The following is a 56,258-nucleotide window of genomic DNA, read 5'->3' as shown; positions in this document are numbered from 1 at the left end:
CGCAAGCGGACCTGACTCGAAACCAGCTGTGCGGGCGTGGCATCTGATCGGGGCGGCCCACTGTGTCGAGTCGGTCAGAGGTCGATGCGGATGTGGGTGACGTCGGTGAACTCGACGCCCAGGCCCGCTGCTCGGGTGTTGCCCGCGCGGAAGTACATTTCCGCGAGGGCCTCGGCCGCGATGGTGCGTAGTTGGTGTTCGTCGGCGCCGGCGTCGCGGGCGGTGAAGAGGCGTCCGGCCCAGTGGGGGGTGAGGGCCTGGGTGATGTCGCGGGTGCGGGCGTCGTCGGTGGTGCCGGGGGCCGCGGTGAAGCCGAAGCGGGCGCGGGTGGAGACGATGACGCCGTCGGTGGAGGTGGCCTTCTTCTTCGCGCGGGCCCGGACCTGGGGCTGCCAGCGCTTCTTGACCTCTTGTTCCATGCGGTCGCGCAGGTCGCGGCGGGGGCGTTTGAGCTTGCCCGCGACGTAGCGTTCGACGGTGCGCTGGGAGATGCCGAGGGCTTCGGCCGCGGCTCTGGTGCCCTTGAGTTGTTTGACCAGGTACTTCATCTGCGCCTGGGCGCTCTGGGGGATGCGGCGGGTGAACGCCGATTCGAGTGCCGCGTCCAGGCCGTCCCCGATCGAGTCCGTCATCGTCGGTTACTCCCCTTCGCCCGTGTCGGGGCCCGTTTTGATGAGGTTGGCGAGGTTGAAGACCGTGCCCGCCTCCTCGAACTGTTCCTCCGCCCACAGGACGGACCGTGTGCCCTGGTGTTTCACCATTCCCGGTGACACGCCGAGCCGGAAGCCTCCCGGCAGCGGTTTTCCCTCGGCGGTGTGCGGTAGGGCGTCCAGCGGGGACGGGCCCGCGGAGGGGTAGACGACGGCGTCGGTGCCGATCGCCACGGGGTAGACGCCGGCCAGGGCGGCGGTCTTCATCAGCTTGCGGTGGATGCCGATGCGCTGGTTGGCGAGGACGGCCGCCCGGATGTCGGGGCGCCAGGTCTCCCGGGCGAGCGCGGGCCAGGGTTCGTAGTACGGCACCTGGCCACGGTTGCGCTGGCGCAGTTTGCCGATGCCGCCTTTCGCCGTCGCCTTGACCGCGCCCGCCAGCAGGCCCAGGACCGTGTCGCCCTCCTTCGAGCGGGCCATCGCCGCCAGGAAGTCCTGGCCGGTGAGGTCGGTGGTGACGCCGAGGTCGGCCATCGTCGCCACGTACGCGTCGCGCAGCCGCTTGTACCAGCCGTCCAGGTAACGGCCGCTTCCGGTACGGACGTACGCCTCGGCGGGTGCGACGTCGAAGCCGAGCTCCACCGCGTAGGCGACGGTCGGGGTGGCGTACCAGGCCGGGCCGTCGGGGGGCTCGCCCGACGGGGTGAAGGGGGACGGGAGGCGGTCGGCGTCGACGCCGTGGCCGTCGATCCGTACGCGGGAGAGGTCGACGTGGCTCAGGTCGACCAGCCAGGAGCCCGGCAGGGACGGGTCGAACGCCGGGTTGTCCGTGAGGTGGGTCGGGCCGTTGAGGCCGAGTGTGAGGCCGTTCGCCGCCGCGGCGAAGGACATGTTCACGTCGACGGCGACCAGGAAGGGGTGCCCGCACTCCTCGTCGGTCAGCGGGCGGCACCAGTCGTAGGGCTCCTCCATGAGCATCTCCGCGGGGGTGCGCAGGTGGTGCCGGGCGAACCTGCCCTTCAGCAGGGGGTGTTCGTCCGGGACCTCGCACTCCACCACGTCGTACACGGCGGTCAGGGCGTCCGGGTTGAACGCGCGTTTCCACTCGCCGGTGGTCTCGTCCTTCTCCGCGCGGGTCGGTGGGCGCAGTGCCACCATCAGTTCGAGGCCGGTGACCGCTGTCGTGCCGCGTGGGGTCATCACCCGCTGGGCGTACGTGCCGAGGTAGCGGGCGAGGTCGGCCGGGTGCATCGTCGGCAGGACCGGGGAGTCCTTGCGGTCCCATTCGCGGACGTCCAGGGCGTTCCAGGCCGGGATGCAGACCTGGACGCACTGGCGTCGGGAGCCTTCCGCCGGGCGGTAGATCCGTGCCCAGGGGCCGAAGCCGCGCTGGGTCAACTGCCAGCCCGCATTGAGGAGTTGCTTGACGGTCTTGTGGCTGTCGGGGAGGCGGCCGGCTCGGCGTTCCTCCTCGGTCAGGGCGGTGGGCAGGCCGTAGCGTTCCAGGGCGGCCGGGGTGAGGACGAGGACCGGGTCGGCGTCGCGGCCGTGGCGGTGCAGGCGGGGCTGACCGAGGCGGGCGTCGGTGAGCGTCCACTCGACGAGTGCGGAGAGGGAGCGGGCGGGGACATCCAGGACTAGGCCGCCGACGCAGTACGCCGATGCCTGGCCGTCCTCGATGTCGACCACGGCCAGGGGTCCGTTCTCGAACCTCGGGTCGGTGGCGGGCTGGGCCGGTGTGGGCTTCTTCGCCGCTTTCTTCGTCGCCGGGCGCCGCGAAGCCGGTCTCGGGGTGGCCGCTGCCGGTCCGGGGGTGGTCGCCGTCGGGCGGGCGGGAGCCTCTGCCGGGCGGGCGGGGGTCTCCACGACGGTCGGCGCCGAGGCCGCCGGAGCAGGGGTGGCGGGCGGGGCAGCCACCCGCGCGGGTCGCGGAGTGATCTCTTCCACGGGTCGCGGGGTGGTCTCTCGCACGGCTTCAGGAGCAGGTGCGGGCGCGTCCTTCACCGGTGCCGGGGAGTCCCCCTTCGCCGATGCCGGAAAGCCGTCCCTCGCCGGTGCCGGGGAATCGGGGACCGCGGGGTACAGCTCCCCGAGCTGCTTCAGCAGCCGCGCGTACCCGTCCCGTTCCGGCGGCCGTGGTTCCGTCCTGCCGGACTCCCAGCCACTGACCGTCGCCCGGCGTACGTCGAGCGCCGCCGCCACCTCGTCCAGCGTCAGCCCGTGTGCCGTGCGCAACCGCTTGCGCTCCGGGGGTGGGGGCAGGGCGGAGCGGGACGCGACCAGCGCGTCGATCCGGCTGAACAGTCCGGACTCGGGCTCGGGCATGTGACACCTCCTGTGAGGCCACAATAGTGCGAAGCGCACGGATCGCGTACGTGACACGCACGAAAGGCGTACGCAACCCGTACGCGGGGATCTCGCAGGCCATGGCCTTGTCCGTCTCCCGACCCTCGAACTAGAGTCACTTACGCGCGTCAGTGATGCGTATCAGTCATCTGTTCCCGGTCTCGCCGCCACGGCTCGAAGGACGTATCCATGCCCACGATCGAACCATCCCGTCTGTCCCTGGAGCAGAAGGCCGCGCTCCTGGCGGGGCAGGATTTCTGGTCCACGCTGCCTGTGGAGGAGGCCGGTGTGCCGTCGGTCGTGATGACCGACGGGCCGCACGGGGTGCGGCGGCAGGTCGGGGCCTTCGATCATCTGGGGATCTACGAGAGTCTGCCGTCGACGTGCTTTCCGCCCGCTGTGGCGGTGGGGAGCAGTTGGGACGTGGAGGTGGCCGCCCGGGTGGGGGCGGCGGTGGGGCGGGAGGCGCGGGCGCTCGGGGTGCACGTGGTGCTGGGGCCGGGGGTGAACATCAAGCGGTCGCCGTTGTGCGGGCGGAACTTCGAGTACTACTCCGAGGATCCGGTGCTGTCGGGGCGGCTCGGGGCGGCACATGTGCGCGGTCAGCAGGGGGAGGGGGTGGGGGCGTCGGTGAAGCACTTCGCCGTGAACAACCAGGAGACCGACCGGATGCGGGTCAGTGCGGACGTCGACGAGCGGACGCTGCGGGAGATCTATCTGCCGGCGTTCGAGCAGGTGGTCCGGGAGGCGCGGCCCGCCACGGTGATGGCCGCCTACAACAAGGTCAACGGGGTGCACGCCGCGCAGAGCCGGTGGCTGCTCACCGAGGTGCTGCGGGAGGAGTGGGGGTTCGAGGGGGCGGTGGTGTCGGACTGGGGCGCGGTCCACGATCCGGTGGCGGCGCTGCGGGCCGGGCTGGATCTGGAGATGCCGGGGCCCTCCGCCGAGAGCGCGCGGCGGATCGTGGATGCCGTGCGTGCCGGTGAGCTGGACGAGGACGTGGTCGACAGCGCCGTACGGCGGGTGGTCGCTCTCGGGGGGCTCGTGGGTGAGGCGTCCGCCGGGTTCGATGTCGAGGGGCATCATCGGCTGGCCCGGGAACTGGCGGGTGAGTGTGCGGTGTTGCTGAAGAACGACGGTGGTGTTCTTCCGTTGGCCGCGGGGCAGCGGGTCGTGGTGGTCGGGGCGTTCGCGGAGGTGCCGCGTTATCAGGCGGGCGGGAGTTCGCATCTGCGGGCGACGCGGGTCGACTCCTGTCTCGACGTGCTGCGGGGGCGGGGCTGTTCGGTCGGGTTCGCGCCGGGGTTCGCGGTGGACGGCTCCGGGGACGGGCGGGCGTTGCGGGAGGAGGCGGTGGAGCTGGCGCGGGGAGCGGAGGTGGCGGTCGTGTTCGTGGGGCTGCCGGAGAGCGAGGAGTCCGAGGGGTTCGACCGCGAGAGCCTGGAACTGCCGTCCGTGCAGGTCGAGTTGGTGCGGGCGGTCTCGGCGGTGGCGGCCCGGACGGTGGTGGTGCTGTCGCACGGCGGGGTCGCGTCGCTGGAGGGCTGGCACGACGGGGTCGACGCGATCCTGGAGGGGTTCCTGCTCGGGCAGGGCGGTGGGGGCGCGATCGCCGATCTGCTGCTCGGGGACGTGAACCCGTCGGGGCGGCTCGCGGAGACGGTTCCGCTGCGGGTGGAGGACAACCCGAGCTTCGTCAACTTCCCCGGTGAGCAGGGGCATGTGCGCTACGGCGAGGGTGTCATGGTCGGGTACCGGTGGTATGGGACGACCGGGGCGCCGGTGCGGTATCCGTTCGGGCACGGGCTGTCGTACACGACGTTCGACGTGGGCGGGCTGTCCGTGGAGGTCACCGGCGACGACTCGGTCCGGGCCTCGGTCACGGTGACCAACACCGGGGAGCGGGCGGGGAAGTACGTCGTCCAGGTGTACGTCGCGACCGGGGCGGGGCCGGTGCGGCGGCCGGTGCGGGAGCTGCGTGACTTCGCCAAGGTGGGTCTCGGTGCCGGGGAGAGCCGTACGGTCGGGTTCGAGCTGGGGCGGCGGGCGTTCGCGTACTACGACGTGCCGGGCGGGGGGTGGGTCGTCGCGCCCGGTGAGTATGCCGTGCAGATCGGGGCGGACGCCGAGTGTGTGGTCGCCGAGGCCGCTGTGCGGCTCGTGGGGGATGTTGGTGGGCGGGAGCTGACGTTGGAGGACACGTTCGGGGAGTGGATCGCGCATCCCGTCGTGGGGTCCGTGTTGCTTGAGGAGCTGACCTCCGCGCTGCCCGCGGGACAGAGCGCACAGTTCGGGGAGCGGCCGGAGTTGTTGCAGGCGGTGCGGGACGTGCCGATGAAGCGGGTGGTGGGGCTGGTGGAGGGGCCGGTCCTTGAGGAGACGTTGGAGCGGCTCATGGGCCGTACGCGTCGTGCGGGGTGATGCGCGTCAGTGGGCGGGCGCCGTGGCCCGTATGATCAGGATGCCCGCCGTCATCCCCGGTGGGTGGCGCCACTGTCGCGCCGACGGCTCGGACGACGGATCAGAGGGTCATGACACGCCCCGCGAAACGGACCACCAGCGCCGATGTCGCTCTGGCGGCCGGTGTCTCGCGCACCACCGTCAGCTATGTGCTCAACAACCGGCCCGGGCAGACGATCCCGGAGGAGACCCGGCAGCGGGTGCTGGAGGCCGCCGAGCGGTTGCAGTACCGGCCGCACGCCTCCGCGCGGGCGCTGGCCGCCGGGCGCAGCGACATCGTGCTGCTGTCCATCCCGGATCTGCCGATCGGGCCGAGCATCAGCCGGTTCGTGGAGGAGCTCACGGCCGCGCTGGCGGATCACGGTCTGACGCTGGTCACGCATCTGATGGCGGCGCGGGGCCGGTCGCTGCCGGATGTGTGCGCGACCGTGGGGGCGTCGGCGGTGCTCGGTTTCGAGGGGTTCGACGAGGCCACCGTGCAGGCGTTGCACCGGCTCGGGGTGAGTGTCGTGCTGCCGCCTGCGGACGCGGCCCTGTCGGCGATGCCGCCGCTGGGGCGGATGCAGGCCGAGCATCTGATCGGGCGCGGTCATCGCCGGATCGGGTATCTGCTGCCCTCGCCCGCGCGGTTCGAGCGGATGGGCGAACAGCGGCTCCAGGGGGTCGTCCAGGCGTGTGCGGCGGCGGGTGTCGCGGAGCCGCTCGCGCTGGGCGCGGCCGATCTGGAGATCTCCGCGCTGGCCGCTGTCGTGCGGCGGTGGCAGGAGGCGGGGGTGAGCGGGGTGTGCGCGTTCAACGACGAGCATGCCGTGGCGCTGCTCGCGACGCTGCGGGAGATGGGGCTCTCGGTTCCTGAGGATCTCGCGGTCGTGGGGGCCGACGACATTCCCATGGCGCGTTTCGCCGCGCCGCCGCTGTCCACGGTGTACTTCGACCTCCAGGAGGCCGGCCGGCACCGCGCCGAGGCGGTGGTGGCGGGGCTGACCGGGCGGCGTGCGGCCCTGCCGGGGCCGGGGGCCGTGCTGCGGCTGGTCCAGCGGCTGTCCTCCTGACACCAGCACCGTTACCGGCTCGTTACCTTTCAGCGTCTTGCCCCTGACGGGCGAGTCGCGCTTATCTACTTACGCGCTTCACTGACGCGCATCACTAACGTTCAGTGACCCTTCCCCCAGTCTCTGAGAGGCACCCATGTCCTCCCGCCATGTCCTAGCCCTCGCCGCCCTGCTGTGGACCGTCGCGCTGAACCCCATCGCGGGGCTGCTCGCCGGAAGCTCCCAGGCCGAGGTCGCCGTCCACTTCCAGACCACGCAGATCGCCTGGTTCACCCTGGGCTCGGCGCTGCTCGGCACGTTCCTGACGCCGTTCGCGATGAAGGCCGCCGCGATGTACGGCAAGAAGCGCGTCATGGTCGCCGCGATCGGCGTCGGCCTGCTCGGCGACGTGATCACCGCCCTCGCCACCGACTACCCGACCCTGATCGCCGGCCGGGTCGTCGCCGGCGCCTACGGGGCCACGGTGTTCATCGCCTACGCCCTGGCCCGCGACATCTTCCCCGCCCGCCTGGTCGCCACGGCCAGCGGCGTCCTCGCCGCCAGTATCGGCCTGGTCGGCCTCGGCGGACCGTTCCTGTCGGCCTGGCTCATCGACCACCACGGCTTCCGGGGCGCCCTGTGGTTCATCGCCGTCTCCACCGGCGTGTGTCTGCTGCTCCAGCTCCTGTTCGTACCGGAGAGCCCGGTGCGGGAGACGGCACGCCGGATGGACTGGGTCGGCGGACTGCTGCTCGGCGGCGGGCTCAGCGCGGTCGTGTACGGCATCGGCGAAGGCTCCCACTGGGGCTGGACCAGCGGCAGAACGCTCGCCTGGATCGGTCTCGGCCTCCTCGCGGCGCTGCTGTTCCTGCCGTACGAGTCCCGTGCCGCCGACCCCCTGCTGCCGCCGGCACTGATCCGGCGGCGCCGGGTGTGGACGGTGTTCCTGGCGACCTCGGTCGGCGCGGGGGCGACGTTCGCGGTGGGGACGGTGACCATGCTGCTCACCCTGATGCCGGCCATCCCCTCGGTGTCCGACGGGCTCGGCTGGTCCGTCACCCGGAGTGCGGCGGTGCAGTCGCCGATCAGTGTCCTGGTGATCGTGACGGCGGTCCTGACCGGGCGGCTCGCCCGGCGCGTCGACACGCGGATCCTGCTCGCCGCCGGCGGAGCGCTGACCACCGCCGGGTACGTGGTCGCCTCCCAACTCCACACAGAGATCTGGCACTTCGCCCTGCTGGGCCTGATCTCCGGGCCCGGGATGGGGCTGGTCGTCTCGGTGCTGCCGATCATGGTCATCGAGTCGGTGGCGCCCGAGGAGCAGGCGCTCGCCAACGGTTCACAGTGGCTGGTCCAGAGCGTGCTGCAAGTCGTCGTCAGCCAGCTGGTGTTCACCGTGATGGCCCAGGACGGCATCGTCATGAAGGGCACGCAGTTCTATCTGGACGGCGGTTTCGCGAACGGGTTCCTGCTGGTGGCCGGGGCGTGTGCGCTCGGCACGCTGCTGGTGGCGCTGATTCCCAGGGCGCGGCCCGTCGAAGCCGCCTGACTTCCCCCTCTCTTCTCGCAGACAAGCTCTTCCCACAGACAAGGCACCTCATGATCCGCACCTCCTTCAACGACGGCTGGCAGACCCGGCGGAAGGTGAACCCCTTCGCCGAACTCTCCGGCCCCGTCGCCCCGTTCACCCCGGTGACGCTCCCCCACGACGCGATGATCGGCCAGGACCGCGTCGCGCCGGACGACCCGGAGGGCGGTGCGGGCGCCTACTTCACCGGCGGGGTCTTCGAGTACCGCAAGACGTTCGCCGTGCCGGAGGAACTGCGCGGCCGGCGCGTGCAGTTGGTGTTCGAGGGCGTCCACCGGGACGCCACCGTCCACATCAACGGCGCCTACGCCGGTCAACGGCCGTACGGGTACTCGCAGTTCATCGTCGACGCCGATCCCTTCCTGCGGTACGGCGAGGACAACGAGATCCGGGTGGAGGCCCGCGCCCACCAGGACGCCCGCTGGTACACGGGGGCCGGGATCTACCGGGACACCTGGATGCTCACCGGGGACGTCGTCCGCGTCGTGCCGGACGGGATCCGGGTCACCGCGCTGGAGGTCGAGGACGACCTCGCCGTCGTCGAGGTCGCGACCCTGCTGCGCAACGACTCGATCGCGCCCCGCACCCTCGATCTGGCGGTGACCGTCCGGGACGCGGACGGCGGTGCGGTGACCGGGGACGCGGTGAAGGTGACCGTGCCGCCCGGTGAGGACGTCACCGTCCGCTCGCGGCTGTATCTGCGCGAGCCGCGCCGGTGGGACGTGGACGACCCGTATCTGTACGACTGCCGGGTCGTGCTCGGGGAGGGGGACACCGTCGTCGACCAGGACGGCACGCGGTTCGGGGTCCGTGCGCTCCAGCTCGACCCCGTACGCGGGCTGCGGGTCAACGGGCGGACGGTGAAGCTGCGCGGGGCCTGCGTCCATCACGACAACGGGCCCTTGGGGGCGGCGACTTACTCGTACGCCGAGGAGCGGCGGGTGCGGCTGCTGAAGGAGGCCGGGTTCAACGCGATCCGGATGGCGCACCATCCGATGAGCCGGGCCATGCTCGACGCCTGCGACCGGCTGGGGATGTTCGTGGTGGACGAGACCTTCGACGTGTGGACGTCCGCGAAGACCGGGTTCGACTACAGCCTGCACTTCCCCGAGTGGTGGGAGCGGGACGTCGAGGCGATGGTCGCGAAGGACTACAACCGGCCCAGCGTCATCATGTACTCGATCGGCAACGAGATTCCCGAGGCCGGGTCTCCGTCGGGGGCCGTGTGGGGGCGCAGGATCGCCGAGAAGGTGCGGGCGCTGGACGGTACGCGGTACGTCACCAACGCCGTGAACGGGTTCCTGGCCGTGATGTCCGACCTCGCGGCGCTGCGGCAGGGCGGCGAGGGCGCGGGCGTCAACAGTCAGATGGCCGACGCCGCCGACATGATCAACCACGTCAGCGCCTCCGGCCTGGTCACCGCGCGGACGGCCGAGTCGTTCTCCGTGCTGGACGTGGCGGGGATGAACTACGCGGACAGCCGCTACGCCCTCGACCGGGACCTCTTCCCGAACCGGATCATCCTCGGCACCGAGACCTTCCCGACCCGCATCGACCGCACCTGGCAGCTCGTGCGGGAGCACGGCCATGTGATCGGCGACTTCACCTGGACCGGCTGGGACTACCTCGGCGAAGTCGGCATCGGGCGGCCCCAGTTCGCGACGCCGGACAACCCGCGTCCGGTGCACACCGCGCCCTTCCCGCACCTGCTCGCGGGCTGCGGCGACCTGGACATCACCGGGCACCGGCGGCCGGTGTCGTACTACCGGGAGATCGTGTTCGGGCTGCGCGCCGAGCCCTACATCGCCGTCCGGCGTCCCGAGCACCACGGTCTCACGCCGGTCGGCGGGCCCTGGGCGTGGAGCGACGCCATCGCCAGCTGGACCTGGCCGGGCTGGGAGGGGAAGCCGATCACCGTGGAGGTGTATGCGGATGCCGACGACGTCGAACTCATCGGCAACGGCAACTCGTTCGGGCGGCGGCCCGTCGGGGCCGGGCACCGGTTCCGGACCGAGTTCGACCTCGTGTACGTGCCCGGTGAGCTGGTCGCCGTCGCCTACCGGGACGGGGTCGAGATCGGGCGGGACACCCTGCGGTGGGCCAACGGTCCGCTGCGGCTCGCCGTCGAGGCCGAGCGGCCGGTGGTGCGGGCGGACGGGGGTGATCTGGCGTACGTGGCGCTGGAGTTGACCGACGAGGCCGGGACCGTGCACACCGCCGCCGACCGGGTCGTCCGGGTCGAGGTGTCCGGTGCCGGGGAGCTGATCGGGTTCGGGAGCGCCGTCCCGGCGGGCGAGGAGCGGTTCGACGCGAGTGAGCGGCGGACCTACGAGGGGCGCGCGCTGGCCGTCGTACGGCCCACCGGGACGGGGAAGATCCGGGTGCTGGCGAGCGCGCCCGGGTGTGAACCCGTCGAGATCGTCGTCACCGTCGAAGCCACTCGGTAAGGAACTCCGTTGATCGACAGGAAAACGCTGGTCAGCCGGCACACCGTACGGCTCACCGAGCCGGATCCCGCGCAGGTGCTGACCGTGGGGAACGGTGACTTCGCCTACTCGTGCGACATCACCGGGATGCAGTCGTTCCCGGCGTACCACGACCAGGCCGCAGCCCTGGCGGAGCGGCGGCTCGCCGTGCACACCGGGACGCTGAGCACGTGGGGGTGGCATGCCATGCCCAACCCGGAGGGGTACGTGCTCGGGGACGCCATGTCCGAGTTCGACACGGCCCGGGGCACGGTGAGTTACCCGGACCGGTTCGGGATCGCCGCCATGATGGGCGGGGACATGCCCGAGGAGATGCGACCCGGGGCCTGGCTCAGCGCCAATCCGCAGCGGCTCGACCTGGGCCGGGTCGGACTGCTGCTGCGCCCCTCCCCCGGCGCCGCGCCCGAGACGGGTCCGTCGGCGCTGCGCGAGACCCGGCAGAGCCTGGATCTGTGGACCGGCACGGTCGACAGCCGGTTCCTGTACGAGGGTCAGGAGGTGCGGGTCGTCACGGTCGCCGATCCGGGGTGCGCGCGGGTGGCGTTCCGGATCGAGTCGCCGCTGCTCGCCGACGGGCGGGCCGGGGTCGTGCTGCGCTTCCCGTACGCGAGCGACGGTTTCTTCCAGACCGTCGACTGGGGGTCGTCTGACAGGCACTCGTCCGCGCTGGAGGTCCGGGGCGAGCGAACGGCGTTGATCCGGCGGGTGCTTGACGACATGTCATATTCTGTGCGGCTCGACTGGACCGACGGTGAACTCACCCCGTCGGACACCCCGCACGAGTTCGTGCTCACCGCCTCGTCGGGCGCGCTCGATCTCGCCGTGGGGTTCGACGTGGACGAGGAGGGTGACTTCGACTCCGTGCGGACGGCATCGGCCGACCGGTGGCGGGAGTTCTGGTCCTCCGGTGCCGCCCTCGACCTCTCCGGCAGCGCCGATCCGAGGGCCGCCGAGCTGGAGCGGCGTGTCGTGCTCTCGCAGTACCTCACCGCCGTGAACTGCTCCGGCGCTCTTCCGCCGCAGGAGACGGGTCTGATCACCAACTCCTGGCACGGCAAGCACCACTTGGAGATGCACTGGTGGCACGCGGCGCACTTCGCGGCCTGGGGCCGGCCGGAGCTCCTGGAGCCCAGTCTCGACTGGTACCTGTCGGTCCTTCCCGAGGCTCGGGAGACCGCGCGCCGGCAGCGTTACCAGGGCGCCCGCTGGCCCAAGCAGACCGGTCCCGACGGGCGGGAGAGCCCTTCGGACATCGGGGTGTTCCTGATCTGGCAGCAGCCGCACCCGCTCTATCTGCTGGAACTGCTGTACCGGGCCCGCCCCGACGCCGGATTGGTGGCGCGGTTCGCCGAACTCGTCGAGGACACCGCCGTGTTCATGGCCGACTTCGTCGAGGAGCGGGACGGCGTCTACCACTTGCCCGCTCCCCTGGTGCCGGCGCAGGAGTTCTACGACGCGCGCACCACCGAGGACCCGACCTTCGAACTCGCCTACTGGCACTGGGGCTTGGAGATCGCCCAGCGTTGGCGTGAACGCCTCGGCCTCGAACGGCACAAGCGGTGGCAGCACATCCAGGACCACCTCGCCGCACCCCACCGCGACGGCGACCGCTACACCGCCGTCGCCACGGAGCCGTACCTCCGCCGCGACGACCACCCCTCCCTGCTGTGCGCCCTCGGCGTCGTACCCCCAACTCCCCTGATCGACCCGACAGTCATGACCGCGACCCTCGAAGACGTCCTCGGCGACTGGGACTGGAACAGCGCCTGGGGCTGGGACTTCCCAGTACTGGCGATGGCCGCCACCCGCCTCGGGCGGCCCGAACTCGCGGTGGACGCACTGCTGATGGACACACCGAAGAACACGTACACGGCAGTCGGCCACACCCCCCAGATCGGCAGCCTCCTGCCGGTCTACCTCCCCTCCAACGGGGCCCTGCTCGCGGCCGTTTCGCTCATGGCCGGCGGGGAGTGTCCCGGCTTTCCGGTGGAGGGCTGGTCCGTGCGGCACGAGGGGTTCACGCCATGGCCGTAGAGCGCGCGTTGACCGGGAGCAGCACGCTGGGTGACTGGCTGGGGGATCCGGTCGGAGGGCCGTTGGTGCGGGGGCTTCTCGCCGGGTTGGGGCAGGACGGTGAACGGCTCGGTCCGGCGCGGGTGTTCACGCTGGACCGGCTCGTCGAACTGAGTGGGGGCAAGGTCTCGCGGGCCGCCGTGGAGGGGCTCGTGCGGGCGGCGAACGGGGGACGGTTCATCGTCGGGGAGGCCGCTGAGGCTGTCGTAGCGCGGGCTGTCGAGCGGGAGGTGACGTTGGATCGGATCCAGATCCGGGATCCGTTCGTCCTGTGGGATCCGGACAAGGGCGTGTACCACCTGTACGGCAGTACCGATCCGAACATCTGGGACGGGCCCGGCATCGGGTTCGACACCTATCGCAGCGTCGATCTCCTGCGCTGGGAGGGGCCGTTCGCCGCGTTCCGGCCGCCGGCGGGGTTCTGGAGCGAGGGGATGTTCTGGGCGCCCGAGGTGCACGCGTTCCGGGGCCGCTGGTACATGTTCGCGACGTTCACCGGCCGTGACGGGCATAGGGGTACCCAGATCCTCGTCGGGGACACTGCGCGCGGGCCGTTCGTGCCGTGGAGCGAGGGGGCGGTGACGCCGCGTGCGTGGCAGTGTCTCGACGGGACGCTGTACGTGGACGGGGCGGGTGGGCCGTGGATCGTGTACTGCCATGAGTGGACGCAGATCCGGGACGGGGCGGTCGTCGCGCAGCGTCTCACGGAGGATCTGCGGCGGGCCGTCGGGGAGCCGGTCGTCCTGTTCCACGCGTCCGAGGCGCCGTGGGCGAGGCCGTTGTCCGGGGTGTCGGAGGAGGGTCCGGTCTTCGTCACCGACGGGCCGTTCCTGTTCCGGACGCGCAGCGGTCGTCTGCTCATGCTGTGGTCCAGCCATGGCGAGCAGGGGTACGCGATGGGGGTCGCGCACTCCGTCTCCGGGGAGGTCACGGGGCCGTGGACGCAGGAGGAGTCTGCGCTGTGGCCGTCGGACGGGGGGCACGGCATGGTGTTCCGGCTCCGGGACGGGGGGCTGGCGCTGACGCTGCATCAGCCCAACAGCACGCCGGACGAGCGGGCTGTGGTGCGGCGGCTGGTGGAGGACGGGGGAACGGTCACGGTGGTGGTTGGGTGAAGGGGCACCATACGCCCGGCCCGATGCGGCTCAGGTCGTGCCGGGCCGGGCGCGGCGAGCCGGATTCACGTAGCGCCGGGCGCGGACGCCAGCCGGCTGGGCCCGATCGGCTCAGGCCGGGTCGCGGGCGGCGGCCCTGCGCGCGAGCCGTCCGGCCCTCGTTCAGTTCGTGTCCGGGCGGGTGCGCCGCGCGTACGCCCGGGCCGCTCGGGCTCGGTCGCCGCAGCGGGTGGAGCACCAGTGGCGGCGGCCGTGGCGCAGGAGGTAGCGGTTGCAGGGGGTGGAGGCGCAGGCGGTGAGGCGGTCGGCGTCGGGGGAGGTGAGGAGGTCGGCGGCGTCGGCGGCGAGGGCCGCGAGGGCGTGGTCGACGAGGGCGGTGGTGGGGTGAGGGGTGGTGCGGTAGGGGCCCGTCCGGTCGTCCCACTGGAGGAGGGGGGCCGTGGGGACGCGGGTCATCGCGTCGTTGATCGCGGCGACGGCGGCGGGGAGCGCGGGCAGGGCGGCGACGCGGGAGGCGAGCAGGGCCCTGATCTGTTCGCGCAGGGAGCGGAGTTGGGCCGTGCACATCTCGCCGAGGTCGATGTCGTCGGGGGCGAGGGCGCGCTGGACGAGCCAGCGGTTCGCGGCCTGCGGGGTGCCGAGCAGGTCGATGAAGTGTCCGCCGGGCAGGGCGAGGGCGCTGTTGGCGAGGGCGAGGGCGGGGTGGCGCTCCTCCCCCGGCGCGGGCGGCGTCACGGGATCTTCCACGGCGTTCATGCTACGTCCCGGAATTCTCACGGAACAGATTGTCTCCATCCGTGAGACCTGTCTACGATCCTCTCACGGTTCAACTCGGAACATCCGTGAGGAGATTCGTCGTGTCCTTCCCCGTCCGCGTCCTCGGTGGCCCCACCGCGCTCTTCGAGTACGGCGGCCTGCGCTTCCTGACCGACCCGACCTTCGACGCGCCCGGCGACTACCCCGTCCCGGGCGGCAAGCTCAGCAAGACGGCCCCGGCCGCCGCCGCCCCGGGCGACCTCGGGCCCATCGACGTCGTCCTGCTCTCGCACGACGAGCACGCCGACAACCTCGACGTTTCCGGCCGCGCCCTCCTCGCGGACGTGCCGCTGACCCTGACCACCCCCGGCGGCGGGCAGCGGCTCGGCGGGAACGCGCGGGGGCTCGCCGACTGGGAGTCCGTGGAACTGGTGCGTCCCGGCGGCGGCACGCTCACCGTGACCGGGGTCCCCGCGATCCACGGCCCCGGCGAGCGGGCGGACGTCGAGCCGTTCACCGGGCAGGTCGTCGGGTTCGTGCTGACCGGCGAGGGGCTGCCGACGGTGTACGTCAGCGGCGACAACGCGTCCCTGGACGCCGTGCGGGAGATCGCCGGGCGGTTCGGCCCCGTGGACACGGCCGTCCTGTTCGCCGGCGCTCCGCGTATCCCCCGGCTGTTCGACGGCGCGCTGCTCGTCCTCGACAGCGCGGGGGCCGTGGAGGCGACGCGGCTGTTGCGGGCGCGGCGGGTCGTGCCCGTCCACTGCGACAGCTGGACTCATTTCACCGAGGGGCGTGGGGAGTTGACCGCCGCGTTCGCCGCCGCCGGGCTGTCCGAGCGCCTCGACCTCGGCTGACGCCGCGCACGCCACCAGGTCCCGGCGAGCACCACGGCCGTCGCCGTGCCGTACGTCCACGCCTGGAGCGGGAACCCGGGCAGGAGACGGCCGGCGAGGTAGAGGGTGGTGCCGGCCAGGGTGACGGGGAGCCATTCCCAGCGGTCGGACAGGGTGGCGAGGGCGATGAGGAGGAGGGAGTACCAGGGGTAGTTGGGTGAGAGGAGGAGCAGGGTGGTGCCGGTCATGAGGAGGGCGCCGGTCCAGGGGCGGTCGGGGTCGCCGCGCCGCCACACGTACAGGGCGGTCAGGGCGAGCAGGACGACCGCGACCGGGCCCGCCGCGACGGGCGGCAGCAGGAGGCGCAGGAGCGCGAAGCGGCGTACGTCGTCCTGGTCGTAGCCCTCCTCGTGGAGGTAGCCCGGGAGGTAGCCGAGGACGCCGGGGCCGGAGGTGATCGCGTACGGGAGGTAGGCGAGCGCCACCGTCAGGGTCGCCGCGGCGGCTACGCGCAGGGGGCGGCGGCCGGTGAGGGCTGCGGGGAGGGCCAGGACGGGGAGGATCTTCACGGCGATCGCGGCGCCGAGCAGGGCGCCGCGCCGGGTGCCGGTGGTGGTGAGGGCGAGGACGGTGAGGAGGACGCCGAGGGTGTCGATGTGGGCGTTGTTCACCGCCTCGAAGGCGACCGCCGGGCACCAGGCCCACAGGGCGGCCGTCGCGGGGGTGCGGCGCAGGAGTCTCAGCAGGGCCAGGGTCGTGGCGAACGCGAGGGCGGCGCCGCCGAGTTGGAGGGGCTTGTGGCGGCTGCCGGGCGGGGAGACGGCGTGGACGGCCAGGTACCAGCCCTCCGCCACCGGCGGGTAGATGGTGGGGACGGTCGGGCGGTTGATGCGGACGCACAGGTCGCCCGGGGCGCGGGTGAGGCCCCAGCCCTCGCAGGACGTCTTCGTCGGGAAGAGCCATTCGTCGCGCAGGCGCGCGAGTTCGGGGGCGGCGGGCGGGTGGGCGTAGGGGGAGATGCCGGCGGCCTGGACGCGGCCGTCCCAGGCGTAGCGGAACATGTCGTCGCTGGTGCGGGGCGGGGCGGTCAGGCCGGCGAGCAGGACGGCGGCGCCGCCGAGCAGGACGAGGAGTGTCGCCCGGCGGTGGGGGACCTTGCGGACGGCCCACGCGGCGGCGGCGAAGAGGGTCCAGGCGACGGCGTTCCCGGCGAGCAGGGCGCCGGGGGCGTGGACGTTGTCGCCCGCGTGGAGGGTGAGGGTGACGGTCGCGGTGAGCGCGGCGAGCAGGACGGCGACGACGGCGGTCATGACGTGGCGGCCCGCAGTTCGGCGAAGCGCCGCTCCCCCGCCGTCCACCGGTCGGTCCCCGTCCAGCCCGTGGCCTCGGCCGCGCGCCGCAGCGCGGTGGGGCCGACGCGGGCCCAGGGGAAGGCGGGGCCGTGCCCGCCGTCGGCGTTCTCGACGCGGACCGTGAGGCGGTCGTCGACATCCTCGTACGCCGTCTCCACGAGCAACCGGCCGCCGGGGCGCAGGAGTTCACGCAGGCGGGTGAGGAGCGCGGCCGGGTCGCCGCCGATGCCCACGTTGCCGTCGAGCAGCAGGGCGGTGTCCCAGCGGCCCTCGCTGGGCAGCCGGTCGAAGACGGAGCGGCGCAGGGCGGTCCCGCCGAGGCGCCGCGTGCGGGCTACGGCGGCGGGGCTGACGTCGACGCCGAGCGCGGGTACGCCGGTCCCGGCCAGCGCGGCGACCAGGCGGCCGGGGCCGCAGCCGACGTCCAGGACACGGCCGGTGCAGCGGCGCAGGACGCGGGTGTCGGCGGCGTCGGGGGCGGCGCACCAGCGTTCCACGTCCAGCGGGATGAGGCGGGCCGTGGCGAGGCAGCGCAGGTACAGGGGCCCCGCGCCCGCGTGCAGGGCGTGGGCGTACGGGTCGTCGGCCCAGGGCGTGGCCGCGGGACGCGGGCGGGTCGCGAGCCCCTCCCCGGCGCTCACCGCAGGGCCCCGGTGTGCGCGGTGACGGCGGCGGCGAAGCGGGAGCCGGGCGGGCACAGGGCGGCGACCTCGGTGGCGTCGGCGGCGGTGTCGACGTCGCGCAGGACCGGCAGGTCGCGGACGGTCAGGCCGGCGTCGGTGAGGCGGCGGCGCTGGATCGCGCCCGTGCGGTCGGTGGACATCGGGACGCCGCGTACGAGGTGTCCGGTGCGGGCGGGGTCGGCGAGGCCGAGCGCCCAGAAGCCGCCGTCGGCCGCGGGGCCGAACCAGGCGTCGTGGCCGTCCTCGCCGACGCCGGTCAGGTGGCCGGGGGTGAGGTGGGGGGTGTCCATGCCGACGAGGAGGGCGGGGCCGTCGGCGTGGTGGGCGAAGGCCGCGGCGATGCGTTCGTCGAGGCCGCCGGGGGTCTGGGGGACGACCTCGTAGCCGGGTGGGAGCCAGGGGCCGGGGGTTCCTTGCAGGACGAGGACGCGGCGGTGGGCGGGGACGCGCAGGAGGGTGTTGAGGGTGTCGGTGAGGGAGGCTTCGGCGAGGGCGGCGGCTTCCTCGGGGGTGTAGGGCGGGGTGAGGCGGGTTTTGACGCGGCCGGGGAGGGGTTGTTTGGCGATCACGAGGAGGGTGAGGAGGGTCATCGGGTGGCCTTCTGGGCGGGGCTGTTCTGCGGGGAGGGCGTCTGCACGGGGGTGTACTGCGGGGTCGGTTCCTGCGCCGAGGTGGCCTGCGCGGGGGTGTTCCGGAGGGTCGGTTTCCGCGCGGGGGCGGTCTGCGGGGCCGGTGCCTCCGCGGCGGCTTCCTGCCGCGCCGGTTCCGCCAGGACGGCGCGCATGTCCCGTACGGCCCGCCAGGCCCCCCGCCAGGTTCCGGTGACCTTGGAGCGGCCGGAGCGTGGCAGGTAGGGCACGTCGTCCTCGTGGACGCGCCAGCCCGCGTCGGCCGCGCGGACGACCATCTGGAGGGGGTAGCCGGAGCGACGGTCGGTGAGGGCGAGGGCGAGGAGGGCCTCGCGGCGGGCGGCGCGCATCGGGCCGAGGTCGCGCAGGGGCAGTCCGGTGCGGCGGCGGACCAGGCGGGCGAGTTCGAGGTTGGCGAGGCGGGCGTGCGCGGGCCAGGCGCCGAGGGTGGTGGGGCGGCGGCGGCCGAGGGCGAGGTCGGCGGTGCCGTCGAGGACGGGGGCGGCGATCCGGGGCAGGTGGCCGGGGTCGAGGGAGGCGTCGCAGTCGCAGAAGCAGACGACGTCGGCGGTGGCGGCGGTCAGGCCCGCGTGGCAGGCGGCGCCGAAGCCCTTGCGGGGTTCGTGGACGACGTGGGCGCCGAGGGCGCGGGCGAGGTCGGGTGAGCCGTCGGTGGAGCCGTTGTCGACGACGATCGCGCGCCAGCCGGGCGGGATGCGCTCCAGGACCCAGGGCAGGGCCTCGGCCTCGTCGAGGCAGGGCAGGACGACGTCCACGGAGACGGAGGGCGAAGCCGGCTCGGCGGACGCGGTCGTCTCCGGGGAAACGGTCGTCTCTGCGGAGACACGGGGAGGGGTGGTCTCGATCACGCCACTCACCCTACGAACGCGAAACGGACATAAGGGACTTGGTCTCCTTACGAACCGCTGACGTCCGCACTCCTTACGGTTCGCTGACATCTCCCCGGCGACCAGGGCGGGAGCCCTCGGGCGGATGCCAGACTCATGGCGTGAAACGTGTACTCGTCGTGGACGACGACCCCACCGTCTCCGAGGTCGTCGCCGGGTATCTGGACCGGGCCGGCTTCGCCGTCGAGGTGGCCGCCGACGGGCCCGCCGCCGTGGCCCGCGCCGCCGCGCACCCGCCCGACCTGGTGGTCCTGGACCTGATGCTGCCCGGTATGGACGGCCTGGAGGTGTGCCGCCGGGTCCGTGCGGACGGCCCGCTGCCCGTGATCATGCTGACCGCGCGGGGCGACGAGGAGGACCGCATCCTCGGTCTGGAGGTCGGGGCGGACGACTACGTCACCAAGCCGTTCAGCCCGCGTGAACTGGTCCTGCGCGTCGAGTCGGTGCTGCGCCGGGCGACCGGCGCTCCCCCGGCCGCCCGCAGCGGGCCCTGGCTGCGCAGCGGCCCCCTCGCCGTCGACCCCGTCGCCCGGCGGGCCGTCCGGCACGGTGTCGAACTCGCCCTGACGATCCGGGAGTTCGACCTGCTGACGTTCTTCCTGCGCCACCCGGGGCGGGCGACGAGCCGCGAGGATCTGATGCGGGAGGTGTGGGGGTGGGAGTTCGGTGACCTGTCGACGGTGACCGTCCATGTGCGGCGGCTGCGGGAGAAGGTCGAGGACGATCCGGCCGAGCCCCGCCTGATCAGCACGGTGTGGGGCGTCGGCTACCGCTTCGACCCGCCCGCCGAGGGGGCCGACGATGCTCGGTGACACCCTCCTCATCGCCCTGTACGCGGGGATCGGCGCCGCCCTGTGCGGGCTCGCCGGGGCGGCGGCGCTCCGGCTGCTGCGGGACCGGTCCGTGGGACTGTCCCTCGGTGTGGTGTCCGCCGTGACGGTCGCGGCGATGCTCGCCGGGACGATGCTCGTGTCGCGGGCGATGTTCCTGTCGGAGCACGACCTGTGGGTCGTCACGATGGTGTGCGCGATGGCCTCGGTCGCCGCGCTCGCCGTCTCGCTGCTCCTCGGCCGCAGTGTCGTGCACGGCAGCCGGGCCCTCACCGAGGCGACCCGGGCGCTCGGCGACGACGGCAGCTTCACCCCGCCCGCCGCCGCGCCGACGGCCGAACTCGCCGAGCTGAGCCGCCAGTTGGCCGCGACCAGCGCGAAGCTCGCCGCCTCCCGGGAGCGCGAGCAGGCCCTCGACGCCTCCCGCCGCGAGCTGGTCGCCTGGATCTCGCACGACCTGCGCACCCCGCTGGCCGGTCTCCAGGCGATGGCCGAGGCCCTGGAGGACGGCGTCGTCGGCGATCCGCGCGTCTACCACGCCCGGATCCGGGCCGAGGTGGGGCGCATGGGCGACATGGTCGGGGACCTCTTCGAGCTGTCCCGCATACAGGCCGGTGTCCTCGCCCTGTCCCCGACCCGGCTGTCGGTGTACGACCTCGTCGGCGACGCCATCGCGGGCGTCGACGCGCTCGCCCGGGAGCACGGGGTGCGGCTGGTGGGCGCCGGGGTGGAGCAGGTGCCGGTGGAGGTCGACGGGCGGGAGATGTCCCGGGTCCTCGCGAACCTCCTCGTCAACGCGATCCGCCGCACGCCCGCCGACGGTACGGTCGCGGTCTCCGCGCGCCGGGAGGCCGACCGGGTCGTCCTCGCGGTGACGGACGGCTGCGGGGGTATCCCGCCCGAGGATCTGCCCCGGGTCTTCGACACCGGGTGGCGGGGCACGGACGCCCGTACGCCGCCCGCCGGGGCGGGGCTGGGGCTCGCGATCGTACGGGGGATCGTGGAGGCGCACCGGGGGCGGGCGGCCGTGTCGAACGTGCCCGGGGGGTGCCGGTTCGAGGTGCATCTGCCGGCGACGGTGTAAGGGGCGCGTCCCGCGTGCGGGGCGGTCACCGGCGGGGCTTCGGGGCGGGGGCGTGAGGTGTGCGCCGTCGGCGCGGCGGAGCACCGCCGAGGACCCGCCGTCCTCATCCCGCGCCCGGCGGCATGACCGAGCGGTGCCGAGGAGCAGAGCGGCGGAGCCTGGCCGAGAAGCCGCCAACCTCGTCCCTCGGGGCGCAACGGCCGAGCCTGGTCGGGAGTCGCCGTTCTCACACCGCCCGCAGTGCCGCCCCCGCGAACTCCCGCATCCCCTCCGCGAATCCGACCTCAGGCTTCCACCCCAGCTCCTCCCGCAGCCGCTGCGAGGACGCGGTGATGTGGCGGACGTCCCCGAGCCGGTACTCGCCGGTGACGACGGGCGCCGGGCCGCCGTACGACGCGGCGAGGGCCTCGGCCATCTCCCCCACCGTGTGGGGCTCGCCGCTGCCGACGTTGTACGCGCGCAGGCCGGGCCCGGCAGGGCCCTCCAGGGCGGCGAGGTTGGCGGCGGCGACGTCCCGGACGTGGACGAAGTCGCGCCGCTGGCCGCCGTCCTCGTACACACGGGGTGCCTCGCCCCGGGCGAGCGCGGAGCGGAAGAGGGAGGCGACGCCCGCGTACGGGGTGTCGCGGGGCATACCGGGGCCGTACACGTTGTGGTAGCGCAGCGCCGTGGCCCGGCCGTCGGTGGCGCGGGCCCAGGCGGCGGCCAGGTGTTCCTGGGTGAGTTTGGTGGCGGCGTACACGTTGCGCGGGTCGGTGGGGGCGTCCTCGGTGACCAGGCCGGGGGCGAGAGGGGCGCCGCAGTGGGGGCAGGGGGGTTCGAAGGCGCCCGCGTCGAGGGTGGCGGGGTCGCGGGGGCCGGGGCGTACGGCGCCGTGGCGGGGGCACTCGTAGCGGCCCTCGCCGTAGACGACCATCGAGCCGGCCAGCAGCAGGCGCCGTACGCCCGTCTCGGCCATGCCCGCGAGGAGGACCGCCGTGCCGAGGTCGTTGCAGCTGACGTAGTCGGGGGCGTCGGCGAAGTCCTTGCCGAGGCCGACCATGGCGGCCTGGTGGCAGACGGCGTCCACGCCGCGCAGGGCCTCGGCGACGGCGGTGGGGTCGCGGACGTCCGCGCGGTGGAAGTCGGCGCCTTCGGGGACCGGCGGGGGTGTGCGGTGGGCGGCGGGGAGCAGGGCGTCGAGGACGCGGACGTCGTGTCCGGCGGTGGTGAGGGCGGTGGCGATGTGCGAGCCGATGAAGCCCGCGCCGCCGGTGACCAGGATCAGCATGCCGTCGACCGTAGGCCGTCGGGGGTGGTCCTGGGCGGTTCGGCGCGGGGACGTCAGGGGTTCGTAAGGCTTGCCCCGCGCCTCTTCGCGCGCCACCTCCCGACCCGGTGGGCGACGGCCGCCGTGAGGGCGATCACGGCCAGGGCGGTCAGCCAGTTGCGCGGGTAGTCCAGGGGCAGCACCGAGGAGTTGGGGCGGGGGCCCGGGCGCAGCAGGACCGGGAGGGCTACGGCGGTCAGCGCGCCGGACACGATCAGTGCCGTGCGGACGGCCGGGGCGCGGGCCACGCCGGTGCGGCCGACGAGGAGGACGAGCGGGGCGATGAGTCCGTCGTGCAGGACGACGGCCGCCGCGAGCCAGAGCAGGACGTCGGTGGCGTGCGGGAGGCCGAGGAGGAGGGACGCGCCGAAACCCATGACGGCCAGGCCCGCCGCGCCCACGAGGATCCTCATGACAGGACCTCCAGGCGGGTGACCCACTTGGTCTGGAGGACGCCGGGGCGGTTGGGGGCGATGAGGCGGGCCGGGTAGCCGTGGTCGGGGTGGAGTTCATCGCCGTTGAGGCGCAGGGCGAGGAGGGTGAGGGGGTCGCGGGCGTGGGTGCGGTCCAGCTCCGACACCCGGTATCCGCCGCGGAGCTGGAGGGAGACGACGCGTACGCGGGCGTGCGGTGGTGCTCCGGCGCGGTCCAGGAGGTCGGCGGTGCGCACGCCGCTCCAGTGGGCGGACCGGCTCCAGCCTTCGACGCAGGCGATCGGGAGGTCGGCCTCGTGCTGGGGCAGGGCGCGCAGTTCGGCGAGGGTGAGGGTGTAGGGGCGGGGGCCGGTGACGACGAGGCGGTACTCGTCGTCGTGGACGCGGCCCACGCCGGCCTGGGCGGCGGTGCGGTTGACGGGGAGGGACTGGGGGCCGTGGTCGGGTTGCCGGGGTGCGAACAGGACGAGGTTCTTCAGCGGGGTGAGGCTCTGGCCGACGGTGGTGAGGGTGACGGCGCCGACGGCGGCGGTGAGCGCGCGCAGCAGGGAGCGGCGCTCGGTGGCGAGGGCGTCGGAGGCGTGGCGCTTCCAGTGGGCGCGGATCTCGGGGGCCTTGACGGCGAGGTGCAGGAGGAGGGCGCCGGTGACGAGCCAGGCGACGGCGTAGTGGGCGGGGACGAAGGAGAAGGTCCACGGGTACCACTGGGCCGTGTTGAGGAGGCCGGTCGCGAGTTCGAACAGGGCTCCGGCGACGAGGAGGGCGACGGAGAGGCGTTCCAGGGCGTGGCGGAGGGAGGTGACGGGGGGCCAGGTGAACAGGCGGGGGTAGACGGTCCAGAGTTTGGCGAGCAGCAGGGGGATCGCGGCGATGCCGGAGGCGATGTGCAGGCCCTGGGTGAGGCGGTAGCCCCAGACCGGCCGGCTGGGGAGGATCAGCCGGCCGGGCGGGTGCTGCATGAAGTGGCTGATCAGGCCGGTGACGAAGCAGACCAGGAAGGCGGCGCCGAGCCAGCGGCCGATGGCGGTCGCGGTGCGGGGGTCGTGCAGTCTGCCGGTGAACACCGGTGGGGAGACGTGCGGTTTCATGCCGTCCATCCCATCGGGCGGGGGCCGGGCAGGGAATGGATCGACTCCTTACGGAGCGAGGACGTCTGCGCTGGCGCCCGGAGCCGGAACGTCTGTGGCGCCCCGGACACGGTGGTCCGGGGCGCCCGGCCGCGGCGGCCGCTTCACTGGCACCGCGGTGACGTCGTCCATCCTGGGTGCGGGCCGGCTGTGGGTCGAGGGGTTCGTGGGGATGTCAGGCAGTCGTAAGAACCGGGGCCGCCCCACGGCGGTCGTGGGGCGGGGTCCGTCGGACATCTCGCGCTGTCACCGGCCGCCTGGGGATCCCCTACCTCACTCCCGCCTCTGGACTCCCCCGCGCGACGCCTCCTACAGTGCACAGCAAGCGCTTTCTTGACCTGTTCATGCCCTTGTTGCCGCTATGGATCAGGAGTGCCACGTGCCGGACGGACCCCTGTGGACCCGCAAGTCGTTCCTGCTCGGCATGGCCGCGGCCGGCACCGCCCCGCTGCTCCCGACGGCCGCCGAGGCGGCCCCCGCGCGGCCCGACTTCCCCCTGGTGACCGGCGGCCGGGCCACCGACCTGTACGTCTCCCCCTCGGAGGACCCGGCGGTGCTCCGCGCGGCCGGTGACCTCCAGGCCGACATCGAGCGGGTCAGCGGCGTCCGGCCCCGTCTCCTCCAGGCGCTCCCCGAGCGCGCCGAGCACCTCGTCGTCATCGCCACCGCACCGGACCAGGCCCGCTGGGAAGCCTCGGTGACCCGGGTCGTCGACCGGCCGTTCCCGGGTGTCGGCCGCGCGCTGACCATCACCGGCAGCGACCGGCGCGGCACGATCTACGGCGTGTACGACACGTCGGAGCGCATCGGCGTCTCCCCCTGGTACTGGTGGGCCGACGTCCCGATCGCCCGCCGCGACACCGTGACCGTGCCCGCGCGGACCTTCGAGCGGCGCGAACCGAGCGTCCGCTACCGGGGGATCTTCATCAACGACGAGCAGAACATGACGACGTGGTCGCACCGCACCCAGGAGCCGGACAAGAACATCGGGCCGCGTACCTACGAGCGGGTCTTCGAGCTGCTGCTGCGCCTGAAGGCCAACTACCTGTGGCCCGCGATGCATCCGTACTCAGACTTCTTCAACAAGCACGCGCAGAACCCGGAGTTGGCCGACCGGTACGGCATCGTCGTCGGGTCCAGTCACCCGGAGGCCATGCTGCGCAACGGAGTTCACGAGTGGGATCCGTGGGCGGCGGAGCACCGCAACGCGGACGGGAGCCTGCCGCTGTACGACTACACCGTCAACCCGGCGGTGATATCGGACTACTGGCGTGCCCGGGCCCGGCAGAACGCGCACTACGAGAGCAGTTGGACGCTGGGGATGCGCGGGCTGCACGACTCTGCACTGGAGACGCGGAACGCGACCACGATCCCGGAGAAGGTCGTGGTGATGAACGACATCATCGCCGACCAGCGGCGCATCCTCGCCGAGGAGGTGGGCGAGCGGGCCGAGCCGCAGATCTTCATCCCGTACAAGGAGGTGCTGGACCTCTACAACGCGGGCGTGCGGGTCCCCGACGACGTCACGCTCATCTGGCCGGACGACAACCACGGCAACATGCGCCAGCTCCCGGACGAGGCGGAGCGTGCCCGTGCCGGCGGGAACGGGATCTACTACCACCTCTCCTACTGGGGGCGCCCGCGCAGCTACCTGTGGCTCGACACCACGCAACTCGCCAAGGTGTGGCAGGAGTTGCGGCGGGTGTACGAGCACCGGGCCGACCGTATGTGGATCTTCAACGTGGGTGACCTCAAGTCCATCGAGACGGGGCTGTCGTTCTGCCTCGACATGGCCTGGGACGTGGACGGGCAGGGGCCCGAGGAGTTCCTCGCGCGGTGGTACGGGCGGCAGTTCGGGCGCGAGCACGCCGTGGAGCTGACCGCGATCCGTACGGAGTACTACCGGCTCGCGGCCGAGCGGCGGCCGGAGTTCATCGACCGGGACGTGTTCTCGACCGTGCATCACGGGGACGAGGCGGGGCGGCGGCTGGACGCGTACGCGGCTCTCCTCGAACGGGTCCGGGCGCTCGGGGCGGGGCTTCCCGAGGTGTACCGGGACGCCTACTTCGAGCTGGTCGAATACCCGGTCCACGGCGCCTGGTTGATGAACCAGAAGTACTACTGGGCCGACCGCAACGCTCTCGCCGTCCGGCAGGGGCGGGGGGCGGGGGTGAACCGGTACGCGGATCTCGCGGAGGCCGCGCACGCCGAGGAGGCGGCGATCACGCGGCGGTACAACACGCAGGTGGCGGGCGGGAAATGGGACGGGATCGTCAATCCGTATCCGTCGCAGATCCCCAAGGCGCCGGGGCGGCCCGCTGTCACGCGGGTCGCGCGGCAGGAGACGTCGGGGCTGGGGGTGGCGGCCGAGGGGAACGACGTCGGAATCGTCCGGCCGCTGTCGTTCGACTCCTCCGATCGGGGGCGGCGGTTCGTCGATGTGTTCAACACCGGGTTCCTGCCGGTGGATTGGGCGGCGGAGGTGAGTGAGCCGTGGGTGCGGGTGAGTGTCGCGGGCGGCAGCGTGGTCGATCAGGTGCGGGTGTGGGTGGAGATCGACTGGGGGCAGGTGCCGGAGGGGATCCACACGCCGAGTGTCTCCTTCACGGGTGCGGGCCGGACCGTCGCCGTTCCGTTGCGGGTGGTCAACTCCCCGTTGCCGGTGCGGGGGTTCGTCGAGGCGCACGGGTATGTGTCCATCGAGGCCGCCCACTTCGACCGGCAGGTGCCGCGCGGGGGTGCCTGCTGGCGGACCGTGCGCGGGCTGGGGCGTCATGGCGCCGCCGTGGAGGCCGTGCCGTCGACAGCCCCCTCGGTCACCGAGGAGGTGGCCACCCGCTCCCCCGAACTCCGTTACCGCGTCCACTTCGTGTCCGCCGGGACCTTCCCCGTGACCGTCTTCCGGCTGCCCTCGCTCGACGAGCGCGGCAAGCGGCGGCTGGCCGTCGCCCTGGACGATCAGCCGCCGGTCGTGCTGACGGGGCAGGCCGTCGCCACCGGCAACCGGGGTGACGCGTGGGCCCGCAACGTCGAGGAGGGGGTCGAGAAGCTGACCGCCACGGTCGTCGTCGGGGCGCCGGGGGAACACGTGCTGCGCCTGTTCATGGTGGATGCCGCGATCGCCGTCGACCAGATCGTCATCGGTACGGGCGGGGCGGTGCCGGGGTATCTGGCGCCGCCCGAGAGCGCGCGCGGCAGGTGACGGAGCGGCGGGCACCGGTGGCGTGGATCGTCGCCTCCGGTGCCCGCCGTCTTCCCTGGTTACACCGAGACCGGCTCCACGGCCGGTGCCGTGTGGGCGCGGGTCAGGCCCTTGCGGTCGTACGCCCGGGTGCCGAGCAGGCCCGCGGTCAGGCCGAGGACGAGGGCCACCAGCGAGGCGATCACCGCGCGGCCCAGGCCGCCGTCCCAGGTCGCGCCGTAGTAGAGGACCGAGCGGACGCCGACGTACGCCTGGTGGACGGGTTCGAAGCCGGCGAGGAAGCGGATGAACGGCGGGAGGGCCTCCAGCGGGGTGGTACCGCCGGAGCTGGGGACCGCGAGGACGACGAACAGCAGGAGGCTGATCACCATGCCGAGGCCGCCGAGCAGCGCCAGGATCGCCTGGGCGACCACGGCGACGGCGGCGATGACGAGGACGCCGAGGAGCCAGAGCTGCCAGGGGTGGTCCAGGGGCATGCCGAGCCAGGCGGCGATGCCCAGGTAGGCGGTGGAGACGACGACCGCGAGGCCGCCCATGAGCGCCCACTTGACCAGCAGCGTGGCCTGGCGGCTGTGGCCGGAGTGCTCGGCCATGCGGTAGACCGGGCCCCACTCCAGGGGGATGAAGCCGAGCTGCGCGTCGACGAGGTTGGCGACGATGACGGAGCCGGTGAATCCGGCGAGGACGAGCAGCAGGGCGTAGTAGAAGGCGGAGAGGCCGTTGCCCGTGCCGGCCGGGACGGGTTCGTACGGGGTGGTGTGGACGTCCAGGGGGGCGGCGAGGACGAGGCGGGCGATGCCGGGGGCCTTCGGGGCGGCGGCGAGGAGCTGCTTGCCGATGCTCTCGTTGGCACCCGCGAGGGCCTTGGTGGCGTACGCGTTGACGATGGAGACGCTGGAGGTGTTCGCCAACGGGTTGGTGTACACGGTGACTTGGGGCCGCTGGACGTCCGTGCCGGGGCCGCTCAGGGCACCGAGGCGCTGGGTCAGGTCGGCGGGCAGGACGATCGCCCCGTACAGCTTGCCCTCGCCCATCTGCGCGCGGGCCTCGGTGAGGGTGAGGGTGCGCAGGTCGAACTTGTCGGTGTCGGTGTTCTTGCGCAGGCCCTCGGTGATCTTCGCGCCGGTGTCGCCCCGGTCGGCGTTGACGACGGCGACGGGGAAGCCGTCGAGGTGGTCGGCGGAGTTGACCGTGCTGCCCAGGTACAGCGACGCGAGGGCCGCCATGATCACGGTGACGAGGACGGCGGGGGTGAGCCAGAGCGAGAGCCCCTGCCTCGTGGGGGCCGCCGCGTCGTCGTTGTCGTGCGTCACTGCACCGATTCCCTTCGGGTGACCATTTTGGTTACTAGGTGACCAGGATGGTAACTTGCGGCCATGAAGTCAAATGTGAAACCCACGAGCGAGGAGATCGACCGCGCACTGATCGACGTCGCGGCCTTCGTGTTCGCCCAGCACGGGTTCGCACAGGGGACGGTCCAGGCCATCGCCGACGCCGCCGGGTACTCCAAGGCCGCCGTGCTGAAGCGGTTCGGGTCCAAGGAGCGCATCCAGGACGCCGTCGTCATCCAGGCCGAGGAGGCCGCCGGGACGCTCGCGGGCATCGGCGCCGCCGCTCCCGTCGGGCCCGAGCGCGACGCCGTGCTCGTCGAGGCGCTCGTCCGGATGATCGGGGAGCGGCCGGGGATGGGGGCGCTCGTCGTGGGGGCGTTCTGGCTGACGCGGGAGGCGGAGGTGATGGAGCGGCTCTCGGGGGCGATGCACACGCTGCTGGAGGCGTTCGACCCCGGGGTGTGGGAGGACGAGGAACGCCGGGTGCGGGTGGTGGCCGCGATCGGGGCGGTGACGGCCACGATGATGGCTCGGCGCGAGGAGAAGCGGCCGGACCTGACGGCGATGATCGTGGCGGCGGGGCTCGGAGCACTGGGGCATCCGGCCGGCCGGTAGCGGGCCCCGGGCGCCGTTCGCGCCTGCCGCCGACCGGGCGGTCAGGGTCGGCGGTGTAGCGCAGGACCCGGGCGAGGTCGCCGTCGGCCGCCTTGCGGAACAGCGAGTCGACCTCCTCGGCCGTCGTCTCGCGGCCCACCCGGACGGTCAGGTCGGGCTGCGGGCCGTCCTGGAGGTTCTGGTCCTGCGTGTAGGCGTGGATCGTCGTCATCGTGCCGACCTCGATGCCGAGCGCGTCGTCGAGGACCTTCACCATGGGGGCCAGGCAGTTGGTGGTGCAGGGGGCGTTGGAGACGATCGTGTGCCGCTCGGGGTCGTACAGGCCGGGTCGCGCTCGCTGAGGACCTCGACGACGGTGTCACCGACCCTGATCGAGGAGCCCGCCACGGTGACCGGCCGGGGCAGCGGGCCGTACACGCTGCGCGCGGAAACAGCTGCGGCCCATGCGGCCGAAACCGTTGATTCCCACGGTGATCGTCATCATTGCCGTCCTGATGATCGGGGGCCCCGCTGCATTGGCTGCGCCGGATATTCGTGCTGGTCAAGCGTCGATGCACTCCTCACGCGAAAGGCTGTCTCCGAGTTGCCACGTATGCCTCCAGCTGGGCCAGCGAGGAGGCGATCCCGGCTTCGTGGTCGGCCTGTCCGATGCCGGGCGGTACATCGGTGGCGGTGACCGTCACGCGGGTGCCCTCCGGGGCGGGTGCGAGGTCCCAGGTCATCGTCATGGTGCCCGCGTACACCGGGTCGTCGGACGTGAACACGGCTTGCTGGACGACCTGTTCGGGTGGGACGAGGGCGGTGAAGGAGACGTCCACGACGTCGGTCGCGTCCGAGGTCTTGCCGGGGTCGTCGGTGGCGTCGAGGTAGGTGAGCGTCATCCGGAAGCCCCCGCCGGGGCGGGGGTCCCAGTGCTCGATGTGTCCTCGCATGCCGGCGGGCGGGAGCCAGGTTTCGAGGGCGGCGCGGTCGACGAGGGCGGCGTAGACGGTGTCCGGCGGGGCCGGGACGAGGCGGGCGGCGCGGTCTGTTCTCGGCATGCGGGGGATCGTACTGATGACGGGTCAGTTGCGGCCCGCCATCACCCCGCCGTCGACGTCCCAGACCGCGCCGGTCACCCAGTCGGTCTCCGCGGACAGGAGGAAGGCGACCGTGGCGGCGACGTCGTCGACGGTGCCGGTGCGGCCGAGGGGGTGGAAGGCGTCGAAGCCGTCGAGGGCGGTGTCCAGGTCGGCCTTGGGGATGAACTCCTCGTAGATGGGGGTGCGGACGACTGCGGGGGCGACGGCGTTGACGCGGATGCCGTGGGCGGCGAGTTCCATCGCGAGGTGCTGGGTCAGGGCGTGCAGGCCGGCCTTGGCCATGGAGTACGCGGAGGACGGCGTCGCGGCGACCGCCTGGTGGGCCCACATGGAACCGACGTTGACGACGGCGCCCCGCGCGCCGCGTTCGATCATGTTGGCGGTGACGGTCTGGGTGAGGAAGAAGAAGGCCCGGTTGATGGCCTGGTAGCGGTCGTAGTCGGCGCCGGTGTGGTCGAGGAACGGCCTGGGGGCGAAGACCCCGGCCGCGTTCACCAAGAGGGTGGCGTCGGCGTGCTCCCCGGTGAGGGTGGTGCGCAGGGTCTCGACGGCCGCCGGGTCGGTGAGGTCCGCCGCGAGGCCGTACGCCGTGCCGTGCGCGGACAGTGCGGCGGCGGCCTCGGTGGCGCTCGCCTCGGTACGGCCGGTGACGACGGCTGTGCCTCCGGCGTCGAGGACGTGGCGGGCGACGGCGTGGCCCATGCCGCTGCTGCCACCGATGACGATGGCCTTCCGGCCGGTGAAGTCGGTGCGGGACATGTGGGGCTCCTTCAGATGCGGGGGTTCTCAGGCGTAGGGGTTCAGGACGAGGTAGCCGTCGATGCGGCTGAGCCGGTCCGAGACCGGGTCGTCCGGCAGGGCGTGGCCGAGGTTCTCCGCCCGGACCTCGCCGATCCACTGATCGTGCTGGTACTCGTGGTTGATCAGCGCGGTCAGGAGGTGAGTGGCGACCACGGCCATCTGGCCGGGGGCACCGACCCGGCCCGCGGCGATGTCGCCGATGCGGGCGTGGACGCGTTCGGCGACCGTGTCCCGGAACGCGCCCAGGCGTTGCACGGTGGGCAGGGCGCCGCGGAACTTCTCCGGGTTCGCCGAGTCCATGAGGCCGTCCAGCTCCGGGTCGGGGCTGGGTTCGGCGGCGGTGAGGTTGCGGATCATGAAGTGGGCGACATGGGCCTGGTGGCCGAGGTGCCAGCCGATGGCGCTGGAGTCGTCGTGCGGGCGCCAGGTCACCTCGTCGGGGGTGAGGTCGCGCCACAGGTCGTCGGTGTAGGCGCGGGCGCGGTCGTACTCGCGCAGGAGCGCACCCAGGTCGGGCGGGGTGTCGCGATATGCCATGGTTATGCCTCGCTCGGTCGGCGGGGCGGCGGTTGCCGCTCCGTCCTGCCAAATTAGGCACTCCAGGCGGGATCCGGTAGAGGATCTTGGCGAATCCGGATATAGGCGCTGGATATGGCTAGCGGGCGGCGGCGAGTCCGTCGGCGAGGCGGGTGAGGTCGGCGGCGAGCGGGGAGTCCGCGCTCCAGACGGCCTCGAAGGAGATCTGCACCTCGCGGCCCTCGTCCACCAGGACGCGGTGCGGTACGTCGGGCGAGGAGAGCTTGGAGCGGGGCACCAGCGCGGAGCCGAGGCCGAGCCTCGTCCAGTCCTCCAGGACCTGGTAGCCGGCGGCCTCGCCCTGGTAGGTGCGCAGGGGCAGTTCACGGGAGCGGAAGAGCTGGGTGGTGAAGGTCGTCAGTCCGCAGGTGTCGGGGACGAGGATGAACTGTTCCCGGACGGCGTCCGAGAGTTCGAGCGGGGTGTCCTCGCCGGTCTCGGGGCTGACGACGACGATCGGTTCGACGTCGACGACGCGGTGCTCGAAGCGGGGCATCGCGGCGACGGCCGGGATGAGGATGACGTCCAGTTCCCCGGCGATCAGCCCTTCGCGCAGGTCCCGCATGTTCGCCTCGCGCAGGACGAGGTCGCGGGGCACCGGCAGGTCGCGGACCACGCTGAAGGAGCGGGCGGCCAGGTGGGAGCCGATGAGGGGCGACAGGCCCATACGGATCTTGCGCTCGCCGGGTTCGGTGAGCCGGCGGGCCTCCGCGGTGACCGCGTCGAGGGCGGCCAGGGCCCGGTCGATCAGCGGGAGGATGCGGGCACCGAACGCGGTCTGCGTCACGCCGCGCGGGGAGCGCTCGAAGAGCTTGCCGCCGAGGCGCTCCTCCAGTTTGGCGATGCCGTTGGACAGGGCGGGCTGGGTGACGCCGTACGCACGGGCGGCGGCGCTGAAGGACTTCGTCTCGGCGACGGCCTGCGCGTAGCGGAGCCCTTCCGGGTTGAGGCGGTCGACCATAGCCATGCCTTATCGCTCCATTCACCGGTGTCCCCTACCGGGCGGTTCGTCCGCTGCCTAACGTGGGGTTCCTGTCTGTTGAGCATAACCAACGGCTATAGACCCCACTTATCGGGAAGGATCCCGCCCATGCCCTACGACGTGATCGTGGTCGGCGCCGGTGTGTCCGGGCTGGCCGCGGCCGGGGCGCTGCGTGCCGCCGGGCTCGACGCGGTGTGCCTGGAGGCCCGCGACCGGATCGGCGGGCGGCTGCTGTCCACGCCCGACCACGCCCTGGACCTCGGGGCCACCTGGTTCTGGGACGGCGAGGAGCGGGTCCGGGCCGTGGTGGAGCGCGGCGGCGTCGAGGTGTTCGGCCAGCATCTCGCCGGGGACACGCTCCTCCAGGAGGCGTCCGGGGTCCGGCGGCTGTCCGGCAACCTGGTCGACGTCCCCTCGTACCGTTTCGCCGCCGGGGCCCGCGCTGTCGCCGACGTCCTCGCCGCCGGGGTGGACGTACGGCTGGGCACGCCCGTCAGTGCCGTGCTCCCGGGCGGGGGTGGCGGGCTCCTCGTCCGTACCCCGGCGGGGGAACTGCGGGCCGGGCATGTCGTGCTGGCGGTGCCGCCCGCGCCGGCGGTGGAGCGGATCGACTTCGGGGGCGTGCTGCCCGCCGGGCTGGTACGGCTGGCGCGGGCGACGCCGGTGTGGATGGGGGGCGTCGCGAAGGTCGTCGTCCGGTATCCGGCCGCGTTCTGGCGGGCGGAGGGGCTCGCGGGGGCGGCGGTCAGCAGGACCGGGCCGCTCCAGGAGGTCCACGACATGTCGGGGCCCGGCGGGAGTCCGGCGGCGCTGTTCGGGTTCGCGCACGCGCGGGCGGTGCGGCCGGGGTTCGTGGAGAGTGTCACGGCGCAGTTGGTCCGGCTGTTCGGCCGGGAAGCGGCCCGGCCCGACGCCGTGCATGTGCAGGACTGGAGCGCCGAGCGCTGGACGTCCCCGCCCGGGGTGCACGGCCTCTGCGACTACTCCCTGTTCGGTGACCCCCTCTACCGGCAACCGGCCCTGGACGGCCGCCTCCACTGGGCGTCGACCGAGACCGCCGCCGATCACGCCGGGCACATCGAGGGGGCGCTGTCGGCGGGTGAGCGGGCGGCGCGGGCGATCCTGTCCGTGGTGTCGGGCATCGCCCGCTAGAGGGCGCCGGCCACTCTCAGCGCGCCGTACCCCACAGCCGTGACCAGCGCCGTGGACAGCGCCCCCAGCAGCAGCCCCCGCCTCCCCGTCCGCAGCAGCGACCCGATGCGTACGCCGCTGCCCAGTGCGAAGAGGGCGGCGGTGAACAGGAGGGTGGTGGCCGTCTTCGCCGAGGCCAGGACCGGTGCCGGGACGGTGCCGGTCGTGCGGAGCAGCATGGTCGCCAGGAAGCCGAGGACGAACAGGGGGACGAGTGCGGGGCGGTGGCCCGGGGTGCGCCGGCGGTGCAGTGCGCCCGCCCCAGCGACCATCGGCGCCAGGAGGACGACCCGCGTCAGTTTGACGACGACGGCGACGGCGACGGCGCCGGGGCCCGCCGGGGAGGCCGCCGCGACGACCTGGGCGACTTCGTGGACGGAGATTCCCGCCCAGGCGCCGAGGTGTTCGGGGCTCAGGGCGAGCGCCTGGCCCAGGAACGGCAGGAAGGCGATCGCGGCGCTGCCGTACAGGGTCACGAGCGTGACGGCCGTGGCGACCTCCTCCTTGTCGGTGTCGGTGACGCTGTCCATCGCGGCGATGGCGGAGGCGCCGCAGACGGAGAAGCCGGTCGCGACCATGAGGGTGAGGCCGCGCGGGACGCGCAGGAGCCGGCCGAGCAGGAGGGTGCCGGCGAAGGTGACGAGGACGGTGGCGACGACGGCCGCGACGGTCCCGGCGCCGAGGCCGAGGACCTCGCCGAGCCCGAGTTGCAGGCCGAGCAGGACGACGCCGAGGCGCAGGCATTTGCGCGCCGCCCAGGTCATGCCCTCCCTCGTCTCCTCGGGCAGTACCCCGCCGATCGCGGCCCCGAGGACGACCGCGACGGTGAGTGCGCTCAACTCGGGGACGAGTGTGCCGAGTTGGAACGCCACGGCCGTACCGGTCGCCGCGAGGAGGAGTCCCGGGGTCAGGGTGCGGGCGGGGGCGGTCCGTCCTGTGGTGCTCATGGACCGATCGTCGGCGGGGTGCGGGCGGGCCGGTAGCGGTCACGTCCCTCGCAGGTCATAAGTCCGGTGAATGACTCAGGGGAGGCGTGCGACGACGATCCGGGTGCCCGAGCGGCCGGTGACGGGGACGGTGGCGATGCCGGGGCCGAGGCGGTCGCCGAGGTGGGCGGCCATGACGGTGACCAGGTCGCCGAGGGCCACGCGGTCGAGGATCTCGTCGACGGCGGTGTCGGGGGCGGGCCGGGCGAAGGCGGGGTCCGCCTCGACGTCGGCCATGGTCAGGGCGGCGCGGCCGGCGAGGCGGTGGCCGGCGGGGAGGAAGGCGAGCGGGGGCGCCTCGGTGAGGTGGGTGACGGTCAGCCCGGCGAAGTCGTCGCTCCCGTCGCAGAGGATCGCCGCGTCGGCGGTGCCGTCACGCAGGCTCGCCAGCGGGGTGGGGGTGAACAGGACCTCGACGGGTACGGGGTGCGCGCGCACCCACTCCGTGAGGAGCCCGCCGCCGGTGCCGGGGCGGGTGGCGAGGGTGAGAGGGACGTCGCGGGCCGCGCGCCGGGTGCGGTGGACGGCGGCGTCGAGGGCGTCGAGCGCCTTGCCGGCTTCCTTGAGGAAGACCTCGCCCGCCGGGGTGAGAGCCTGTGTCGCGTCCCCGGTCGGATCAGCGCACGTCGTCTGGTGCGTGCTGTCGCAAGGCGCCGGAGCGTCCGCGTGGCGGAGTCACGTGGGCGTTTCGGCAACGCGGCGAGAGTGCGTGCCAGGCGGCGGGCGCCCGGCCGGGGACGCGACACAGGCTCTCAGGGCGACGTGGCGGCTGGTGCGGGCCAGCAGTCGTACGCCCAGGCGGCGTTCGAGGCGGGCGACGGCGCGGGACAGGGGCGGCTGGGAGATGCCGAGGCGTTCGGCGGCGCGGCCGAAGTGGAGTTCCTCGGCGACGGCGGTGAAGTAGACGAGTTCCCGTGTCTCCAGACGATCCATGCCCTCAGGGTATCGACCCTTGTCGAAGCGGTCATGGCTCCCGGCGGCGGTCGCTTGGTCCACTGAGGGTGTGCGGCCTCCGCCGTATCGCAAGCCGTAGCAAGAGGAGTGTCGTGGACCTGAATCTGACCGCCAGGACAGCGATCGTCACCGGTGCGGGCCGGGGTATCGGGCTGGCCGTCGTGCGGGAGCTGGTGGGCGAGGGGGTGCGGGTCGTCGGGGCCGCGCGGACGATCACGCCGGAGCTGAAGGAGACCGGCGCGTTCGCGGTGTCGGCGGATCTGGCGACGGCCGAGGGGACGCGGGCCCTGGTGGACGCGGCGCTCGCCGAACTGGGCCACGTGGACCTGCTGGTGAACAACGTCGGGGGCGGTGACGAGGCTCCGCCCGGGTTCCGGGAGACGAGCGACGAGCAGTGGCTGCGGGTCCTGGACCTGAATCTGCTGAGCACGGTCCGGGTGACGCGCGCCGCGCTGCCGAGCCTGGTCGAGCGGCGGGGGTCGGTCGTGAACATCTCCTCGGTGTCGGGGCGGATACCGCCCGCCGGGTCGGTCGCGTACAGCGTGGCGAAGGCCGCGGTGACCGCGCTGGGCAAGGCGCTCGCCGAGGAGTTCGGGCCGCTGGGGGTGCGGGTCAACACGGTGTCGCCGGGTGTCGTGCGCACCCCGGCGCTGGAGGATCCGGAGGGGCTCGCCGCGCGGATCGCCGCCGAGGCGGGTCTCGGCTTCGAGGAGTTCCTCGACCGGCTGCCGCAGACGTTCGGGATCACCACCGGCCGCCTCACCGAGCCCCGCGAGGTCGCCGCCCTGGTGGCGTTCCTCCTGTCGGACGCGGCCGGGAACATCACCGGCGCCGATCACCGCGTCGACGGCGGGACCGTCAAGACGGTGTGAGCGACGCGCCGCGGTCCGGGCAGCCGGGCCGCGGCGCCGCGCCCGGTCAGTAGGTGCCGGTGAGGGTGATGGCGAGGTCGGTGATGTTCAGCGGGAACTGGCCGATCGGCGTGACGGTGGCGCTGAGGACGTCGACGCTGTAGAGCGTCGGGGTGCTCGCGCCGTACGGCGTCAGGGAGGCGAAGGCCGCGTTGGCGGTCGTCCTGCCGTTGGTCAGGGTGCTGAACATGTCGAAGCCGGCGTCGAGGTTCGCGTCGAAGCCGAGGAGGCCGGTGGCGACGAGGTTCCCGGCGTTCGGGGGCGACTGGATGACGATCTGGTCGTTGAGGGTGTCGATGTCGACGAGGGTGGTGCCGGTGGAGCCGACGAGGTCGTTGTTGGTGTAGGCGGCGGCGGTCACGCCGAGCGCGTTCGTGGTGGCCGGCGGGATGTTCAGCATGCTGTCGGCGACGGTCGTGTTGTCGTTGAGGTTGTGGCGCAGGTTCTGGCCGTTGTTGCTGAGGATCCTGAGCCGGTCGGCGGCGGGGTTGAAGTCGATGTCGAACACCGTGCCGTACAGGGCGATCTGGAGCTGGGAGACCTTGGTGACGACGACGTCGGTGGTGGCCGGCGGCGTCTTGATGGTGTAGATGCCGCCCTTGTCGCCGAGGCCGTACATGATGCCGTTCTGCGGCCGGTGGTCGATGCCGAGGAGCTTGGTGTCCCCGCTGAGTCCGGTGACGACCCGCACCCAGTCGAGGACCTGGGGCCTGTCGGTGGTGAAGGTGGCCATCAGGGTGCCGTCGCCGGTGATCCCGAAGGCCCGCAGACTGGGTACGGCGGCGGCCCCGGCGGCGGTGCTGCCGGAGGCGGGCGTGCCGGCCAGGAGGGCGCCGGCCACGGACAGGGCGGCGATCAGTGTCGCGGCTCTCTTTCCCGTTCTCATCCTCGTGTTCCTCCCGTTCGAGTGGACCGTGCTGTGACAGGTACGAAAAGGAGGGCGCCCTCGCGGTCCCAATAAAGCGTGCGCCCACCGGCCCGGGCAACCGGATCCGGCGACAACGACGCCCCGCTCCGCGAACTTTGCGCGTCCTGACAAACGCGGGGCCTCCGCACCCTTCACCACTTCACCGTGACTGATAAAGACGGGTCCGGTTTTCTCCTATGTCTCTCCCGCACCCGGTGACATGCTCACGCCCATGGGAAGCCTCTTCGTCGAACTGGCCCGCCAGGCACCCGCCAACGCGCGCCGGGAGGTCGAGGCGTACACCCGCGAGGTCCCGGAGTTCGCCTCCCTCGTCACCGGCACGCGGGCCAGGGCGCAGGCCCTGGAGTACGCGGTGTGGTTCCGCCGCCGCACGATCGACCTCGCCCCGGCCAACGGCCTGCTGACGGACGGGGACCTCGACCACATCGCGTCGATGGGCGAGATGCGGGCCGGCGCGGGCATGTCCCTGGCCTCCCGGCAGCAGGTGCTGCGCGTGCACACCGAACTCATGCTCCGCGAGATCGACGAGGCGACACGGGCCCGCAGCGACGGCAGCCTCGACGAACTCATGAGCGTCATGGGCTGGTTCGCCCCGCAGGGCGAGCGCGGCATCGACGCCTACTGCCGGGGGTTCGTGACGGCGCTGCGCCGGCGGATGCCGTACGTCGCGCAGGTCGCCCTGCTCACCAAGGCGCTGCTGGCCGAGGACCCGGTGGCCAAGGAGCTGGCCCGGGTGGCGGGCGTGCGGCTCGCCGACGCCTACGACGTGACGGTGGTCCGGGTGCCGGACCGTCCCGGTGACGACCGGGACCTGGACGGCGAGGTCGAGGGGCTCGCGCGGGCGCACCGGGTGCCGCTGTGGTGGCGTCCGGCGTCGGCGGGGCGGGGCGGTGAGCTGATCGCGCTGACCGGTCCCGACGACGATGTCGCCGTCCTCGTGCGGGACTTCGCCGAAGCGCTCGGTCACCCCTGTGCCGCCGGGACCGCGGGCGGGCCCGTGCTCACCGACGCCCTGGACCGGGCCCGGCACATCGGCCGGGCGGCGCCGCTGCACCGGGCGCCGGCCCGGCTGCGCCCGCACACCCTCGCCGACGTCTTCGTCGAACTCGCGGTGGCCGACGCCCCGTTCACCGACGCCTGGCTGCGGGAGGTGGCCCGTTCGCTCGCGCCCGGGCCCGACCTCCTGCTGACGCTGGACGCGTACTACCACTGCGACATGAACCGCGCCCTGACCGCGAGCGCCCTCAACGTCCACCCCCGCACCCTCGACTACCGGCTGCGCCGGGTCCGCGAACTCACGGGCCTGGACCCGGCGTCGACGCGGGGTGTGCGGGTGCTGAGCACCGTGGTGACGCGGGGGCTGTCGGGCGCCTGGAGCTGACCGGGGCAAACCTTCCTGATCAGAAGATCACCAACTCTTTGTCCCGAGCAGAACATGTGGACCCGCTGTGAGCACCAAGATCGACAGGCGGCCGTCCTCGACGGCCCGACCCCCCACTCCCAGCGGAGATCTCCATGCACAACAGAACAACGCGCGCACCGGGCAGGCGAGTTGCCCTCGCCGCGGCGGCCGCGCTGGGCCTCGTCGCGCTCGGCGCGGTCCCGGCCCCGGCGTCCCCCACCGCCGTCTCCGGCAGCGCACAGCCCGTCATCGTCCTGCTGCGCGACCAGCACCCGGACCTCTCGCCCCGTACGGACACCGCACGGCGCGCGCGGGCCGTGGCCGGTGACCAGAGCCCGGTCGTGTCGCTGCTCAAGGACACGGGCGCCACGCACGTCGCCCCCATCAGCCTGGTCAACGCGGTCGCGGCGACGGTGAAGCCCGGCGAGCTGGCCCGGATACGCGTCGACCGCGACGTGGCCGCCGTCGTCCCGGACCTCCCGATCGCCCTCCCCCGCCACCCGCACGCGGCCACGGTCTCCCGTACGGCCGCCGCCGCCTCCTGCGCGCAGGGCGCGCAGCCGGTCACCGAGCCGGAGGGGCTGGCCCTGACGAGGACCGACGCCGCGCAGAAGCTGGCCACCGGCAAGGGCGTCAAGGTCGCGTTCATGGCGGACGGGATCGACGTCGACAACCCGGAGTTCGTCCGCCCCGACGGCAGCCGGGTGATCACCGACCACCAGGACTTCACGGGCGGCGGGACCGGCGAGAAGACCGACGGCGCGGAGGCGTTCGGCGACGCCAGCGCCCTCGCGGCGCAGGGCAGCCGTACCTACGACCTCGCGCAGCAGCTGCCGTACGCGAAGCTGCCGAAGGGCTGCGCGTTCCGGATCCGGGGGTTCGCGCCGGACGCGGAGCTGATGAGCCTGAAGGTGTTCGGGGAGAAGCGGGCGGCGACCGCGTCCGGGTTCGTGCGGGCGGTGCAGTACGCCGTCGAGCACCACGCGGACGTGCTGAGCCAGTCGTTCGGCTCGAATCCCTACCCGGACCCGCGGACGGACCCGATCCGGCTCGCGGACCGTGCGGCGGTCGCCGCCGGGACGACGGTGGTGGCCTCCACGGGTGACTCGGGTGTCTCCGGCACGATCGGCTCCCCGGCGAGCGACCCGCAGGTCATCGGCGTGGGCGCCTCGACGGCGACGCGGCTGATGGCGCGCGGCTACGGCTACCCCGGCGGGGTCAGCGACAACATCGCGGCGCTGTCCTCGGGCGGCACGACGATCGACAACAAGCTCGTCGACCTGGTCGCCCCGGGTGCCTACGACTTCGCGGCGTGCACACCGGGCGCCCTGTGGACGGGCTGCACGCTGCCGACGCAGATCTTCGGCGGCACCAGCCAGTCGGCACCCTTCGTGGCGGGCGCGGCGGCCGACGTGGTCCAGGCGTACGAGGCCGCCCACGGCGGCACGCGCCCGGCACCGGCCCTGGTCAAGCGGCTCCTCACCGGCACGGCCACCGACCTGCGGGTCCCCGCCGGCGAACAGGGCTCCGGGCTGCTGAACACGGACGCCGCCGTACGGGCCGCCCGCGCGGCCGGCTCCTCGGCACTGGTCCCCTCGGTGTCGCAGCTGGACCTCACCGGGCGCCCGGGGGCCACGCAGCGCACGACGGTGACGCTGGCGAACACCGCGAACCGGCCCCAGAAGGTCACCCTGTCCTCGCGGACCCTCGGCTCGACGACGTTCGGTGACGCCCGCACCGTCACGGTCGGCGCCCCGCTGGCCGGCACCCCGCAAGGGCGCCTCGCCGTCGAGCCGCTGACCGTGCGCGTCCCGAAGGGCACGCCTCTCCTGGACGTGACCCTGGCCTGGCCCGGCAAGGACAAGCAGGGCTTCCTCGTCCCGGTCGTCTTCGACCCGAAGGGCCGGCTCGTCCAGATCGGGTACGACTACGGCGGCTCCGGTCACAGCAACCACCAGTACGTCGACGTGCACGACCCGGTGCCCGGGAACTGGACCGTGAAGGTCGTCTGGAGCTTCGGCATGGACGGCCTCCAGTGGGCCGACCTGAAGCCCGGCACCTACCGGGGCCCGCTGCACATCCAGATCGCCGGTCACCGCTGGACCACGGCGGGCGTGCCCGCGCAGACCCGGACCGTCCCGGCGGGCGGCAGCGCCTCCTTCCCGGTGTCGGTGCCGTTCCCGCGCACCGCGGGCGACTCGCCGTTCTCCCTCCAGTTCGCCTCGGGCACGACGGCGCTGTCGCTGCCGGTGGCCCGCAGGACGCTGGTCCCGGTCGACCCCGCGAAGAGCACCTCGTTCACCACCCGGATCATCGGCGGCGTGGGCCGGGGTCTCGGGCAGACCGACGGCTACTACCTCGACGTACCGGCGGGCCGGCGCAGCCTGACCGTCGACCTCGCGGGGCAGGACGCGGGGACCGTCCTCACCTACTACCTGGTGAGCCCGCAGCAGCAGATCCTGGCCCGGGACACCAACCTGACCGGGGCGAAGGGGACGACGCCCACCAAGTACGCGAGCCTGACCGTGAACCGGCCCGCCGCGGGGCGCTGGACGCTGATCGTCGCCGTGCCCGACGCCGTCGACGGCAACGCGGTCAGCCGGCAGGTCACCGGTACGGTCCGCCTCGACGCCGTGTCCGTCACCGCCTCCGGTCTGCCGGGCGGCGCTGCCACCGTCCTCAAGCGGGGCAGCGCGGTCAAGGTGGCGGTGAAGGTCACCGACACCGGTCCCGCGAACCGCTCGTACTTCCTGGATCCCCGGCTCGCGGACCCGGCCGACGTGGTCCTCCCCGAGGCCGACGGCACGTCCACGGTCGCGGCGAACGGGGGCGACCCGCTGTCCTGGTGGGTGCCCACGCACACCACGGCGCTGAGGGCGGCGGTCACCGCCGACGTCCCCGTGGACGCGTCGCTCTTCCCGTGGACCGGCTCGCCCCAGGTCCTGGGCACCCGGGGCGCCGACGGCTCGGTCCTGGCGACGAGCACCGCCGGTCAGCTGTCCGGCGGCTCCTGGTACGTCAGCGTCTCCACGCCCGGTCCGTTCACCACCGCCACGGCGCCCGAGGGCACCGCGACGGTGTCGGTGACCGCGACCACGCAGCCCGTGGACCCGGCGGCGAAGGCGTCGACCGGCGTGTTCTGGGACCTCAAGGGCGCCTACACACCGCTCGCCGTGGCCCCCGGCAGGTCGGGCACCATGACGCTGACGCTCACGCCGACCGCTCCCGTCGGCACGGTCGTGCACGGTGTCCTGTACGTGGACACCGACACCCCGCTGAGCGTCGCGAACGGCTCGGAGCTCGTCGGCATCCCGTACACCTACACGGTCGGCTGACTCCCGCTCCCCGGGGCCGGTCCCTCCGCGCGGGGGCCGGCCCGTCAGCGTCTGGGGCCCGCCAGCGCGTACGCCGTCACGCCGGTCACGGCGAGGCCCAGGGCCGTCCAGGTGGCCGTCGTCGCGTCGGGCGGCAGGAGGGGCCAGGCCATGATCCGGGTCGCCGTGTCCGTCGGGGGCGGGGTGACGAAGGCGAGGGCGAGCCAGCCGAAGGGGAGGCTCCAGGCGTGGTGGGCGCCGTGCAGGGCGGCGCCGAGGGCGGCGAGTCCCATGAGGCCCGCGCTGTTGCGGACGATCAGGAGGCTCGCGGCGGGGGTGCGGGCCGCCAGGAGGGCCCCGGCGAGGAGGGCCGCGGCCAGCAGGACGTGGGCGGCCCTGCGGCGGGGCCAGGGGATCGCGGCCGTGCGGTCGAGGGCCGGGTCCTGGCCGCCGAGCCCGGCCGAGGCGGCCATCGCGCCCGCGGCCAGCGCCAGGGTGGGCAGGCGGGTGTCCGCCCCGCCGCCGTCGGCGGACGCCCACGCCAGCGCCGTGGCGGTGAGCAGGACGGCGAGGGACGCCGGGACCTGGCGTGACCGGGCGTACAGCGTCAGCCATCTCATCGGGGTCCGCCCTTCAGGACGTCGAAGGGTTCTCCCCGGCAGGTGTGGGCGGCTGTGCGCATCGCGTCGACGCGGGCGAGCTGCTGGGCGCGGGGCCGTGCGGTGAGGTCCTGCCACGCCGTGCGGGCCTCGGGGCCGGCGGCGGGGTCGAGGGTGCCGAGGACCCAGGCCACCGCGACGGTCCGGGCGATGTCCTCCTCGCCGATGCCCTGCCAGCCGACGGGGGTGCAGCCGGGGACCAGGCCCTTGCCGACGAGGGCCCGGGTCAGGTTCCCGCCCCCGGCGAGGGCGGCGTCGTCGAAGTCGACGAGGACGGTGTCCTGGCGCCGGCGCGGGGTGGAGCCGTGGGGCAGGAAGGTGGTGTTCTCCCGGACGGCGTCGGGCGCCTTCTCGCCCAGGGCGGTGCGCAGGAGGCTCAGGGCCTCCTTGCCGGGGCCCGCGAGGCCGGCCAGCCGGTCCTCGTGGGTGCGGGTGACGCAGACCGGGCCGTCGCACACGGGCCGCGCGGCGGCCCGGTCGACGACGTACATGCGGTCCGGGTCGGTGGGCAGGACCAGCACGGCGAGCGCCGCGCCGGCGAGGACGGGGGCCGGGGCGAGCAGGCGGGCTCGGCCCGTCGTGGCGGTGAGCAGGGCGAAGCCGGTCGCGGCGAGGCCGAGGAACCACAGCGTCTGGCCGAGGGAGACGGTGGTGGACAGGGTGACGAAGGCGGAGCGCACGTCGTAGACGCCTGGGGAGAACAGGGAGAGCCGGTTGGGCCGGTCGATGTCGAAACCGTCCGGGCTGATCGTCCTCGCGCGGCCCAGCGACATGTGTATGAGGGTCGTGAACGCCAACGCCGTGATGGTCAGCGCGGGCGGGGTGAGCGGGGACGGCAGGGTGCGGGCGATGCCCATGCCGAGGACGGCTCCGGCGGCGAGGGCGAGGACGGCGACCAGGGTGACCGGCAGCCAGCCGAGGTGCGCGTACCCGGCGTGCGCCAGGACCTGGGCCCCGCCGACGAGGACGAGGAGGGTGAAGCCGGTGGCGAGGGTGGCCGCCGCCGTGCCGGCCTGGGTGGCGGCGCGGTGCCAGGCGGGCCGGGGGGTGGTCGCCAGCAGTTCGGTCATCTTCGAGCGGTGGTCGCGCAGGCCCTGGAGGGCGCCGGCGCCGACGGCCAGGGGCCACAGGTAGTAGAGGAGGGAGCGGGTCCACAGGGCGAGCGGCGTCCACTGGGCCGTCCACGCGGTGGTGCCGCGCCACCAGGAGGCGTCCGCCGCGTAGAGGAAGGCGAGGGCGCTGGTCAGGAGGAGGGCGCCGGCCCAGGGGGCGGCGGAGCGCTTCAGTTCGGTGCGCAGGACGGTCACCAGGATCCCTGCCCTCGTCCGGGGTGCTGGAGGAGGGCGGAGTAGCCGCGTTCCAGGGGGCTGTCGCCGACGTACTCGGGGCCGCCGGCGGCGGCGAGTTCCTCGGGGGTGCCCTGGATGACGAGGCGGCCCTCGTCGAAGAGGACGACGCTGGTGCAGGCGGCGGCGACGTCCTCGACGAGGTGGGTGGAGACGACCACGCAGGTGTCCTTGCCGAGTTCCTGGAGGAGTTCGCGGAAACGCAGGCGCTGCGCGGGGTCGAGGCCGACGGTCGGCTCGTCCAGCAGGAGGATCGCCGGGTCGTTGACGATGGCCTGGGCGATGCCGACGCGCCGGACCATGCCGCCGGACAGGGTCTTCATGCGCGCGTCCGCCCGGTCGGCGAGGCCCACGCGTTCCACGGCGTGCTGCACGGCCCCCGGGACGTCCCGCTCGGGCACCTCCTTGAGCCAGGCCATGTACTCGACGAACTCGCGGACGGTGAACCGCTTGTAGTAGCCGAACTCCTGCGGCAGGTAGCCGATGCGGCGCCGTACCGCCCGGTGCTCGCCGCGTCCGCCGACGGACTCCCCGAGGAGTTCGAGGGTGCCTTCGGTGGGGCGCAGGACGGTCGCCAGCGCCCGGATGAGGGTGGTCTTGCCCGCCCCGTTCGGCCCGAGGAGGCCGTGTACGCCGGTTCCCAGCGTCAGGTCGAGCCCGTCGACGGCCATGCGGTTCCTGCCGACCCTGACCTTCAGTCCGGTCGCCCGGATCTGCCAGGCGTACGTCGTCGGCGCGATGTCGGCCGCGCTCACCATGAGGTCTTCCTCTCCGAGTCCGCGTACGCGCCTCTGCGTACGATCACCACACCGGCACCGGCGGCGAGGAGCGTTCCCCACAGCGGTGTCCCGGCCGTCCCGAGGACGGCCGTCGTTCGTCCGGCGGCCAGCGCCGGTGCCACCACCACGGCCGCCCACGCCGCCGCGAGCAGGGCGGCGGCCCTGGTGACCCCGACGGCGCCGCCGAGGGCCAGCGTCAGGGAGGTGAGGGCGAGGCAGGGCAGCAGCCACTGGGCGGCCGTCGCCCCGGTCGCCCAGCCGCACAGGAACAGCACGGGCACGACGACGGCGAGCACGGACGCCGTGCGACGCAGCACCAGGTACAGGCCCGACCTCGGGGTGGAGGCCGTGAGGTCGTACGCCGGGTCCAGGCCGCGCGACCAGGACGCGGCGACGCCGAGGACCGGCAGGACGGGGGCGAGGAGGAGGACGAGCGACACCTCGCCGGGGCCCGTGCCGGTGCCGGTTCCCGTGACGTCGAGGAGCAGGGCGATCAGGGTGACGCCGACGGTCATGGCGAGCCAGGGGACCATCGCGGGGGTCAGCCAGTGCGCCAGGCGCGCGGTGCGGCGGCGCCGGACGGGTGCCCGGTCGAGGTGGGGTTCGAGGGCGGCCCACACGGTGTCGGTGAGGGCCGCGACGGAGTGGGTAACGGCGGCGGACAGGCTCTCGCGGCACACAGGGCACGCCTCCAGGTGGGCTTCCAGGGCCCACACCTCGTCGGGGGCGAGGTCGGGGGCGCCGTGCGCGTAGCCGTCGATGATCCGTGCCGACGCGTGGTTATCGCTCATGTCAGCGCCTTCCGCAGCTCGGTCCGGGCCCGGCGGGCGCGGGTCTTGACGGTGCCCTCGGGCAGGCCGAGGAGGACGGAGGTCTCCCGTACGGACAGCCCGTCGAGCACCAGCGCCTGGAGTACGTCGCGGAGTTCGGGTGCGAGGCGGCTCAGCGCGTCGCCGACCTCGCCGCCGACGCTCGTCGCGAGCGCCTCGTCCTCGGCGGCGGGCGCGGGGTGCAGGGGGGCGGCCCCGGGCGGGGGCTGCGCGTGGTGGGCGCGGCGCCGGAAGGCGTCGACGAGGCGGCGGGCGGCGATCGTCCACAGCCAGCCGACGGCGCTCCCGCCGGCCGCGGCCCCGGCGAACGCCCCGGCCGCGCGCCACACCGCGAGGTACGTCTCCTGCATGACCTCGGCGACGATCTGCTCGTCCGCGCAGCGCCTGCGCAGCCGTACGGCCATCCAGGGCGACGTACGCCGGTACAGCTCCTCGAACGCGGGCCGGTCCCCTCGGGCGACCAGCCGCAGGAGGTGTTCCTCGTCGAGTTCGCCGGGTGGCTTTCTTCTTCGTGCTCTCACACCCACAAGACGTGGGGCGGGGGCGCCAGGTTTTCCTTAAGGGGTGATCCGCGTCACATCAGGGGCGGCGGGCCAGCTCCTCAAGGATCTCCACCGCCCGGCCGGCCTGCTCGTGGGGCACGAACAGGTGGTCGTGGTGGAATCCGGCGACGACGTTGCAGCTCAGGCCGGCGGCGGCGAGAGCCCGGGAGACGGCGGCGGTGAGGCCGACGGCGTCGAGGGCGGAGTGGACGCGCAGGGTGATCCAGCCGGCCACGTAGTCGTACGGGAGCCCGGCCGCGTCGGCTTCCTCGCGGGGGACGACCAGGGTCAGGCCCTCCGTCTCGGCGACGGTGACGACCGGGGTGACGCCGGCGGGGACGCCGGCGTCGGTCGTGGTGAACACGTAGCGTCCCGGGCGCAGTTCGGGGGACATGCCGCTCAGCAGCTTGCGCAGATCACGTTCACCGGTCACGGCCGGCAGCTTACGCGGGCGGCGCCGGCCAGGGGGTCCGGCCGGCGCCTGAGGGGGTGTCAGGGGGCGATGTGGGAGACGAAGCGGTACGTCCCCGAGGGGGCCCGGTAGACGGCCCGGTCTCCCTCGATGCCTTGCTCCACCGCTCCCCCGGTGGCGACCGGCTGGGTGCCGTCCGTGGTCGGGACGCGGATCTCGGCGGTGGTGTTCGGGGGGATGACGACCGTGAGGCGGAAGACGCCGCCGCGCCGGGACCACTCGGAGGTGACCTCGCCGTAGGGGGTGCGGTAGCTGCCGGTGACCTCGGTGAGGTCGCCGACCGGGCGCGGGTCGACGACGAGGTCGCGGTAGGCGACGGAGGTGTCGGTCTGCCGGATGCCGGCGAGGCCGCTGTGGAACCACTCGTCGATCTGGAGGAGGATCATGTGGTTCTTGGAGTTGCCCAGGTCCCACTGCTCGGGGACGGTCGTCAGGCCCCGCGGGTTGGCCGTCGTGGGGGCCATGAAGTAGCCGTAGCTGGGGCGGGTGTCCTCCTGGAGGACCCGCCACAGGACGTCGTCGCGGCCCCCGGCGACCAGGGAGCGGATCACCGGGGAGAGGCCGATCGTCCCGGCGCCGAGGTGGGGTCCGCCGCCGAAGGGGTGGTAGCCCTCGATCAGGTCGACCAGCGCGTCCAGGACGCGCCCGCGTTCCCCGTCGGGGACGAGCCCCTCGTCGAGCGCGAGGCCCTGCGCGGCCTGGGTCGCGCCGGCCGTGCCCTGGTCGCCCTGGCTGGTGTAGCGGCCCAGCGCGCGGTTGTAGAACGCGTCGTTGAAAGCACGCTTGATGGTGGCGGCGAGGTCGCGGTACTCGCTCGCGTCGCCGTCGCGTCCGATGAGCGCGGCCATCCGCGCCATGCGGTCGGCGACCTGGTGGTAGGCCCAGGTGCCGGTGATCCGCCCGGAGGTGGGCTCGGCGGAGCTCCAGTCGGCGAGGGCCGCGTCGACGAGGTGCGCGTCGGCGCCCGTGCCGGCCTTCTTGGTGCGGATGTAGTTCAGGAACGCCTGCATCTGCGGGTAGACGCGGGCCATGGTCTGCGTGTCGCCGTACGTCCGGTACAGCAGCCACGGCGTGAGGACGATCCCGTCGCCCCAGTTGATCTCGTCGCCGTACCGGCCGAGGTAGCCGTAGTCGTACACCGGAGCCTTCAGGGCGACGTTCCCGATGTTGTCGCCGGCCCGGGACTGGCCCTCCACCAGGTGGCGGGCCATGGTGCGCAGGTAGGCGCCGTAGCCGAAGGTGCGGTGCAGGGCGCCGAAGGGCTGGAGGTAGTCGGCGGGGTAGGCGAGTTTCTCGCGGCCGGGGCAGTCCGTGAAGGTGGACATGGTGTTGCTCATGACCGAGTACCGGGCCATGCGGTGGATCCGGTTCACGCGCTCGCTGGAGGTGTGCACGTCCCCTGCCGCGGGGAGGTCGGCGTGGAGCTGGAGTCCGGTGAGGGTGTCCTCGGTGGGGGTGTAGCCGGCGGGCAGGCCGGTGACCTGGACCCACTGCATGCCGAAGTAGTGGAAGCGGGGGTGCCAGGTCTCGCCGCCGGGGGCGCCGTAGGTGGTGTAGGCGTCGAAGACGTCGGTGCCGCGCACGGGGCCGCCGCCCATGACGGAGAGCTGGTTGACGGTGCCGTCGGCGTTGAGGGACTCGGCGGGCTGCATCCTGACGGTCGTTCCGGCGGGGAGGGCGTCGAGGCGCAGCAGGGGCCAGCCCGCGAAGTTCTGGCCGAAGTCGAAGACCCAGGTGCCGGGGCGGGGCTGGGTGATGCCCACCGGGCGCAGCCGGCCGGTGATCCGCACGGGTTCGCCGATGCGCCAGACGAGGGCGGTGGTGAGATTGGGGGGCGGGGCGATGCCCGCGTCCGTCCAGTCGGCGGGGGTGCCGTCGCGGCGGCGCGCTGCGGCGGTGAGGTCGGCGCCGGGGGCGTTCCAGCCGGGCTGTTCGCGGCGGGCGTCGTGGTCGGTGCCGGAGAACCAGTTGGAGGTGGTCTCGGGGCCGAGGGCGGTGCGCCAGGCGCGGTCGCTGACGATCGCGCGGACCGTGCCGTCGGCGCCGGTGAGTTCCAGACGGGCGATGAGGCGGGGGGTGACGGCGGCGCCCGCGCTGGGGTCGGTGCTCGCGAGGGGGTTGCCGGAGCCGGTGACGCGGGCGCCGGTGGCGTGGGCGGCGGTGAGGGCGGGTTCGAAGGTGATGCCGGTGCCGTCCGCGCCCGCGGTGCCGACGGCGGTGATCCTGCGGGACTCCAGGCGTACGCCGCCGTCGCCGGTGTCGATGTTGACGGTGCCGCCGAGGTGGTAGCCGGCCACGCCGCTCACCTTGACGGTGGTGGCGCCCGCCTCGGCGGGGGCCACCAGGGTGCCGTCGCCCTTGAACTGGCTCTGCCACCAGGTGTACGGCACGGTCCGGCCGGTCGCCGGGCTGGTGACGGAGCGGGTGACCAGGGCGGTGCCGTGGCCGAGGGCGACGCCGAGGGTGTTGGCGCCGGGGCGGACCAGGCGCGTCACGTCGTAGGCGCGGTACTCCGTGGAGAGCTGGTAGTTGGAGTTGCCGGGGGCGAGAACCTCGTCGGTGACGGGGGCCCCGTTCAGGGTGACCTCGTGGAGGCCGGCGCCGGAGACGTACAGGCGGGCCCGGGTGGTGCGGCCGGCGGTCTCGAAGGCGCGGGCGAAGAGCGGGAGGGGCTGGTCGAGGGTGCGGGCGGGGTGTTCGATCCAGCGGGCCGCGCCCCAGTCGGAGGGTCTGAGCAGGCCGGTCTCCCAGGTCGCCGGGGTGCTCCAGCCGGTCGTGGTGCCGTCGGTGCCCCAGGTGCGGACCTGCCAGACGACCTCCTGCCGGGAGCCGGGCGGGGGGCCGCCCCAGGGGATGTCGTGCTGGGCCGCCGAGCGGACCGTGCCGGAGTCCCACAGGTACCGGCCCGCCGTCAGGTCGCGTGCGCTGCGCGCGGCGCGGATCCGGTACGCGGTCTGGGTCCAGCCGGCGCCCACGCCGGCGGTGCGCCAGCCGAGTCTGGGGGTGGTGTCGTCGACGCCGAGGAGGCGTCCGGTGCGGCCGTCGACCGTCAGGTCCTTGACGGTCGGTCCGTGGACGGTGCCGGGCTCGGCGGCCTCCGCCTCGGCGGGCAGGGCCGGGGCGACGGCCAGTGCGACTCCGGTCGCCGCGATGCCGCCGACGACCTGTCTGCGGCTGAGGACGCCGCTGTGTTCCTGGGACATGCGAGCTCCTTCGAATCGGCCGTTCAGAGCCTGTCCGGGTCCCGGGCCGGGGTGTGGTGCGAGTCGTCCAACTCCCCCTCCCCGCAAGCCGGAACCGATTCCTCCAAGGCTGCCCGGATCGGCGGGACCGCCAAGCGTGACACCTGGGTCCACAGGGGTGCGGCGACTCATATGAGCCGATCTCCCGACAGCCGTCGCCATTATGCGGAGCACCTGTCGGCGTCCCGCCGCGACGCGCTGACGAGGGGTGCGGTCGTGGTGCGCGGTGACTCGGGCGGGCTCTGCGGGCCGTCAAGGTTGACCGGTTCCGCCGCCTCGCCGCGCCGGGCGGGTCCGTGCCGCGGGGCGGTAAAGTTGGCATGGGTGTCAAGTTACGAGGAGGGTCCGATGGCCGAGGCCACCCCCTTGCGGGCGGACGCGCGCCGCAACATCGAGAAGCTGAAGGCGGCGGCCGTCGAGGTGTTCCGGGAGAAGGGGCTGCACGCGCCGCTGGAGGAGATCGCGAAGCGGGCCGGGGTCAGCGCGGGGACGCTCTACAACCGCTTCGGCTCGCGGGAGGCGCTGATCGACGCGGTCGTGCCGGACCTCGCGAAGGACACGCTCGGCGAGGTCGCTGACAAGGCGCTGACCTGCCCCGATCCCTGGGAGGCGTTCACAGGGTACGTGCAGGACGTCTGCCGGATCCAGGCGTCCGACCCCGCGCTCAACGACGTGATCTCCCGCCGGTACGCCGCCGAGCAGCTGGCGGTCGTCTGCCGGGTCACCGAGGAGCGGGAGCAGGAGATCATCCGGCGGGCGCAGGAGGCGGGCGCGCTGCGGGGCGACTTCACGCGCGAGGACATGCTGTTCGTGTGGTGGTCGACGGCGATGCTCGTCCGCAACACCGCCGTCGTGGCGCCCGACGCGTGGCGGCGCAGCATCGGCTTCCTCCTGGACGGGCTCCGCGCGGAGGCGGCGCATCCGCTGTCGGTGGGGGCTCTGACACCGGGTCAGACGGACGCGGTGATGCGGGGGTTCGGGGAGTCGGGGGCGGGATGAGACGGACGCCCCGCACCGGGGTGGCGCGGGGCGCGGTGCGGTGTACGGGTCACCAGGCGCCGTCGGCCGGGGCGTGGACGTACTCGGGGCGGTCGCGGTCCGTGTACGCCCGCCAGTGGTGCTCGGCGATCTCCTCGGGCTCGGTGCCGGGGCCGGTGCCGATGTAGACGGCGATCGCTATGTGCGCGGCGTGGACGCCGGTGCCGGCCAGGTCGGTGTTGAGGGAGAGGGCGTAGCTGCGCAGGGCCGCGCCGCCGATGCCGACCGAGCCGAAGTCGCCGCCCATGGGGCGCACGGAGGAGGCGCCGGTGGAGAACAGGAGGGTGCCGGTGCCGCGTTCCCGCATGCCGGGCAGGCTCTCGCGGACGGCGGCGACGGCGCCGTGCAGGTAGTAGTCGACCTGGCGCTGGAAGTCGGCGGAGCCGGCATCGGTCACCCGGGCGCTGCCGAGGCCGGTGTCGAGGGGCGAGTACTCCAGGACGTCGACCGGCCCGAGCTTCCCGGCGGCCTCGGCGAGCCCCGCCCGCACACTCTGCGGCCGCAGCACGTCCGCCGCGAACCCGGCCGCCTCGATGCCCTCCTCCCCCAGTTCCGTGGCCAGACGGTCCAGCTTGTGCTGCGTACGGGAGATCAGGGCGACCTTGAATCCTTCGCCGCCGAAGCGACGCGCGATGGCCAGGCCCAGGCCGGGACCGGCTCCGATGATGGCGATGACGGGCATGAGAGGGCTCCGTTCGGGAGGGGAGGAAGGGCCACCACAGAACTTGACAGCGACCTCAAGTTAGACCGTAACAGTAACTTGAGACGCGCTTCAACTTAGTCGCGTGCAGGGCACTCCCCGAGCCCGCATTACCGTGACGGCATGACCGAGCCCCTGCCCGCCGACGTCGCCGACGCACTCGCGCCCGCCCTCCCCGGCACCGGCGTGGCGGTCGCGGTGCGACTCGTCACCGAGAGCGGTGAACTCCCGGGCGAACTGCTGCTCTTCACCCGGAACGGCTACCTGTCCTGGCTGGAGGTCTGCTCCGGGGGCGACGACGTGGACGTGACGCCGGCCGCCGCCCTGGGCCGGCTGCGGGCGGCGACGCGAGCCGCCTGAAGAAAGCCGAGCCGGGCGGTCATCCGGACCGCTCGACGACTCCGGAGAGGGGTGCGATGAGCAAGGACGTCGAGTTGCGGCATCTGCGGGCGTTCGTGGCCGTGGCGCGGTGCCGGTCGTTCTCGCGGGCCGGTGAGGAGCTGCGGATCACGCAGCCGGCGTTGAGCCGTACCGTCGCGCAGTTGGAGGGGTTGTTGGGGGCGCGGCTGGTGGACCGGTCCTCGCGGCATGTGGAGCTGACCGGCACGGGGGCGGAGTTCCTCGTGCAGGCCGAGCGGGTTCTCGTGGCCGTGGACGAGGCGCTCGCGGTCGCGGGGCGAGGGGTGACCCTGCGTCTCGGGTTCAGCTGGCTGCTGCCCGATCCGTGGGCGCAGCGGACCGTCCGGCGGTTCGAGGAGGCGACCGGCGCGGTGGTCGTCCTGACCCGGGTCGACGACCCCCTGGAGGCGCTGCGCCGGGGCGCGCTCGACATCGCGGTGGTCCGGGGTGACGTCGAGGCGCCGCCGGGGACGCGGGCGCTGCACCTGTTCGACGAGCCCCGGGTCGCCGTGTGCTCCGAGGACTCGGAGCTGGCCCGGGCCGGCTGCCTGGACTGGGCGGACGCACGGGAGTGGCCGCTCGTCGTGAACACGGTCAGCGGCACGACGGGACCGTGGTCGTGGCCCGCGGGACAGCGGCCGGAGCGGATCGTGGAGACGTCCAACTACGACGAGTGGCTGGAGTCGGTCGCCGCGAACCGGGGCATCGGGATCGTGCCCGAGGTCGCGCGGCGCCGTACGCGGCATCCGGCCGTGCGGTTCGTGCCGCTGACCGGGGCGCCGCCTGCGCCGGTGAGCCTGGTGCATCTCTCCGGCGGGCGGCGGGTGCTGATCCGGCGGTTCCTTGAGGCGGCCGTACGGACGGCGACGCGCTGAGGTGAGCTGCCGCTATGCCTGGTGTGCATGGATCGGCCACAACAGGCATTTCCCGGGCGACCCGGTCATCATTAGCGTCGTCGGTGCGCACCGGAACAGTTCGACGACGCCGCCGGTACCCCCCCACATGTAAGGAACAGCATCATGCCCTTCGTACGCATCGACCTCATCCGCGGACGTGGCGCCGAGGAGGTCCGGGCCGTCGCCGACGCGGCGCACCGGGCGATCGTGGAGGTTCTGGAGATTCCCGAGCGGGACCGGTTCCAGGTCATCACCGAGCACGACGCGGACCATGTCATCGCCCTCGACGCGGGCCTCGGCTTCGAGCGGTCCGAGAACCTGGTGATGCTCCAGATCTTCACGCAGGGCGGGCGCGCGACCGAGGTCAAGCAGCGGGTCTTCGCGGCCGTCGCCAAGCACCTGGAACCTCTCGGGATCGCCGGCGAGGACATCTTCATCAGCTTCATGGAGAACGGCCCGCAGGACTGGTCCTTCGGGTTCGGGCGGGCTCAGTACACGGAGGGGCTGCTGGCCGTTCCGGGCCGCTGACCTCGCGGGCGCCTCAGGTGGCGGGCCGTTCGCGGGGCAGAGCCTCAGTCCCGAGGTGAGCCGCGTCGTCAGCAGGACCCGCCGCTCGGGGAACCGGTCGGCCGGCACCCCGCCCGGCGGGCCGACCGGCGGCAGCGGTGTGGACTGGAGCGCGACGACCGTGCCGGCGGCCGTCGAGGACCCGGTCAGCTCCAGGGTGAGCCGGTCCTGGACGATCCGGATCAGCCAGGTCCCGGTGTGGGCGGCGAGTCGGCCGGTCGCGCGGCGCGGCGAAGGCGGGGCGGGCCTTTGCCGGGGTGGTGCTCGTCGTGTGGGGTCAGTCGCCCGCCGGGGCGGGTCGGTTCCTGCGGGGTTGCTTCTGGCGGGGGACCGTGGGGCGCAGCAGGTCGGCCACGGTCGCGTGGCCCTCGCGTTCGGCGTCGTGCAGGGGGGTGCCGCCCCAGCGGTCGACGGGGGCGGTGTCGACGTTCCGGCCGAGGAGGTAGCGCACGACGTCGGTGCGGCCCTCGGAGGCGGCGAGGTGCAGGGCGGTGCGGCCGTCGTAGTCGGCGGCGCCGAGGTCGACGCCGGAGGAGGCCAGGCGGCGTACCTCGTCCAGGTCTCCTTGGCTGGCGGCCCAGCACAGGGCGACGACGCTCTCGACGGCGCTCTGGTTGCGGCGTCTGCGGGGGTCCTTGCGGGCGGCGCGGGTCTCCTGGGCGGCGTGCGGGTGGACCTGGAAGGTCTCGACGAGTTTGCGGCACATCTCGATGCCGCGGACGCTGTTGCCGAGTTCGTCGAGGCGGGGTGACCAGACGCAGACGCCCATGAGCTGGGGGATGACGACCATGAGGGCGCCGGAGACGCCGCTCTTGGCGGGCAGGCCGATGGTGAAGGCGAACTCGCCGGAGAAGTCGTACATGCCGCAGGAGGTCATGAGGGACAGGCAGTGCTGGACGGTGGTCTCGCCGAAGACGCGTTCGCCGGTGAGCGGGCAGACGCCGCCGGCGGCGAGGGTCGCGGCGACGACGCCGAGCATCCGGGCGTCCAGTTCGATGGAGCAGCACTGGAAGTAGAACTCCAGGGTTTCGCGCAGGTCGGTGCCGGGCGGGAACGCGTTGCTCTCGCGCATGGCGTAGCCGAGGGCGAAGTTGCGGTCGGCGGTGTCGCGTTCGGAGAGGTAGACGGCGTTGTTGAAGCCGGGCCGGCGGCCTCCGGCGAGGCGCTGCCAGGTCTGGGCGACGTGGTCGAAGCGGTCGGCGAGGGGAAGTCCGGGGCGGATCAGGGAGCAGCTCATGATGGCGCCGGCGTTGATCATGGGGTTGTGGGGGCGGCCCTGGCGGTTGAGGGTGAGTTCGTTGAAGCTCTGCCCGCTGGGTTCGCGGCCGACGTGGCGGTGGGTGAGGTCGACGCCGTGCTCCTCCAGGGCCAGGCAGTAGCTGACCGTCTTGGAGACGGACTGGACGCAGAACGCCGTGTCGAAGTCGCCGATGTCGTGGCGCTGGCCGTCGACCGTGCACAGGGAGACCGCGAACTGTTCGGGGTCGACGCGGGCCAACTGGGGGATGTAGTCGGCGACTTGGCCGGTGCGTACGGGCAGGGTCTCCCGGTACATGCGGTCCACCTCGGCGGTCAGGCCGGTGAAGTCGGGGACCGCGAGGGTGCCTTGCATGGCCCGCTGGACGAGTCCGCTGTGGTGCTGGATCAGGGTGACGAACCCGGCGAAGTCCATCTCGGCCTCGCCGGCCGCGTCGAGGATCGCCCGGATGCGGGGGTCGTCCTCCTTGATGCCGGCCGCGCCGAGGTGGCCGACGAGTTCGGCGCGGGAGAGGGTCTGGCTGCGGTCGTCGTCGAAGGCGTCGAACAGCGCCCGGTAGGCGGCGGTGACCGCGCCGTGCTCCCCCGTCGTCCGTGTTCCCGATGTCATGGCCGTGTCCGCCTCTCGCTGGTGTGGCCCTGTCGTCGGTCGCATAGCCAGGTGCCGCCGGGCTCATTCGGGGCCGTCACCCGTACGGGCGAGGCGCGTGGAGGGCCGCCCCGGCGCAGGGCGCGCGCCGGATGCCGACACGTGCGGCGGGGTGTGCCGGAGCGGTCGCGGGGCAGGTCAGCGGCCCTGTGCTCCCTGTGCGCCGGCTGCCGCTGCGCGCACTCCCGGTGCCCTCGGTGCGCCCTGGGCGACGCCCCGGGGCCGCGTGAACACTGAGGTCGCTCCCCTCGCCGCAGGAGCGGAGCACGTCACCATGCCCGTAGCCGTCGCCGTCCTCGACATGGACGGCACCCTCGTGCCCGGCTTCCTCGCGAGGACCCTGCTGCACAGGAACTGCGGACGCTCCCCGGTACAGGTCACAGCGCGGTGGATGCCGCCTGCGGCGCTAGGTGACGTGCCTGCTCCCGGGCAGCCCGGCCGAGGTGATCGCGCCGGCCGCCGCGGACCCCGGTGTCGACCGGTACGGGGGAGCCACGGCCGAGCGCGAGGGCGTCGCCACCGGGCGGCTGCCGGGTCGCCCCGCCCGTCGCCTTCGAACCCGGTCCGGCGCTGCGGCGGACGGCCGGTGGCCGACCGCGACACCGTGCTCGACCTCGCGCACGGCCTCCTGCAAAGCGGGCGGACCCCCGTGTGACGGCCCTCCCGCGTAAAGGCCGTCGCGAATGCGAAGATCACTTGTATGACGACGAGCGAACAGCGGCTTCCCGCTGACGACCGGCAGGACTTCGAGGACGCGGACCGGGGCCTGATGGCCCGTCTGGAGCCCGGGACGGTGCGCGACGCGGACGGGCGGGTGGTGTGGGACGCGGACGCGTACGGCTTCCTGGACGGGCCGTGTCCGCCGACCGCGCATCCCTCGCTGTGGCGGCAGAGCGGGCTGGTGGCGCGG

46 protein-coding genes and 3 pseudogenes (1 of these 49 running past the window's edge) are annotated in these 56,258 nt (G+C 73.3%); 20 read left to right on the top strand and 29 right to left on the bottom strand.

The window, feature by feature from the left end:
• Positions 1-74 precede the first annotated feature (74 nt).
• Together tpg and tap are read right to left on the bottom strand one after the other, a co-directional pair.
• On the bottom strand, positions 75-632 hold the full coding sequence (tpg, locus tag ACLZOT_RS27420; RefSeq protein WP_416971749.1) for a telomere-protecting terminal protein Tpg: 558 nt from the start codon (positions 630-632) through the stop codon (positions 75-77).
• A 6-nt stretch (positions 633-638) separates the two neighbouring features.
• The gene (gene tap, locus ACLZOT_RS27415) at positions 639-2,975 is read right to left on the bottom strand and encodes a telomere-associated protein Tap (protein WP_416971748.1); all 2,337 of its coding nucleotides are present in this window, start codon (positions 2,973-2,975) and stop codon (positions 639-641) included.
• 210 nt (positions 2,976-3,185) lie between these two features.
• Here tap and ACLZOT_RS27410 point away from each other — a divergent pair, with 210 nt between their 5' ends.
• From ACLZOT_RS27410 to ACLZOT_RS27385, 6 genes are all read left to right on the top strand, one after another.
• Entirely contained in the window at positions 3,186-5,417 is a 2,232-nt protein-coding gene (locus tag ACLZOT_RS27410; protein WP_416971747.1) for a glycoside hydrolase family 3 C-terminal domain-containing protein, read from the top strand.
• Between the two features lie 110 nt (positions 5,418-5,527).
• Positions 5,528-6,508, top strand: a complete 981-nt coding sequence (locus ACLZOT_RS27405) for a LacI family DNA-binding transcriptional regulator (protein WP_416971746.1) — start codon at positions 5,528-5,530, stop codon at positions 6,506-6,508.
• A gap of 136 nt (positions 6,509-6,644) precedes the next feature.
• Positions 6,645-8,036, top strand: a complete 1,392-nt coding sequence (locus ACLZOT_RS27400) for an MFS transporter (RefSeq protein WP_416971745.1) — start codon at positions 6,645-6,647, stop codon at positions 8,034-8,036.
• 50 nt (positions 8,037-8,086) lie between these two features.
• Positions 8,087-10,522 (top strand): glycoside hydrolase family 2 TIM barrel-domain containing protein, encoded by a 2,436-nt coding sequence (locus ACLZOT_RS27395; protein ID WP_416971744.1) that lies wholly within the window; start codon positions 8,087-8,089, stop codon positions 10,520-10,522.
• Between the two features lie 9 nt (positions 10,523-10,531).
• Positions 10,532-12,595 carry a hypothetical protein gene (locus ACLZOT_RS27390; protein ID WP_416971743.1) on the top strand — a complete coding sequence of 688 codons (2,064 nt, stop codon included), beginning with the start codon at positions 10,532-10,534 and terminating at the stop codon, positions 12,593-12,595.
• Positions 12,586-13,749, top strand: a complete 1,164-nt coding sequence (locus tag ACLZOT_RS27385; RefSeq protein ID WP_416971742.1) for a glycoside hydrolase family 43 protein — start codon at positions 12,586-12,588, stop codon at positions 13,747-13,749. Before ACLZOT_RS27390 ends, ACLZOT_RS27385 begins: the two co-directional genes overlap by 10 nt.
• Before the next feature lie 162 nt (positions 13,750-13,911).
• Here the strand turns inward: ACLZOT_RS27385 and ACLZOT_RS27380 are convergent, their stop codons facing one another.
• Positions 13,912-14,496 carry an ABATE domain-containing protein gene (locus tag ACLZOT_RS27380; protein ID WP_416971741.1) on the bottom strand — a complete coding sequence of 195 codons (585 nt, stop codon included), beginning with the start codon at positions 14,494-14,496 and terminating at the stop codon, positions 13,912-13,914.
• A gap of 110 nt (positions 14,497-14,606) precedes the next feature.
• On the opposite strand from ACLZOT_RS27380, the gene ACLZOT_RS27375 reads away from it, so the two are divergent.
• A complete protein-coding gene (locus ACLZOT_RS27375; RefSeq protein ID WP_416971740.1) occupies positions 14,607-15,362 on the top strand; it encodes an MBL fold metallo-hydrolase in 756 nt (251 codons plus the stop codon).
• Here the strand turns inward: ACLZOT_RS27375 and ACLZOT_RS27370 are convergent.
• The 4 genes and pseudogenes from ACLZOT_RS27370 to ACLZOT_RS27355 form a co-directional block, all read right to left on the bottom strand.
• Entirely contained in the window at positions 15,284-16,651 is a 1,368-nt protein-coding gene (locus ACLZOT_RS27370; RefSeq protein ID WP_416971739.1) for a glycosyltransferase 87 family protein, read from the bottom strand. The genes ACLZOT_RS27375 and ACLZOT_RS27370 overlap by 79 nt on opposite strands.
• Positions 16,648-17,334, bottom strand: a complete 687-nt coding sequence (locus ACLZOT_RS27365; RefSeq protein WP_416971738.1) for a class I SAM-dependent methyltransferase — start codon at positions 17,332-17,334, stop codon at positions 16,648-16,650. The genes ACLZOT_RS27370 and ACLZOT_RS27365 overlap by 4 nt, the downstream gene beginning before the upstream one ends.
• Positions 17,331-17,966, bottom strand: coding sequence for a TIGR04282 family arsenosugar biosynthesis glycosyltransferase (locus ACLZOT_RS27360; protein ID WP_416971737.1), 636 nt, complete (start codon positions 17,964-17,966; stop codon positions 17,331-17,333). The genes ACLZOT_RS27365 and ACLZOT_RS27360 overlap by 4 nt, the downstream gene beginning before the upstream one ends.
• Positions 17,967-18,118: 152 nt before the next feature.
• Positions 18,119-18,781: pseudogene (locus tag ACLZOT_RS27355) on the bottom strand (glycosyltransferase family 2 protein); the annotation flags it as partial.
• Positions 18,782-19,014: 233 nt separating this feature from the next.
• On the opposite strand from ACLZOT_RS27355, the gene ACLZOT_RS27350 reads away from it, so the two are divergent.
• Together ACLZOT_RS27350 and ACLZOT_RS27345 are read left to right on the top strand one after the other, a co-directional pair.
• The gene (locus ACLZOT_RS27350) at positions 19,015-19,725 is read left to right on the top strand and encodes a response regulator transcription factor (RefSeq protein ID WP_416971736.1); all 711 of its coding nucleotides are present in this window, start codon (positions 19,015-19,017) and stop codon (positions 19,723-19,725) included.
• Positions 19,715-20,827 (top strand): sensor histidine kinase, encoded by a 1,113-nt coding sequence (locus ACLZOT_RS27345; RefSeq protein WP_416971735.1) that lies wholly within the window; start codon positions 19,715-19,717, stop codon positions 20,825-20,827. The genes ACLZOT_RS27350 and ACLZOT_RS27345 overlap by 11 nt, the downstream gene beginning before the upstream one ends.
• A 226-nt stretch (positions 20,828-21,053) precedes the next feature.
• On the opposite strand, the gene ACLZOT_RS27340 is transcribed toward ACLZOT_RS27345, so the two are convergent.
• The 3 genes from ACLZOT_RS27340 to ACLZOT_RS27330 are packed head-to-tail and all read right to left on the bottom strand — an operon-like array spanning position 21,054 to position 23,658.
• On the bottom strand, positions 21,054-22,097 hold the full coding sequence (locus ACLZOT_RS27340) for an NAD-dependent epimerase/dehydratase family protein (protein WP_416971734.1): 1,044 nt from the start codon (positions 22,095-22,097) through the stop codon (positions 21,054-21,056).
• Positions 22,098-22,150: 53 nt separating this feature from the next.
• Positions 22,151-22,549: a hypothetical protein gene (locus ACLZOT_RS27335; RefSeq protein ID WP_416971733.1), complete on the bottom strand. Its 399-nt coding sequence runs from the start codon at positions 22,547-22,549 to the stop codon at positions 22,151-22,153.
• Positions 22,546-23,658, bottom strand: a complete 1,113-nt coding sequence (locus tag ACLZOT_RS27330; protein WP_416971732.1) for a molybdopterin-dependent oxidoreductase — start codon at positions 23,656-23,658, stop codon at positions 22,546-22,548. Before ACLZOT_RS27330 ends, ACLZOT_RS27335 begins: the two co-directional genes overlap by 4 nt.
• Before the next feature lie 463 nt (positions 23,659-24,121).
• On the opposite strand from ACLZOT_RS27330, the gene ACLZOT_RS27325 reads away from it, so the two are divergent.
• Complete coding sequence (locus tag ACLZOT_RS27325; protein WP_416971755.1) at positions 24,122-26,899, top strand: glycosyl hydrolase 115 family protein; 2,778 nt, start codon at positions 24,122-24,124, stop codon at positions 26,897-26,899.
• Between the two features lie 59 nt (positions 26,900-26,958).
• Here ACLZOT_RS27325 and ACLZOT_RS27320 read toward each other — a convergent pair whose 3' ends face one another.
• Positions 26,959-28,212 carry a YhgE/Pip domain-containing protein gene (locus ACLZOT_RS27320; protein ID WP_416971731.1) on the bottom strand — a complete coding sequence of 418 codons (1,254 nt, stop codon included), beginning with the start codon at positions 28,210-28,212 and terminating at the stop codon, positions 26,959-26,961.
• Positions 28,213-28,287: 75 nt separating this feature from the next.
• Between ACLZOT_RS27320 and ACLZOT_RS27315 the strand changes: the two genes are divergently transcribed.
• Positions 28,288-28,845 carry a TetR/AcrR family transcriptional regulator gene (locus tag ACLZOT_RS27315; protein ID WP_416971730.1) on the top strand — a complete coding sequence of 186 codons (558 nt, stop codon included), beginning with the start codon at positions 28,288-28,290 and terminating at the stop codon, positions 28,843-28,845.
• A 43-nt stretch (positions 28,846-28,888) separates the two neighbouring features.
• Here the strand turns inward: ACLZOT_RS27315 and ACLZOT_RS27310 are convergent.
• The 5 genes and pseudogenes from ACLZOT_RS27310 to ACLZOT_RS27290 form a co-directional block, all read right to left on the bottom strand.
• Positions 28,889-29,326: pseudogene (locus ACLZOT_RS27310) on the bottom strand (hypothetical protein); the annotation flags it as partial.
• 79 nt (positions 29,327-29,405) lie between these two features.
• A complete protein-coding gene (locus ACLZOT_RS27305) occupies positions 29,406-29,885 on the bottom strand; it encodes an SRPBCC family protein (protein WP_416971729.1) in 480 nt (159 codons plus the stop codon).
• A gap of 24 nt (positions 29,886-29,909) precedes the next feature.
• Positions 29,910-30,686, bottom strand: coding sequence for an SDR family NAD(P)-dependent oxidoreductase (locus ACLZOT_RS27300; RefSeq protein ID WP_416971728.1), 777 nt, complete (start codon positions 30,684-30,686; stop codon positions 29,910-29,912).
• A 27-nt stretch (positions 30,687-30,713) separates the two neighbouring features.
• Positions 30,714-31,265 (bottom strand): DinB family protein, encoded by a 552-nt coding sequence (locus ACLZOT_RS27295; protein WP_416971727.1) that lies wholly within the window; start codon positions 31,263-31,265, stop codon positions 30,714-30,716.
• A 118-nt stretch (positions 31,266-31,383) separates the two neighbouring features.
• Positions 31,384-32,271 carry a LysR family transcriptional regulator gene (locus tag ACLZOT_RS27290; RefSeq protein ID WP_416971726.1) on the bottom strand — a complete coding sequence of 296 codons (888 nt, stop codon included), beginning with the start codon at positions 32,269-32,271 and terminating at the stop codon, positions 31,384-31,386.
• 123 nt (positions 32,272-32,394) lie between these two features.
• Here ACLZOT_RS27290 and ACLZOT_RS27285 point away from each other — a divergent pair, with 123 nt between their 5' ends.
• Positions 32,395-33,438, top strand: coding sequence for a flavin monoamine oxidase family protein (locus ACLZOT_RS27285; protein WP_416971725.1), 1,044 nt, complete (start codon positions 32,395-32,397; stop codon positions 33,436-33,438).
• On the opposite strand, the gene ACLZOT_RS27280 is transcribed toward ACLZOT_RS27285, so the two are convergent.
• From ACLZOT_RS27280 to ACLZOT_RS27270, 3 genes and pseudogenes are all read right to left on the bottom strand, one after another.
• Positions 33,435-34,424, bottom strand: a complete 990-nt coding sequence (locus tag ACLZOT_RS27280) for a YeiH family protein (protein WP_416971724.1) — start codon at positions 34,422-34,424, stop codon at positions 33,435-33,437. The genes ACLZOT_RS27285 and ACLZOT_RS27280 overlap by 4 nt on opposite strands.
• A 75-nt stretch (positions 34,425-34,499) precedes the next feature.
• The gene (locus ACLZOT_RS27275; protein WP_416971723.1) at positions 34,500-34,901 is read right to left on the bottom strand and encodes a LysR substrate-binding domain-containing protein; all 402 of its coding nucleotides are present in this window, start codon (positions 34,899-34,901) and stop codon (positions 34,500-34,502) included.
• 315 nt (positions 34,902-35,216) lie between these two features.
• Positions 35,217-35,396: pseudogene (locus tag ACLZOT_RS27270) on the bottom strand (LysR family transcriptional regulator); the annotation flags it as partial.
• 113 nt (positions 35,397-35,509) lie between these two features.
• Between ACLZOT_RS27270 and ACLZOT_RS27265 the strand changes: the two are divergent.
• Entirely contained in the window at positions 35,510-36,289 is a 780-nt protein-coding gene (locus ACLZOT_RS27265; RefSeq protein WP_416971722.1) for an oxidoreductase, read from the top strand.
• A 46-nt stretch (positions 36,290-36,335) separates the two neighbouring features.
• On the opposite strand, the gene ACLZOT_RS27260 is transcribed toward ACLZOT_RS27265, so the two are convergent.
• Complete coding sequence (locus ACLZOT_RS27260; RefSeq protein ID WP_416971721.1) at positions 36,336-37,214, bottom strand: DUF4394 domain-containing protein; 879 nt, start codon at positions 37,212-37,214, stop codon at positions 36,336-36,338.
• Positions 37,215-37,467: 253 nt separating this feature from the next.
• On the opposite strand from ACLZOT_RS27260, the gene ACLZOT_RS27255 reads away from it, so the two are divergent.
• Both ACLZOT_RS27255 and ACLZOT_RS27250 read left to right on the top strand, forming a co-directional pair.
• Positions 37,468-38,637 carry a PucR family transcriptional regulator gene (locus ACLZOT_RS27255; RefSeq protein ID WP_416971720.1) on the top strand — a complete coding sequence of 390 codons (1,170 nt, stop codon included), beginning with the start codon at positions 37,468-37,470 and terminating at the stop codon, positions 38,635-38,637.
• A 134-nt stretch (positions 38,638-38,771) separates the two neighbouring features.
• Positions 38,772-41,993, top strand: a complete 3,222-nt coding sequence (locus ACLZOT_RS27250) for a S8 family peptidase (protein ID WP_416971719.1) — start codon at positions 38,772-38,774, stop codon at positions 41,991-41,993.
• 44 nt (positions 41,994-42,037) lie between these two features.
• Here the strand turns inward: ACLZOT_RS27250 and ACLZOT_RS27245 are convergent, their stop codons facing one another.
• Genes ACLZOT_RS27245 through ACLZOT_RS27215 form a run of 7 tightly spaced genes read right to left on the bottom strand, consistent with a single transcriptional unit; the run spans position 42,038 to position 49,803 of the window.
• Positions 42,038-42,592, bottom strand: a complete 555-nt coding sequence (locus tag ACLZOT_RS27245; protein WP_416971718.1) for a hypothetical protein — start codon at positions 42,590-42,592, stop codon at positions 42,038-42,040.
• Complete coding sequence (locus ACLZOT_RS27240) at positions 42,589-43,944, bottom strand: hypothetical protein (protein ID WP_416971754.1); 1,356 nt, start codon at positions 43,942-43,944, stop codon at positions 42,589-42,591. The genes ACLZOT_RS27245 and ACLZOT_RS27240 overlap by 4 nt, the downstream gene beginning before the upstream one ends.
• Positions 43,935-44,735, bottom strand: a complete 801-nt coding sequence (locus tag ACLZOT_RS27235; protein WP_416971717.1) for an ABC transporter ATP-binding protein — start codon at positions 44,733-44,735, stop codon at positions 43,935-43,937. Before ACLZOT_RS27235 ends, ACLZOT_RS27240 begins: the two co-directional genes overlap by 10 nt.
• Positions 44,729-45,547: a zf-HC2 domain-containing protein gene (locus ACLZOT_RS27230; RefSeq protein WP_416971716.1), complete on the bottom strand. Its 819-nt coding sequence runs from the start codon at positions 45,545-45,547 to the stop codon at positions 44,729-44,731. The genes ACLZOT_RS27235 and ACLZOT_RS27230 overlap by 7 nt, the downstream gene beginning before the upstream one ends.
• Positions 45,544-46,107, bottom strand: coding sequence for an RNA polymerase sigma factor (locus ACLZOT_RS27225; RefSeq protein WP_416971715.1), 564 nt, complete (start codon positions 46,105-46,107; stop codon positions 45,544-45,546). The genes ACLZOT_RS27230 and ACLZOT_RS27225 overlap by 4 nt, the downstream gene beginning before the upstream one ends.
• Before the next feature lie 58 nt (positions 46,108-46,165).
• Positions 46,166-46,561 (bottom strand): ACT domain-containing protein, encoded by a 396-nt coding sequence (locus ACLZOT_RS27220; protein ID WP_416971714.1) that lies wholly within the window; start codon positions 46,559-46,561, stop codon positions 46,166-46,168.
• Positions 46,562-46,620: 59 nt separating this feature from the next.
• A complete protein-coding gene (locus ACLZOT_RS27215; protein WP_416971713.1) occupies positions 46,621-49,803 on the bottom strand; it encodes a family 78 glycoside hydrolase catalytic domain in 3,183 nt (1,060 codons plus the stop codon).
• A 387-nt stretch (positions 49,804-50,190) separates the two neighbouring features.
• Between ACLZOT_RS27215 and ACLZOT_RS27210 the strand changes: the two genes are divergently transcribed.
• Positions 50,191-50,841, top strand: coding sequence for a TetR/AcrR family transcriptional regulator (locus tag ACLZOT_RS27210; RefSeq protein WP_416971712.1), 651 nt, complete (start codon positions 50,191-50,193; stop codon positions 50,839-50,841).
• Positions 50,842-50,890: 49 nt separating this feature from the next.
• Here ACLZOT_RS27210 and ACLZOT_RS27205 read toward each other — a convergent pair whose 3' ends face one another.
• Positions 50,891-51,562, bottom strand: coding sequence for an SDR family NAD(P)-dependent oxidoreductase (locus tag ACLZOT_RS27205; protein ID WP_416971711.1), 672 nt, complete (start codon positions 51,560-51,562; stop codon positions 50,891-50,893).
• A gap of 141 nt (positions 51,563-51,703) precedes the next feature.
• Here ACLZOT_RS27205 and ACLZOT_RS27200 point away from each other — a divergent pair, with 141 nt between their 5' ends.
• From ACLZOT_RS27200 to ACLZOT_RS27190, 3 genes are all read left to right on the top strand, one after another.
• Positions 51,704-51,940, top strand: coding sequence for a hypothetical protein (locus ACLZOT_RS27200; RefSeq protein WP_416971710.1), 237 nt, complete (start codon positions 51,704-51,706; stop codon positions 51,938-51,940).
• Between the two features lie 56 nt (positions 51,941-51,996).
• On the top strand, positions 51,997-52,854 hold the full coding sequence (locus ACLZOT_RS27195) for a LysR family transcriptional regulator (protein ID WP_416971709.1): 858 nt from the start codon (positions 51,997-51,999) through the stop codon (positions 52,852-52,854).
• A 144-nt stretch (positions 52,855-52,998) separates the two neighbouring features.
• Entirely contained in the window at positions 52,999-53,403 is a 405-nt protein-coding gene (locus tag ACLZOT_RS27190; RefSeq protein WP_416971708.1) for a tautomerase family protein, read from the top strand.
• Positions 53,404-53,719: 316 nt separating this feature from the next.
• On the opposite strand, the gene glsA is transcribed toward ACLZOT_RS27190, so the two are convergent.
• Positions 53,720-55,309 carry a glutaminase A gene (gene glsA / locus ACLZOT_RS27185; protein ID WP_416971707.1) on the bottom strand — a complete coding sequence of 530 codons (1,590 nt, stop codon included), beginning with the start codon at positions 55,307-55,309 and terminating at the stop codon, positions 53,720-53,722.
• 739 nt (positions 55,310-56,048) lie between these two features.
• On the opposite strand from glsA, the gene ACLZOT_RS27180 reads away from it, so the two are divergent.
• Positions 56,049-56,258 carry the 5' end (the start) of an alkyl/aryl-sulfatase gene (locus ACLZOT_RS27180; RefSeq protein ID WP_416971706.1) on the top strand. Its footprint extends 1,647 nt past the window's final position, so only the first 210 of its 1,857 coding nucleotides appear in the window; its start codon is at positions 56,049-56,051; its stop codon lies off the right edge, out of view.

Source organism: Streptomyces sp. 4F14 (assembly GCF_048159485.1).
GTDB lineage: Bacteria > Actinomycetota > Actinomycetes > Streptomycetales > Streptomycetaceae > Streptomyces.
The sequence above is the reverse complement of the archived record's forward strand: the minus strand, read 5'-3'. Positions and strand labels throughout refer to the sequence as shown.

What these genes read in the sequence shown, in the direction of transcription:
- ACLZOT_RS27190 (WP_416971708.1), top strand. Translation starts at nt 52,999, where the DNA reads ATGCCCTTCGTACGCATCGACCTCATCCGCGGACGTGGCGCCGAGGAG.
- ACLZOT_RS27280 (WP_416971724.1), bottom strand. Translation starts at nt 34,424, where the DNA reads ATGAGCACCACAGGACGGACCGCCCCCGCCCGCACCCTGACCCCGGGA.
- ACLZOT_RS27255 (WP_416971720.1), top strand. Translation starts at nt 37,468, where the DNA reads ATGGGAAGCCTCTTCGTCGAACTGGCCCGCCAGGCACCCGCCAACGCG.
- ACLZOT_RS27205 (WP_416971711.1), bottom strand. Translation starts at nt 51,562, where the DNA reads ATGCCCGTCATCGCCATCATCGGAGCCGGTCCCGGCCTGGGCCTGGCC.
- ACLZOT_RS27405 (WP_416971746.1), top strand. Translation starts at nt 5,528, where the DNA reads ATGACACGCCCCGCGAAACGGACCACCAGCGCCGATGTCGCTCTGGCG.
- ACLZOT_RS27210 (WP_416971712.1), top strand. Translation starts at nt 50,191, where the DNA reads ATGGCCGAGGCCACCCCCTTGCGGGCGGACGCGCGCCGCAACATCGAG.
- ACLZOT_RS27385 (WP_416971742.1), top strand. Translation starts at nt 12,586, where the DNA reads ATGGCCGTAGAGCGCGCGTTGACCGGGAGCAGCACGCTGGGTGACTGG.
- ACLZOT_RS27295 (WP_416971727.1), bottom strand. Translation starts at nt 31,265, where the DNA reads ATGGCATATCGCGACACCCCGCCCGACCTGGGTGCGCTCCTGCGCGAG.
- ACLZOT_RS27345 (WP_416971735.1), top strand. Translation starts at nt 19,715, where the DNA reads ATGCTCGGTGACACCCTCCTCATCGCCCTGTACGCGGGGATCGGCGCC.
- ACLZOT_RS27400 (WP_416971745.1), top strand. Translation starts at nt 6,645, where the DNA reads ATGTCCTCCCGCCATGTCCTAGCCCTCGCCGCCCTGCTGTGGACCGTC.
- ACLZOT_RS27195 (WP_416971709.1), top strand. Translation starts at nt 51,997, where the DNA reads ATGAGCAAGGACGTCGAGTTGCGGCATCTGCGGGCGTTCGTGGCCGTG.
- ACLZOT_RS27300 (WP_416971728.1), bottom strand. Translation starts at nt 30,686, where the DNA reads ATGTCCCGCACCGACTTCACCGGCCGGAAGGCCATCGTCATCGGTGGC.
- ACLZOT_RS27335 (WP_416971733.1), bottom strand. Translation starts at nt 22,549, where the DNA reads ATGAGGATCCTCGTGGGCGCGGCGGGCCTGGCCGTCATGGGTTTCGGC.
- ACLZOT_RS27370 (WP_416971739.1), bottom strand. Translation starts at nt 16,651, where the DNA reads ATGACCGCCGTCGTCGCCGTCCTGCTCGCCGCGCTCACCGCGACCGTC.
- ACLZOT_RS27305 (WP_416971729.1), bottom strand. Translation starts at nt 29,885, where the DNA reads ATGCCGAGAACAGACCGCGCCGCCCGCCTCGTCCCGGCCCCGCCGGAC.
- tap (WP_416971748.1), bottom strand. Translation starts at nt 2,975, where the DNA reads ATGCCCGAGCCCGAGTCCGGACTGTTCAGCCGGATCGACGCGCTGGTC.
- glsA (WP_416971707.1), bottom strand. Translation starts at nt 55,309, where the DNA reads ATGACATCGGGAACACGGACGACGGGGGAGCACGGCGCGGTCACCGCC.
- ACLZOT_RS27230 (WP_416971716.1), bottom strand. Translation starts at nt 45,547, where the DNA reads ATGAGCGATAACCACGCGTCGGCACGGATCATCGACGGCTACGCGCAC.
- tpg (WP_416971749.1), bottom strand. Translation starts at nt 632, where the DNA reads ATGACGGACTCGATCGGGGACGGCCTGGACGCGGCACTCGAATCGGCG.
- ACLZOT_RS27260 (WP_416971721.1), bottom strand. Translation starts at nt 37,214, where the DNA reads ATGAGAACGGGAAAGAGAGCCGCGACACTGATCGCCGCCCTGTCCGTG.
- ACLZOT_RS27200 (WP_416971710.1), top strand. Translation starts at nt 51,704, where the DNA reads ATGACCGAGCCCCTGCCCGCCGACGTCGCCGACGCACTCGCGCCCGCC.
- ACLZOT_RS27410 (WP_416971747.1), top strand. Translation starts at nt 3,186, where the DNA reads ATGCCCACGATCGAACCATCCCGTCTGTCCCTGGAGCAGAAGGCCGCG.
- ACLZOT_RS27215 (WP_416971713.1), bottom strand. Translation starts at nt 49,803, where the DNA reads ATGTCCCAGGAACACAGCGGCGTCCTCAGCCGCAGACAGGTCGTCGGC.
- ACLZOT_RS27330 (WP_416971732.1), bottom strand. Translation starts at nt 23,658, where the DNA reads ATGAAACCGCACGTCTCCCCACCGGTGTTCACCGGCAGACTGCACGAC.
- ACLZOT_RS27250 (WP_416971719.1), top strand. Translation starts at nt 38,772, where the DNA reads ATGCACAACAGAACAACGCGCGCACCGGGCAGGCGAGTTGCCCTCGCC.
- ACLZOT_RS27290 (WP_416971726.1), bottom strand. Translation starts at nt 32,271, where the DNA reads ATGGCTATGGTCGACCGCCTCAACCCGGAAGGGCTCCGCTACGCGCAG.
- ACLZOT_RS27285 (WP_416971725.1), top strand. Translation starts at nt 32,395, where the DNA reads ATGCCCTACGACGTGATCGTGGTCGGCGCCGGTGTGTCCGGGCTGGCC.
- ACLZOT_RS27235 (WP_416971717.1), bottom strand. Translation starts at nt 44,735, where the DNA reads ATGGTGAGCGCGGCCGACATCGCGCCGACGACGTACGCCTGGCAGATC.
- ACLZOT_RS27360 (WP_416971737.1), bottom strand. Translation starts at nt 17,966, where the DNA reads ATGACCCTCCTCACCCTCCTCGTGATCGCCAAACAACCCCTCCCCGGC.
- ACLZOT_RS27340 (WP_416971734.1), bottom strand. Translation starts at nt 22,097, where the DNA reads ATGCTGATCCTGGTCACCGGCGGCGCGGGCTTCATCGGCTCGCACATC.
- ACLZOT_RS27395 (WP_416971744.1), top strand. Translation starts at nt 8,087, where the DNA reads ATGATCCGCACCTCCTTCAACGACGGCTGGCAGACCCGGCGGAAGGTG.
- ACLZOT_RS27245 (WP_416971718.1), bottom strand. Translation starts at nt 42,592, where the DNA reads ATGAGATGGCTGACGCTGTACGCCCGGTCACGCCAGGTCCCGGCGTCC.
- ACLZOT_RS27325 (WP_416971755.1), top strand. Translation starts at nt 24,122, where the DNA reads ATGGCCGCGGCCGGCACCGCCCCGCTGCTCCCGACGGCCGCCGAGGCG.